The following is a 55778-nucleotide window of genomic DNA, read 5'->3' on the forward strand; positions in this document are numbered from 1 at the left end:
GGACAACCCATGAAACCAAAAAAAACAGGAAAAAGGGGGGAAAGAACAAGGAGGGGAGGAAGGCCCTCGGCCGTTGTGGTTGGCGGGGTTGCCCCCCCCCCCCCCCCCCCCACCCCGGCACTGGCGCACAACGTGCTGATCTCCTCGGATCCGGCGAACGGCTCGTCCGTCGCCGCCGGCCCGCAGAAGGTCAGCCTGACGTTCGACCAGTACGTGCAGGGCGCGGACGTCAACCAGATCGCGGTGACCGGACCCGGCGGCGGCCAGTGGGCCGAGGGACCGATCAGCGTGGTGAACAACGTCATCAGCGCGCCGCTGCGGCCGCTCGGGCCGGCCGGGAAGTACACCATCGGCTACCGGGTGCTCTCCGCCGACGGCCACCCGGTGACCGGCGAGCTGACGTTCACCCTCACCGCGGCGGGCACCGGCACCCCGGCGACCGTGGACGCGGCGAAGTCCCCGGGCTCCGCGTCGCAGGCGACGTCCTCGGCGTCGTCTTCGTCCACCGGCGTGCCGATCTGGGTCTGGATCGCGGGCGCCGTCGTGCTGCTGGCGATCGGGCTGACCGTGGCCCTGCGGTCGGGACGGTCCGTGGAAGAGAAGAAGTAACCGGATGACCCAGGCCGAGGCCACCACCAAGCCCCGCTACGCGACGCTCCTGTGCGTCGTGACGGCGGGGCTGCTCGGCGCCCTCATCGGCGTCGCGCTCCTGTCCACCACCCCGGTCCCCGGTGTCGTGGAACCCAGCGCGGTGGTCTCGGCCGGCATCCCGGTCGTGCGGGTCCTGCTCGACCTCTCCGCCGTCGCCACCATCGGGCTCTCGCTGCTCTCGGTCCTCGCCGGCTACGACCGGCCGAAGCTGACAGAGCCGATCATGCGGCTGGCGCGGCCGGCCGGAGTCGCGGCCGCGCTCGTCTGGGCCACCACCGCCGTCGTCGCGCTGGTCCTGCAGACCGCGGAGTACAAGCCGGGCTCGTCGACGCTCACCGCGTCGGACATCGGCGGGTACATCGCGGTCGTCGGCGCCGGGAAGGCGCTCGTCATCGTCGCCGCGCTCGCGCTCGTCCACGCCGGGATCGGCGCGCTGGCCCTGCGCTTCGGCGAGAAGGTGCCCGCCGAGGTCCGCGTCGGGCTCGGCCTGTTCGCGCTGCTGCCGCTGCCGGTCACCGGGCACGCGTCGAACTGGAACTACCACGACTACACGATGATCTCGATGGAGCTGCACGTCATGAGCGCCGTCGCCTGGACCGGCGGCCTCGGCGCGATGACCGTGCTCCTGATCGCGAACCGGACCCTGCTGGCGCACGCGCTGCCGCGGTTCTCGAAGCTCGCGACGCTCTGCCTGATCCTCTCGGCGGCGACCGGGCTGTTCAACGGCCTGGTCGAGATCTCGCTCAACCCGACCATCGGGTTCTGGGCGGCGATCTTCACGACGCCGTACGGGCAGCTGTTCGTCCTCAAGTTCCTCTGCACCGGGGTCATCGCGCTGCTCGGCGCGTACACCCGATTCCGGCTGATGCCGCAGATCGTCCGGCACAACCGCACGGCCCTCGCGTCGTGGGCGACGCTGGAGCTGACGGTCATGGGGCTGGCGTTCGGTTTTGCCGTTGTGCTCACGCGCGCGCCGGTCGTCGCGTCCTGAAAGCCCTTCCACGCAGGTGAGAGCCGGTGATCTGTCACGGCGAGTAGCTGCAAATTGCGCATTGGGATGACTGGTGATCCATTGGGGGTGACCGGTCGGACCGAACTTTCTACCCTGAGAAGACTGCATTTGAGAAGCGACGAACGGTCATCTGCAGTCGTCGAATGCACGTGCAGACTGTGGCGCCGGTCACACGAAGTGACAGTCCCGGGTCAGCGGTAACGCGCCCAGCGAGTGTCCGTCCGGCCGCTCCGGAGGTCGTCCAACCGGCGGAAGAGCTCGGGCCGCACCCGCGGCCGGCTGCGCAGGATCGGCAGCACGCTGGTCGTCAGCTTCAGCTCGCGGATCGCCCGGAGCACGCCGAACCCGGACCACGACGTCACGTCGAAGCCGTACTCCGCGGCGAACGTCCGGTAGCGCACCGGCGGGTCACCGAACCGCTCGCGGCCGACGGCCAGCGGCGTCAGGTCCCACTCCGGCGGGCCGACGCAGGAGGAGTCGAAGTCGCAGAGCACCGGACCGTCCGGTCCGGGGATGACGTTGCCGGGGTACGCGTCGCCGTGCACCAGGCCCCTGGGCAGCGGAAACTCCAGCCCGGCCAGCGCGGCCTCGAGCTCGGCGCAGCGGTCGAGCAGGAACGCGCGGTCGGCGGCGCCGAGCTCTTCGGCGTCGGAAACCCGGGCCCGGACCGCGGCGAACGGCGCCCACTCGGCCAGGCCGTCGGGCGCGGGCAGCGCGTGCACCTGGCGCAGCAGCCGGGCGAGGTCGGCGGCCGTCGCCGCGCGGCCGATGCTCGGCACCTGGTGCCACACGGTCACCAGGTGCTCGCCGACGGCCATCGGCTGCTCGACCCCGTCGAGCAGCCGGATCGCGGGGACGTCGTGCCGGGCGAAGTGCCGGGCCACGGTGACGACCGTGCCGACCCGGTGCCGGAGCTGCGTCGAGCCGACGATCCGGACCACCACCGGGGCCGTGACCAGCGCGAACACCGCGTTGTTGGTGAACCGCAGCAACCGCGCGCCCGCCGGGTCGAGGCCCAGCTGCGCGCAGGCCCCGGCCAGCACGCCGCGCAGCTTCCCGGGGGTGAACCGGCCGTCCAAGACGGTGCCGGCGCCTTCGGCGTTACGCGGCGTAGAAAGCGTGGAGGCGGTCGGCGAGGTCACGCGCGTCGGCGTTGTTCCGGCGGCGCTCCGCCTCTTCCTGGAGCGGCCGCATGCGGTCCTTGACCCGCTCGGACTTGATGCCCTCGGCGCAGTCGATGGCCTTGCCGCCGACCTTGGCGCCGTGGTCCAGGTCGCCTTCCAGCAGGTGGTTCGTGGCCAGCGCGCTCAGCATGAACGTCTTCGACCGGGCCATCTCGTCGTCGTAGGACTCGACGGCCCTGGTCAGCGCCGGGATCGCGTACTTCGTGTGCTCGGCGTTCTTCTGCGCGAGGACCGTGTGGACGGTGCCGACCATGGCGTAGACGTCGGTCTCGGTGAAGAACTTCACCCAGGACTCGGCCTCGGCCAGGTTGGCGCGCTCGAACTCGTCCTTGCTCCGGCCGAGCAGCTTCACCGCCTGCTCTTCGTTGCCCATCATCGCGTAAGCCCACGCCTCGTTCGCGCAGAGCACGGAGACGGCCAGCTCGGAGCCGGACTCCTGAGCGGCGATCTGGCCCAGCTGGAACAGCTTCAGCGCGTCGTTCGGGGCGTCCTGGTGCAGGTAGACGCGGCCCATGCGGTAGAGCACGTTGGCCACCAGCGGGTGGTTGTCGCCCTGCTTGGCCAGGTCCAGCGCGTTGGCGAAGTGGCCGCGCGCGGAGTCCATCAGGCCGGTGTCGAACGACGTCCAGCCGGCCAGCGAGTGCAGGTCGGCCAGCGCCACGTACAGCCGGTTCTTCACCATGTCGGTGCCGTTGGACTCGAGCATCTGCTGTCCCCAGGACAGCTGCGCCACGACGGCGTCGCGGCAGAACCCGCCGCCGTACTGGTAGTCCAGGGCGCGGAGCGCGCGCGTCGCGGCCTCCACCTGGCGCACGTCGGTCATGCCGATGCGCCCGGGCGCCGGCGTCCGCGCCGGTCCCGCCGACCACGTGCCCGATTCCGGACCGAACACCGCCGCACCCATCGTGACCTGGGCGGCGTGCGCGAGGAACCTCCGTCGCTTCACGGACTCGTCCTCCTCAGCCTGCTGGCCGTCGGCGGAGCCGACGACGCGTATCGCCGTGGCCTCGTCGTAGGCGAGGCCCATGTATCCACGGGGGACACCCAGGCCGTCGGCGATCCGCGTGAGGACGTCGTAGGCCATGACCTGGCGACCCTTGAGGATCTCCGACACCTCGGACTGGGACTGGCCGGTCATCGCGGCGATCTGGCGCTGCGAGACACCGTGCTTGCGCAGGAGCCGATAGACGGCGCTGATCTCGCGACTGGCGAGAGCAGCTCTCATCTCGGGCTGCTCCCACGCGTCGGCGGGAACCGCGTGGTTCTGCCGGACTTCGGCACCACCACCGCTACTGGCGTCCATCGCGCCCCCTCCACTGTCCGGTCGGGCGTCTGTGAAACAGCGTAAGCAAAGCTGGGAAACCGTGTGAACAGCCGAACTGGTGCCCTGATCGGTCCGGGCGAAGTCCGTTGACCGCTTACCGTGGAACCCGGTCCGGTCACCGCTATGACGCCATTTCGACCTTCTATCGCACCCGGTTTCACCTCACTGTAGTTGTCAGATCTCCGTCACCGCCCGGACACCGGCAGCGATCACGGAGAGCTACGAAAACCGCAGCGTTGTGACAAGGCGATGTTGCAGAAGGCATCTTCGAAGACTTCGACAGAGCGGAGAAGGGCGTGGAGTTCGTGGACTCGTTCGCAGGGGGACATGCCGGCACGGCCACCCGCGCCGTGCGGCCGGCGGTCGCGACGGTCTCTCCCGTCTCCGCCGTCCGTCCCGTCACCCCCGCCGCCGCGGTGGACCCCCGCACCGCGGCCGTCCGGCACTACGAAGGCGGGCAGCTGGTGTGGCGCGTGCAGTGCGGCGACCTCATCAGCCGCGAGCGCGCGGTGACGGTGTTCGTCGAAGACAACCAGGTGGTACTGGTCTCGCCCCCCGGCGAGACCGCGCGGTTGACGTCCGGCCAGCTCGGACAGCTGCGCGCCGCGCTCAACGAAGCCGCCAAGATGGCGGAAAGGTAACGGTGAGCTGATCATGGATCAGGTACTCGGGCAGGTCCTCCGCAATGCGGTCTGGGAGCGCCTCGACATGCTGACCGACCTGGCGAACCGCGCCGACGCCCAGTCGCTCGTCTCGGTCGCGCGCTCCGAACTCCCCCGGTTGACCGAGGCGTGGCGCGCAATGCTGAAGATGCACGAGCCCGACGAGCGCGGCGACTGCCCGACGTGTTCGACCCGGTGGCACCGCTGCAAGGCGCCGTGCTCGGTCTGGCAGGTCGCGCACGAACACCTCGTCGCCGGCGGCCTGGCCCCGCAGCAGGCTCCGGCCCGCGGCGGTCTGCAGGGCCGGCGCAAGAGCCCGGTGCCGACGCAGGGCCGTCCGGCTCCCGCGCCCACCCCGGCCGAGACCACCGGCCGCCACGCGCTGGTGAACCCGCGCCGAGCGGTCACCGCCTGACCTCCGGGCCGCCGCCACCTCCCGCGGCCGCGGCTCGGCTGTTTCACCGGCTCACCGACAATCCACCCCAACCCGAGCCACCCCGACCCGGGTTCGCGCCGGTCCCACCGGCGCCGCCCACCCAGACCGGCGAGTGCGGCCGTCCGATCGCCCCATCGGACCCGCGCCGGCTCTCGCCGTCGGCCGGGGACTGTTTCGCCCGCACCCCCGAGCAGTGCGAACCAGTCCTCGGCCCTCCAGCCCGGTCCCCACCGCGATTAATCGAAAAAAATACGCGTTAGCCCTAGCCCGGGCGGTAATCCCCCGCTAGATTGATCATCAAGCGCAGCGTGGACCACTGGTCCAGCCTGCAGCGACCCGCCCCCGAGCGGCCCTCGAATTCCGCGGGCCGGTGCCGTTGCACTCCCCTCCCCCGACCGGCACCGGCCCGCGGTTCCACTCCGTCATTTCAAAGATGGCTCAGCGCACCGCCTTCACGCGGAGCACGAGCACCGCGGCCAACAGCGTCGCGACGGCCGAAGCGGCGAAGAGCCCCGGATAACCACCCAGGTAGGCGAGCACCAGCGGTGTCAGCAGCGGCGCCACCACCTGCGGCAGCGAGTTCGCGATGTTGATGACACCAAGATCCTTCGCCCGGTCCTGCGCCGTCGGCAGCACCTGGGTCAGCATCGCGAGAGCGACAGCCATGTACGCCCCGAAGCCCACCCCCAGCAACGGGGACGCGGCGAGCGCGACCGGCCACGTCTGCCAGAGCACCAGCAGCAAAGCGGCCAACGCCATCACACCGGAGGCCGCAAGGACGTACGGCTTACGCCGTCCGGACTTGTCCGAGAAGTGCCCGGCGACCACGGCGCCCGCGACGAGCGCAACGCCGTACAGCCCCATCATGATGAGCAGGCCCGTGTCCGGGTCGTCGTAGTGCACCGCGTCCTTGAGGAAGAACAACAGGTAGAGCGTCCCGAACGCGTTGCCGAGGTTGATCATGAAGTGGCACGCCCACGCCCAGGCGAAGTCCGGGTGCCGCCGCGGGGACACCCAGAGGTTGCGCAGCACCTCGCCGGCCGCCGACGACGGCCGGAACTCCACCGGCAGACGCGCGTCCGGCGTCCGGAGCACGAAGAACGCGGCGCCGACCAGGACGATCCCCGCGCAGACCGCGTAGGCCAGCGGCAGCCCGGCGATGCCCAGCATGACGACCACCACGAGCGCGCCCAGCACGGTGCCGAGCATCTGCGCGATGCCGACCAGCCCGCCGACCTGCGCGCGCTGCCCCACCGGGACCCGGTCGGCGATCGCGGACATCAGGGTGGCGAGCATGCCGTTGAGCCCGGCCTGTACCAGGCACCAGCCGACGATCAGGAGCGCGACGCTCGGCGCGAACGCCAGCACCAGCAGCCCGACGGCCGCGACGGCGGCGCCGATGACCGTCCACGGGTGGCGACGGCCGAAGCGCGAGCACGTCCGGTCGGACAGCAGCCCGACCGCCGGGTTGACGATCAGCGCCACGATCGCGCCGACGCCCATCACCAGGCCGAGCACGAACTCCTTGTTCACCTGGTCGAGCAGCTCGGCCTGCTGCGGCAGCAGCACCTGGATCGGCGCGTAGATCCCCAGCCAGAGCGCGATGTTCGCGAAGAACAGCAGGCTCATCCAGCCGGGCCGCACCCGCACGACGGGCTCGGCGAGCGCGTCCGGCACCGCTTGGGTCGTTTCACTCATCCCGCACCAGCTTCCGGTACCAGTGGAACGAGTCCTTCGGCGTCCGCCGCAGGGTCTCGTAGTCGACGTGCACCAGGCCGAAGCGTGGCGCGTAGCCCTTGGACCATTCGAAATTGTCCATCAGGGACCAGCAGAAGTACCCCCGGACGTCGACCCCGGCGTCCATCGCCTCGCGCAGGGCCGTGAGGTGGCTGTGCAGGAAGTCGATGCGTTCGGGGTCGTGCACACCGCCGTCCTCGGCGACGACGTCGGCGAAGCTGCAGCCGTTCTCGGTGATCTGGATCGGCGGCAGCTTGTCGCGGTAGCGGCGGTGGAAGTCGAGCAGCAGCTCACGCAGGGCGTGCGGGACGATCGGCGAGTCGTTCGTCGTCATCGGGTAACCCTCGATCGGGCGAAGCTCGAAGGGCAGCGGGTTGCCCGGCCCGGGTTTCGCGACCCCCTGCGGCTCGTAGTAGTTGACGCCGTAGAAGTCCAGCGGCTGCGCGATGGCCGGCAGGTCGTCGGCGAAGCCGGCGGGGAGGTGCTCGTGGAGCTGTTCGGGGTAGGTGCCGAGCAGGACGGGGTCCGCGTAGAGCCGGTTGAGGAGCGCGTCGAGCCACTCCGCGGCGTCGTGCGAGTCGTCGTCCGCGGGCCAGATGGGCGAATGGTTGTTGGCGGTGCCGATGTTCGTGGCGCCGGCCGCCCGCAGCGCCTGCACGGCGAGGCCGTGCGCGAGGTTCTGGTGGTGCGCGGTCGGAATGGCGTCGAGCAGGAGCGTCTGACCGGGCGCGTACTCCCCGATCGCGTACCCGAAGATGGACATCACCATCGGCTCGTTGAGCGGAATCCAGAGTTTCACCCGATCGGCGAAGCGTTCTCCGAGGATGTGGGCGTACTCGGCGAAGCGATCAGCGGTCTCCCGGGCGAGCCAGCCACCGTCGTCCTCGATCGCCTGCGGGGTGTCCCAGTGGTAGAGCGTGACGGCGGGCGCGATGCCGGCTTCGCACACGGCGTCGATCAGCTTGTCGTAGAAGCCGAGGCCTTCGGGGTTGGGCGCGCCCTTGCCCTCGGGCTGGATGCGCGGCCAGGCGATGGACATCCGGTAGGCGCCGACGCCGAGCTCCGCCATCAGGGCGATGTCTTCGGGGTAGCGGTGGTAGTGGTCGGCGGCTACGTTGGCGTTCTCATCGTGGGCGATCTTGCCCTCGGTCGCGGTGAACGTGTCCCAGATGGACGGTCCGCGCCCACCTTCGCTGGTGGCGCCTTCGATCTGGAACGCCGAGGTCGAAACACCCCAGAGGAAGTCGGGCGGGAAGTTCGGGTTCTGCACCGGCTGCTGACCCCTTCGTCAGGCCACCCGTACGGGTGAACATGAAAAGTTCTCATATACTAGGTCTTCACTCGTCCGTGGGGAAGCCCGTCGGCACGATAAAGTCCCAGATCAGACGAGGAGGAGCGCCGTGTCCGACATCCAGGCCGCGAAGGTGCCGGCAGAAGCCACCCCCTTGCGCCGTCAGCCGGTTCAGCAACGAAGCGCGAAGCGGGTCGAGCAGATGCTCGACGCGAGCGCGGCGTTGATCGACGAACTCGGCTACGACGCCCTGACGACAACCCTGATTGCCAAGCGCGCAGGAGTGGCCGTCGGTTCGCTGTACCAGTTCTTCCCCGACAAGCGCGCGGTCGTGCAAGCGCTTACCGCCCGCAATCTGGAGCGCTTCGTCGGCGCGGTGAACGAGCGCCTCAAGCAGCTCGGCCCGGAGCACTGGTGGGACGTCGTGGACTCGATCCTCGACATCTACCTGGAGATGCACCGGTCAGTGCCGGGCTTCTCGAAGGTCCACTTCGGCGACATCATCGACCGCCAGCTGCTCGACGAGACCCGCGACAACAACGCGGTGATCGTGGACTCCCTGACGGACCTGCTCTCCGGCCAGGTCGACCGGCCGGTCGAGGATCTGCGGTTCGCGATCGGCATCGCGAACGAGGTCGCGGACGCGCTGCTCAAGCTGGCGTTCCGGAAGGAGCCGAGCGGCGACGAGAAGATCGTCGCCGAGGCCAAGTACGTGGTGAAGGGGTATTTGGCGGCGCGGTTCGGGGAGCAGTCGTAGCTGTCCACAGAAGTTGTCCACAGGTATGCACAGCTGTGGACAACCTGGGGTTTTCGCGGGGGTCTGTCGGCGGGCGCCGATAGACTGGAAGCGGGGGTTCCCCCAGGGAAGGGCGGGCTGCGCTTGGGGGCGGCTTTGCTGGGCGGCCGGTGTAGTTGGGGGTGGGGTGTGCTCGGCGGGGCGTGCCTGGCCGGAGCTGCTTTGTGTAGAGGCCGGTGTCGGTGGGGTGCGTTCGGGTGGGGCCTGCTTTGCCTGGTAGCCGGTGAGGTGGATGCGCTCGAGAGGGGTTCTGCTCGGCCGGGGCATGCTTTGCCTGGCGGCCGGTGCAAGTCGGGGTGCGCTCGGGTGGGGCGTACTCGGTGGGTGCTGCGCTCGGGGCCGCTCTCGGGGTTTGGTGGCGGTGTAGTTGGGTGGATGCGCTCGGTCGGGGGCTTTGCCTGGCGGTCGGTGCCGGTGGGGTGGATGCGCTCGGTGGGCTCTGAGATTGAGCGGGGCCGAACGTCTCGGCGGCGGCACGTGAGTTCGCGGCTGAGTGCCGGGGTCAACGGATTTCGGAGTAAGTGGCCTGAGGCTGCTGCGCTTGGGGTGGCGACTGCACTACCCGCCCGGACACTTCGGCGGCTCCGCGGGAAGACTGCGCGCGGGGTTGCTGCACCCCTGCCGGGCGGGGTGGCTGCCGCACTTGGAACGGTGACTGCGGTCGGGAGTCGGGGGCACCGCGATCCACAGCGCACCGGTGGGGAGTTCGGGCAAGCTCGGTCCTGTGACCGACAACGACGCGAAGACCTACCTGCACGACGAGCTGCGCTGGATTCGCGAAGCCGTCCTCGCGAAGCTCGATGGGCTCACCGAATACGACGTCCGGCGGCCGATGACGGCTACCGGGACCAACCTGCTCGGCCTCGTCAAACACCTGGCGACCTGGGAGGCCCGGTACTTCGGTGAGGTCTTCGCACGCCCCTTCCCCGAACCGCTCCCGGAGCGGGGCACTGACATGTGGGCCACCGAGGACGAGGCGCGCGAGGAAATCGTCGATCGGTATCGGCGCGTTTGGGCGCACTCCGACACGACCATCCGCGACCTCGATCTCGACTCCGCCGGGAAGGTGCCGTGGTGGCCTCGGCCTGACGTGACCCTCTTCAAGGTCCTCGTCACTTTCCTCACCGAGATCAACCGGCACGCCGGGCACGCCGACATCCTGCGTGAACAGCTGGACGGCAAAGTCGGGCTGGACGCGGAAAGCACCGCCGCCGGGCAAGATCGGTGGGCTGAGGTTGAGCGGGTGGCCGTCAGCCGAAGTTCTGGTGCTCTCCGCGGTAGGTCGGGACCGTTCGTTCCACCCGGTCGCCCAGGACCAGGTGGTAGTGCGTGAAACGCTCTGCCAGCTCGCCCGCTTTTGCGTGACGGAGCCAGACCCGGTCGCCCAGGTTCAGGGTGCGGGCCGCGCGGCCCGTCACCGGGGTCTGGACTTCGCCCGCTCCCTCGAAACCCAGGAACTTCAGGCCCGTCGGGAGGTACGGCGTCGGCTGGCGCGAAGGGCCCGTCGGCCCCGAAGCGATGTAGCCGCCTGAGTACAGCGTTGCGATCTTGCGGGTCGGGCGGCGGACCACTGGGAGCGCGAACAGTGCGGCCGGGCGGGGGCTGAAACGCGTGTAGCCGTCGAAGAGTGTGGGGCCGATCAAGCCCGAGCCGGCCGCTATCTCGGTGACGACCGCGTCCGCTCCTGTCGACTCGATGCTGCCCGTGCCGCCGCCGTTGACGAACTCCAGCGGGGTCACCGCTTCGACCGCGCGGACCACTTCGCCGCGACGCCGGTTCAGCTCCGCCGCCGAGTGGCGCTGCATCCAGCCGATCACCAGCTGGTTCACGCGCGCGCCCGCCTTGTCGCCGAGGCCGGCGATCTGGCCTTCGTACGCCATCACGCCGACCAGGCGGAATCCCGGCCGGGCCAGGATCTGGCGGGCGAACGTCGTGGCCTGCTTCGGCGTGAAGATCGGGGACCGGCGGGTGCCGACGTGGACTCCCGGGAGCGGGCGCCACGACGCGTCGAGCTCCAGGCACACCCGGATATCCGGGTGGCCGTGGCCGAGGGCGGCGTCCACCAGATCCAGGTGCTCCGGCGAGTCGACCATGATCGTGATCGACGCGCGAGCCAGATCGGACGCGGCCAGGCGGCGCAGCGCCTCGTGGTCGGCCGTCGGGTAGGCGACCACGACGTCGTCCGTCGTGCCCTGCTCGACGTGCCAGACGGCTTCGGCGAGCGAGTAGCACATCAAGCCTTCGAAGCCCGGCTTCGCGAGCACGCGCTCCAGCAATGCACGGCAGCGCACCGACTTGCTGACCACGCGGATCGGCTTGCCCGCCGCGCGGCGGGCGAGGTCGTCGGCGTTCGCGTCGAAGGCAGCCAAGTCGACGACGGCCAAGGGTGGATCGAGGTCCTTGGTCGCCAAGTCGTACACCGTCGCACTGGTCACGAGGTCTAAAGTACGACACGAAGGCTTGAAACGCGAATACTGTTCACATACTGTTTCGGGCACTCGACCGATGGAGGGTGCGCGCATGACCCGGTGGACCAACTGGGCGGGCACGGCGTCCGCCTCGCCGCAGCACGTTCACCAGCCACGGAGCACGGCTGAAATCGCGGCGACCGTCGCAGGCATCGCCGCGGCCGGCCGGACCGTGCGCCCCTGGGGCAGCGGCCACTCCTTCACCGCGATCGCCGTCGCCGACTCCGACGCGCTCGACCTGCGGCAGTGGACCGGCATCGAGCGCGTCGACCTCGAAACCGGGCACGTCACCGTCCGCTCCGGCACCACGATCAAGCAGCTCAACGCCGAGCTCGACACGCTCGGGCTGGCCATGACCAACCTCGGCGACATCGACGCACAGACCATCGCCGGCGCGATTTCCACCGGCACCCACGGCACCGGCGCCCGGCTCGGCGGCATCGCCACCCAGATCGTCGCGCTCGAGCTCGTCCAGGCCGACGGCTCGGTCGTCACCTGTTCGGCGGACGAAAAGCCCGACCTCTTCGCCGCTGCCCGCGTCGGCCTCGGCGCGCTCGGCGTCATCACCACCGTGACCCTGCGCTGCGAAAAGTCCTTCTACCTGCGAGCTCAGGAACGCCCGGAGCCGCTGGAGCAGGTCCTCGAGGGCTTCCACGACTTCGCCGACCAGAACGAGCACTTCGAGTTCTACTGGTTCCCGTACGGCAAGAACGCCCTGGTCAAGCGCAACAACCGGTGCGAGACGGCGGAACCGCTGAGCAAGGTCCGCGAGTTCGTCGACTACCAGATCATGGAGAACGTCGCGTTCGGCGGCCTCTGCCGGACGGGCCGGCTGATGCCGCGGCTCGTGCGCCCGCTGAACAGCTTCGCGTCGAACATGCTCTCCGCGCGCGAGTACAGCGATCTCTCGCACCGCGTCTTCGTCACCGCGCGCAACGTCCGGTTCACCGAAACGGAATACGCTGTTCCACGTGAATCAGTGCTCGACGTGCTCGCCGAGCTACGGGCCGTAGTGCCGAAGCTGAAGGACCCCGTGATGTTCCCGGTCGAGGTGCGGGTCGCCGCGGCCGACGACATCTGGCTGTCGACCGCGCAGGGCCGCGACTCCGCCTACATCGCCATCCACCAGTTCACCGGGATGCCGTACCGCGAGTACTTCAGCGCGTTCGAGAAGATCGCCGGCGCCGTCGGCGGCCGCCCGCACTGGGGCAAGATGCACGACCTCGACGCCGGCGTCCTCCGCACGCGCTACCCGCACTTCGACGACTTCCTGCGCGTGCGCAAGGAAACCGACCCGAACGGCGTGTTCACCAACACCTACCTGGACCGGGTGCTCGGGCCGGCCTAGAAGAGCGCGGACACCGATTCGCCGTTGTGGATCCGGCGGATCGCCTCGGCCATGGCCGGCGCGATCGAGAGGATCTTCAGCTTCTCGGTGCGTTCCTCTTCGGGCACCGGGACCGTGTTGGTGCAGACGATCTCCAGCACCTCGGGCCGGCCGCCGATGCGCTCGATGGCCTTGGCCGCGAACAGCCCGTGGGTGCAGGCGACGCGGATCGACCGCGGTTCCAGCTCGGCGAGCTTGTCCAGCAGCTCGATCACCGTGCTGCCCTTGGCGATCTCGTCGTCGAGCACGATGACGTCGCGGCCGGTGATCTCGCCGATCACCGAGCTGATCTGGACGCGGTCGTCGGGGAAGCGCTCCTTCGCGCCGGCCGCGACCTGGACGCCGAGCAGCCGCGCGAAGTGCGACGCCTCCTTCGCGTTGCCCAGGTCGGGCGAGACGACGGTGGTGCGCGAAAGGTCGTACTGGCGGAAGTGCTTGGCCAGCTCCTGCAACGCGTGCAGGTGGTCGACCGGGACGCTGAAGAAGCCGTGGACCTGCGGTGAGTGCAGGGTCATCGCGAGCACGCGGTTCGCGCCGGCCGTGGTCAGCAGGTCGGCGACCAGGCGGCCGCCGATGGAGATGCGCGGCGCGTCCTTCTTGTCCGAGCGCGCGTACGAGTAGTGCGGCATCACGGCGGTGATGCGGGACGCGGACGCGCCGCGCGCCGCGTCGAGCATCAGGAGCAGCTCGACGAGGTGTTCCTGCACCGGCCGCACGAGCGGCTGGATGATGAAGACGTCCCGCTCGCGGCAGTTCGCCTGCAGCTGCACTTCGAGGCAGTCGTTCGCGAACCGCCGGACCTCGGCCGGCCGCAGCGGGACGCCGAGGTGGGCGCAGATCTCTTCGGCCAGCTCGGGGTGTGCGCTGCCGCTGAAAACGGCGATCTCTCTCGAAGCCTCGTTGATCACAGTGCTGAGATCGCTTCGCCGATCGCGACTTCACCGGAGATCAGCGTCAGGGTGCGCCGCGCGGTTTCGGGCGCGTCCAGCAGGCCGACGAGCACCGCGGCGACGTCGTCGCGCGGGATCGGGCCGCGATCGGTGCGCTCGGCGAGCAGCACCAGGCCGGTGCCCGCGTCGTCGGTCAGCGCGCCCGGCCGGAGGATGGTCCAGTCCAGGTCGCGCGCCTTGAGGTCGTCTTCGGCCGCGCGCTTGGCGCGCAGGTAGTGCCGGAATTCCTCGGTGACATCGGGGTTCTCCGGGTTGTCGGCCCCGATCGAGCCGACCTGGATGTGCCGCCGGACCCCGGCTCGCGCGGCCGCGTCGGCGAAGAGCGCGGCGGCGCCACGGTCCACAGTGTCCTTGCGGGCGGTGCCGCTGCCCGGCCCGGCGCCGGCCGCGAAGATCGCGGCGTCGGCACCCTTCAGGGCCTCGGCGACAGCGTCCACATCGGAGTTCTCCAGATCGAGGACGACGGCTTCGGCGCCGGCCGCCTCGAGGTCCGCCGCGTGGGCGGGATTACGGATGATCCCGACCGCCTTGTCACCGCGCGCGGCGAGCAGCCGCTCCAGCCGCAGCGCGATCTGACCGTGTCCACCTGCAATGACGACTCGCATGGAGCCGACCCTAGTGCGAAGCGGGCGCCTCTGCGGTCCGGAGCAGGTGGTCGTAGACCAGTTCGTTCACCAGGCGGGAGACCGGGTCCTCGGCGAGCACGACGCGCTCGGTGCGGCCCTCGAGGTCGAGGTCGACGACCGCGTTCGGGTCGGCGGTCACGATCGCGAGGCCGTACGCGCGGGCCCGCGGCAGGCAGTTGCCGACGTAGTCCTCGGTCAGCACGGCCGGCGACGGGAGCACCATCGCGGCCTCGCCGTAGCGGGCGAACGGAACCGCGGAGGCCATCGCGGTGCGCCAGTGGCGCGCGACGGCCAGGACGCCGACGATCTCGGCGGCCGGGGCGGGGGCGGTTCCGGCCAGCTCCGGCCAGGTCCAGGTGTCGACGGTGGCGCGGTCGGCCACCGGGCCGGCACCCATCGCGATGCGTTCGGCGTGCACGTCGGTGCGAAGCTTGGCGACCACGCAGACCTTGCGGCCGAGGATCGTGGTCTCCGGGAGCACGATGCCGTTCCAGCCCAGCTGGGCGGCGGCGGTGCGGGCGAGCTCGTCGACGCTCGTGGGCAGCTCGATCGGCGGCACCACCCGGCTCGGCATCGACCGGCTGCGCTTCGCGCCACCGGCGACCGTCGAGCGCTCGGTGTTCTGAGGTGTAGCCGCCACGAGTCCGCCTCCTTCTAACCTGCACTGCTTCGTGACCGGTGAAAACCGGCACTCAACCTGTCTAACAGCGCGGCGGCGCGGCGTCGCCGGGTAGTGCGAGTGGCTGCGATCGGCGGCGCCCAGCGGTCGATGACCGGTCGGTAGGCGGTCATCCGACTTCGGTCGAACGGTGCGGCCAACCGAGTGATCGCGGGGTGAGTGGCACTACCGTCCGCCCGCGACCGACTACCGAAGGCACCCTCGTTCGATTGGGCCGTTCGGCGCAACCGGGGGAAAATCCACAGTGGACGCAGGCGGCTGAGCTGCGGTTGTCCGGCGTCACCCACCCGGCGGTGACTTGCACCGCAGCGGTGTCGCGCGCGCCGGACTAAAGTTACCGATCAGTCACTTAGTCGTCGCCGTGGAGGACCGATGCGCTCCCCGAAGGACTTCTTCGCCCCGCTCGCCCTGGGCGCGCCCGCCCCCGTGCGGGAGATCCCGGTGACGCCGTCCCGGATGATCCACTTCTTCGACCCGGGCAACGAGAAGATGGCCGCGAAGGTGCCCGGCATCGCGAAGAAGGTCGACGTCCTGCTCGGGAACCTCGAGGACGCCGTGCGCGCGGACCGCAAGGAGGCCGCGCGCGCCGGGCTCGTCGCGATCGCCAAGGCGAACGACTTCGGCAGGACGCAGCTGTGGACGCGCGTGAACAGCCTGGACTCGCCGTGGGTGCTCGACGACCTGGTGACGCTCGTCACCGAGATCGGCGACAAGCTCGACGTGATCATGGTGCCGAAGGTCGAGGGCGCGCAGGACATCCACTACGTCGACCGCCTGCTGGCGCAGCTCGAAGCGCGCGCCGGGCTCACGAAGCCGTTGCTGGTGCACGCGATCCTCGAGACGGCGAGCGGGGTGGCCAACGTCGAGGAGATCGCCGGCGCGAGCCCGCGGATGCAGGGCATCTCGCTCGGCCCGGCCGACCTGGCCGCGAGCCGCCGGATGAAGACGACCCGCGTCGGCGGCGGCCACCCGGGTTACCTCGTGCGGACCGACCCCGTCGGCGACGACCTGAACGAGGGCCGGACGACCTACCAGCAGGACCTCTGGCACTACACGGTCGCGCGGATGGTCGACGCCTGCGCGATGCACGGGATCCTGCCGTACTACGGGCCGTTCGGGGACATCCGCGACGTCGTCGCGTGCGAGGACCAGTTCCGGAACGCGTTCCTGCTCGGCTGTGTCGGCGCGTGGAGCCTGCACCCCGTGCAGATCGACATCGCGAAGAAGGTCTTCTCGCCTTCGCCGTCCGATGTGGCCTGGGCGCGTCGCGTCATCGCGGAGATGGGCGACGGCACCGGCGCCGTGATGATCGACGGGAAGATGCAGGACGACGCGTCGGTGAAGCAGTGCCGCGTGGTCGCCGAACTGGCCGACGCCCTCGCGGCGGACGACCCCGAGCTCGCGGCCACCTACGACGCCGCCACCAAGGAGATCCTCGGATGACACAGCCCCGACGCTCTGTCCTGTACATGCCCGGCGCGAACGAAAGAGCGCTGGAGAAGGCCAAGACCATCCCGGCCGACGCGCTGATCCTCGACCTCGAGGACGCCGTCGCGCCGGACGCCAAGGAAGCCGCGCGCGAACGCGTCTGCGCCGCCGTGGGCAACTACGGTTCGCGTGAGGTGACCATTCGCGTCAACGGTCTCGACACCGAGTGGCACGACGCCGACCTGCGCGCGGCGGCGTCCGCCGGGCCGGCCGCGGTGGTCGTGCCGAAGGTGAACTCGGCGGCCGAGGTGCACAACATCGAGCGCGCGCTGGAGCTCGGCGGCGCGCCCGAGCACACGAAGATCTGGGCGATGGTCGAGACGCCGGTCGCGATGCTGCACGCGGAGGAGATCGCGGCGGCGTCCGAGCGGCTGACCGTGCTCGTGATGGGCACGAACGACCTGGCCAAGGAGCTGCACGCGGAGTTCGTCCCGGGCCGCGGGCCGCTGCTCGGCGGGCTTTCGCTGTGCCTGCTGGCCGCGCGCGCGACCGGCAAGGTGATCCTCGACGGCGTCTACAACGACGTGAAGGACCTCGAGGGGTTCGAGGAGGAGTGCAAGCAGGGCCGCCAGTACGGCTTCGACGGCAAGACGCTCATCCACCCGGGCCAGGTCGAGCCGTGCAACCGGATCTTCGCGCCGTCCGAGGAGGAGATCGACCGGTCGCGGCGGATCATCGAAGCTTTCGAAAAGGCCGGCAGCGGCGTGGTCACTGTGGACGGCCGGATGATCGAAAACCTGCACGTCGACAACGCTCGACGGGTGCTGGCGCTGGCCGAAGCGGTCAAGAACTGAGCCCCGGTGGCCGGGCGTGCGCAGGCCCGGCCACCGGTCCTTTTCACCCGGGCAGTGAATCGGTCCACTCGGCACTGATCCCGAACGTGGTGCCCTCGGCCGCGGTGGCGATCCCGCCGTCCGAGGTCACGTACGTCGAGGTCTTGTTCACCCGGCTGGTCGCCGGGTCGACGACCAGCAGTCCCTCGCCCGGCGGCGGCAGCCGCAGGCCCTGCCCGCCCGGCACCGCGCCGACCGCGCGCACCCCCGGGTACGCGGCGATCGCCCGGAACGACGCCGCCCGGACCGCCGGCGGCGCGGGCAGCGTGGACACGAGCGAGACCAGGCCTTCGAGCACCGCCTCCTGCCGCTGGTCCGCGGTCAGCGGGCCCGCGCTCGTGCGGATGTCGCTGTGCGCCACCAGGTTCGCGATCCAGTCCCGCAAGGCCGCCGGCTCGGTGGGGAGGGCCTGGATCTGGCCCATGGTCACCTCCGCGCCCCCCAGCCGGAAGGGCAGCGGCAACCCCAGCGGCACGACCCGGCCCCCGGACTTCGCGCCGCGGAACCACACGTGCGCGTCGGCCTTGGTCCAGTACTCGTAGGTTTCGGACGAGCTGATCTTGACGTGCCAGTAGGTGCCGGTGCCCGCCGGCGCCTGCGCGGCCACCGTGGCCGCGGCCAGCAGGACCTCCTGGCCGGTGACGGCGACCGGCGGCGCCACCGCCCGCGGCGGGGTCTCGGCCGGGGCGCCGGGCTGGGTCACGACCACGACGCCGGCCGCGACCGCCGCGGTGGCGACGAGTCCGGCGCCGATCGTGAGCGGGCGCACGCGCCTGCGGCGCCCGCGCAGCATGTGGTTCTGCAGCCGGTGGCGGCTGCGGTCGACGACTTCCGGGGTGGGTTCGGCGGACAGCAGCGTGGCGCGCAGCGTCTCCAGGTCATTCATCGGTGGCCTCCGGGGAGAGAACGGGGGTGAGCTTCTTGCGGGCGCGCGTCAGCCGGGAGCCGACCGTGCCAGGAGAGATGCCGAGTGCCTCGGCCACTTCCGCGTAGCCGAGGTCGGCGAGGGCGACCAGCAGCAGGACGTCACGTTCGCCCGAGGTCAACCGCGACAGCGCTTTCGCCAGTTGCCCGCTCATGACGACGCGGTTTTCGTGGCCCTCGACCGGCCCGGGGACTTCGATCCGGGCCAGGGCGCGGTAGTGACGTGCTTCTTTGCGGCGATGGCGGGAAACGAGGTTCGTCGCGATGCCGAACAGCCAGGCCCGCACGTCGCCGCGGGTGGGATCGAACTTCTTCCGGCGGTCGTAGGCGACGAGGAACGTCTCCGCGGCGACGTCCTCCGCCACCTGGGCGCCGAGCCGGCCGGAGACGTAGCGGTGGATCGCCGCGAAGTGGTGGTCGTGCACCTCGGTGAACCGGTCGACGCCGGTCACCGGGGCTGCCTCTGTCATGGGGTTCCTTCCCGTCGGCGACAGTTTCACCCCCACTTCGCCGCGGGCCCCGATCTTCTTCCCTATCCGATCGGCCAGGGCCGCTGTGGCTCGCGAAGACGCTCGTACGCCGCGGCCGCGCGCAGGACGCCGACGTCGTCGAAACGGCGTCCGGTGAGCTGGAGGCCGATCGGGCGGCCGTCGTCGGTGTACCCGCAGTTCAGCGACACCGACGGCTGGCCCGACATGTTGTACGGGACCGTGAACGCGATGTGCTCGAACGGCCGTGACGGGTCGTTCGTCGGGGACGCCCACTCCGCCGGCGGGGCCGCGACCGGGCAGGTCGGCGAGAGGACGACGTCGTACGCCGAAGTCGCGCGCAACGCGGCCACGCTGATGACGTCGATCTGGGCGAAGCCGCGGTAGACGTCCACTCCGGACACTTCGGCGCCGCCCGCGGCCCAGTCCGCGATGTACGGCAGGACCTTCGCGCGCCGCTCCGCCGGCAACGCGAGCATGTCCGACCAGGCACGCGTGCGCCAGAAGACGTCGAGACCACTGAGCATTTCGCGGGTCAGGAACGGGCCGACGGGCTCGACGACCGCGCCCGCGGCTTCGAACGCGCGGGCCGCCGCCGTGACGGCGTCGCGTGTCGCCGGGTCGACCGGGATGCCCACGCCAGGGTCGAGGTGCAGGCCGACACGCAGGCCTTCGAGGGAACCGTCGAGCGCGGACCAGTCCAGGTCGGCCGGCGGCAGGCTCAGGTGGTCACGCGCGTCGGGCACGGACAGCACGCTCATCAGCAACGCCGTGTCGGCGACCGTGCGGGTCATCGGCCCGGCGACCCGGCCGAGGAACGGCGGGTCGACCGGCACCCGGCCGAAGCTCGGCTTCAGCCCGACCAGGCCGCACCAGCCCGCCGGCAGCCGGATCGAGCCGCCGATGTCGGTGCCGACGTGCAGCGGGCCGTACCCGGCGGCGGCCGCCGCACCGGCGCCCGCGCTCGAGCCGCCCGGCGACGCCGACGGCTGCCACGGGTTCCGCGCGGTGGTGTGGAAGCTCGAGAGGCCGGACGTCAGCATCCCGTAGTCCGGCATGGTCGTCTTGGCCAGCAGGACACCGCCGGACTCGCGAATCCGCGCGGCCGCCGGGGCGTCCTCGGCGGCGGGGACGAGCGCGGTCGCCGCCGTGCCGAGCGGGACCGGCGTGCCGCGGGTCGCGATGTTCTCCTTGAGCGTCAGCGGGACACCGTCGATCGGGCCCAGCGGTTCGTCGGACGCCCAGCGCGCTTCGGACGCCTTCGCCTCGTCGCGAGCCGCCGAAGGGTCGTACGCGTACAACGCGTGCAACTCCGGTTCTCGCTCCTCGATGCGCGCGAGGACGGCTTCGGTGACCTCGACCGGCGAGAGCGTCTTCGCGCGGTACTGCGCCACGAGCTCAACGGCGGTCAGGTCGGGCAACTCAGGCATGGACGCTCCTCAGGAGGCGGGCGGTTCGAAGCGGCCGTCAACAGCGGTCCAGCCGCCGTCGACCGCCAGCACGGAGCCGGTCACGAACGACGAAGCGTCCGAAGCGAGGTACACGACGGCGCCGGCCAGCTCGTCCGGACGCGCCCAGCGGCCCAACGCGCCCTTCTGCGCGTACGCGTCGTACCACTCGGGGTTCGCCTTGATCTGCGCGGTCAGCGGGGTTTCGACGACGCCGGGAGCGATCGTGTTGACCCGCACCCCGGCCGGGCCGAACTCCGCCGCGGCCGTCCGGAACAGCTGGACGAGCCCGGCTTTTGTCGCCGCGTACGGGCCCTGGCCGGGTTCGACGGTCGTGCCGCGGATCGACGAGAAGCCGATGATGCTCCCCCGCCCGCGCGCGACCATGTCGGCGCCGAACACCCGCACGACCTCGAACGACACCCCGAGGTTCAACGCGATGACGCGGTCGAACTCCTCGCGCGTGTAGTCGAGCAAACGTTTGCGGACGTTCGTCGCGGCGGTCAGCACCACGATGTCCTGCGGGCCGAGGTCCGTCGCGGCCCGGTCGATCGCCCCGGGTTCGAGCAGGTTGATCTCGTACGCCTCGCCGACGCCGGCCTCGCGCGCCGCTTCGAGGTCGCGGTCGGCGCAGACGACCGAAGCGCCGTGTGCGGCCAAGGCCCGCGCGGCTTCACGGCCGATGCCGCCGGCGCCGAGCACCACGGCCCGGCGGCCGTCGAGGCGGAACAGATTCTCGTAGCTCACGGGCGCAGCACCGCCATCCTCGTCACGGTCAGCTCTTCGACGGCGAACCGCGGCCCCTCGCGGCCGATGCCGGAGTCCTTCACCCCGCCGTAGGGCATGGTGTCCGAGCGGAACCCGGGCACCTCGTTGACCACCACACCGCCGACTTCCAGCTCGTCGAGCGCGCGGAAGGCCGTCTTCAGGGACCGGCTGTAGACGCTGGCGTGGAGGCCGTAGCGGGACGCGTTGACCGCGGCGAACGCTTCGTCCACATCGGACACCGTGCGGAGGCAGACGACCGGGCCGAAGATCTCCTCGTCCCACGCCTCGACACCGTCGGGGACGTCGAGCAGGACCGTCGGCCGCAGCACGGTGCCGTCGACTCCGCCGCCGATCCGGCGGGCGCCGGACTTCTGGATCCACGCGGCGACACGGTCGGTGGACGCCGGGTCGATCAGCGCCGACACCCGCGTCTTCTCGTCACGCGGATCGCCGACAACAACCTCGTCGAGCCGGGCCAGCAGCCGTTCGGTGAAGTCCGCCGCCACCGACGCGACGACCAGGACGCGCTGCACCGAGATGCACGCCTGGCCGGACGCGTAGAAACCGCCGCGCAGCACGGCGTCCGCGGCCGCGTCGAGATCGGCGTCTTCCGCGACGACGAGGGCCGCGTTCGAGCCCAGCTCCAGCAACGTCTTGGTGGGCGCCGCGTCGCGGGCGATGCGGTGGCCGACGGCGGCCGAGCCGGTGAAGGAGACCGCGCCGATGCGGCGGTCGGTCGTCAGGGCCGCGCCGACCGAGGCGTCCCCGGTGACCAGCTGGACCATCGCCGCGATCGGCGCGAGCGACCGGACCAGGTGCACCAGCCAGAGCGTGGCCAACGGCGTCTGCGGCGCCGGCTTGACGATCACCGGGCAGCCGGCGGCGATCGCCGGGGCGATCTTGTGCGACGCCAGCAGCAGTGGGTAGTTGAAGCCCGCGATGCCGACGACGACGCCGATCGGCTTGCGCTTCCAGAACCCGACCAGCCCGTCGCCGGACGGCAGCAGATCCAGCGGCACGGTCTCGCCGTGCAGCCGGGACACCTCCTCGGCCGCGGCTTCCCAGGTGACGATCGTGCGGGCGACCTCGACCCGGCAGTCGACCAGCGGTTTGCCGGTCTCCAGCACGAGCAGGCTCTCGAACTCCTCGCGTCGATCCCGAAGCGCCGAAGCGACGTCGTTGAGCAGAGACCGGCGAGTCCGCGAAGGCAGCGAAGCCACTTCGCGCGCGACGGCGACAGCCTCGTCGACAGCGCGCGTCGCCAGCTCCGGCGTCCCGATCGGTGCGGTGCCGACCACGCTCCCGTCGTAGGGGAAAACGATTTCCGCACTGTCTACAGTGGACACCCAGCCGGCGCCGACCGGCAGGCCTGCGGGATACTCAGCCATCTTCACCTCCGCTCAACCGGGCCAGTTCCGCACGCAGGTTCGGCGCGGCGGCCAGCAGTTCCCGGGTGTATTCGTGCTGCGGCGCGTCATACACCTGCGCGACGTCGCCCAGCTCGACGATCTCCCCGCGGCGCATCACCGCGACCCGGTCGCAGACGTGCCGGACCACGCCGAGGTCGTGCGACACGAACACCAGCGTCAGCGCGAACTGCTCTACCAGCGACGCGAGCAGGTCAAGGATCTGGCCGCGCACGGAGACGTCGAGGGCGCTGACCGGCTCGTCGGCGATCAGGACGCTCGGGTTCGGCGCCAGCGCGCGGGCGATCGAGATCCGCTGCCGCTGCCCGCCGGAGAACTGGTGCGGGTACCGCCCGGCCGCGTCTTCGGGCAGGCCGACGGCGGCGAGCAGTTCGGCGACGCGGTCGGGTTCGCGGTGGCCCAGCGGCTCGGAAACGATGTCCCGCACGCGCATCCGCGGGTCGAGCGAGCCCATCGGGTCCTGGAAGACGATCTGCAGCTCGGACCGCAGGAAGCCGAGGCGACGCTCGGGCAGGTTGTCGATGCGCCTGCCCTGGAACGAGACCGTGCCGGCGGTCGGCTTGTCGAGCGCGGCGAGGAGCCGGACCAGCGTGGACTTCCCGGAGCCCGACTCACCGACGATGCCGAACCGCTGCCCCGCTTCGACGTCGAAGCTGACGCCGCGCAGCGCGTGGACGTCCCGCCGCGCGTAGCGGCGTTCGAGGTCACGGACTTCGATGATCATCGCCGGGCCTCCAGATCCGAGGCGTCGAGGAGCTTCCGCGTGTACTCGTGCTTCGGTGACGTCAGGACTTCGCGCGTCGAACCCGCTTCGACGATCTCGCCGTCGAGCATCACGAGCACGCGCTCACACACCGACGCGACCACCGCGAGGTCGTGGGTGATGAACAGCAACGCGCTCTCGGCGGGCAGAGAAGTCTTGATCAGCGAGAGGATCTGGGCCTGGACGGTGACGTCGAGGGCGGTGGTCGGCTCGTCGCAGATCAGCAGGGCCGGGTTGTTCGCCAAGGCCATGGCGAGGACAACGCGCTGGCGTTGGCCGCCGGACAGCTGGTGCGGGTACGCGCGGGCCGTGTCTGGCAGGCCCACCGCGTCGAGGAGCTCCTCCGCGCGGTGACGGCGACCATGGATCCGGCCCGGCTCGGTGACCTGACGGCCGACGCGCATGGCCGGGTTCAACGCCGTCATCGGCTCCTGGAACACCATCGCCAGCTCGTCGCCGCGCAGCCGGGAAAGGTCCTTTTCGGACATTCCCAGCAGCTCACGCTCGCCGAGCCGCACCGAGCCGGACGTGTGGAGCTCCTCCGGCAGCAGGCCCATGATCGCCAGCGCCGTCAACGACTTCCCGGACCCCGACTCGCCGATCAGCCCGACGCGCTCGCCCGCGCCGATCTCGAACGAGACGTCCTTGACCAGGGCGTTGACGCTGAGTCCTGTGACCGAGAGAGTCATACGCGGGCCGCCAACCGGGGGTCGAGGCGGTCGCGCAGGCCGTCACCGAGGAGGTTGAAGCCCAGCACGGCAACGGCGATCGCGATGCCCGGCACCAGCGCGAGCCGCGGCTGCACGGTGAGCAGTTCCTGGGATTCCTGCAGCATCCTGCCCCACGACGGCGTCGGCGGCCGCGTCCCGAAGCCGAGGAACGACAACGCCGCTTCGGCCAGCACGGCGATCGCGAACGACACCGACGCCTGCACGATCAGCAGGCCCGAGATGTTCGGCAGCACGTGCCGCAGCGCGATGTTCACGCGCGACCGGCCGCCGGCGCGCGCGGCGAGCACGAACTCCGTGCTCATCACCTGCAGCGTCCCGGACCGGGCGATCCGCGCGAACGACGGGATCGTCGCGATGCCGATCGCGACCATCGCCGTGAGCGTGTCCGCGCTGAACACCGCGCCGAACATGATCGCCAGCAGCAGCGCGGGGAACGCGAGCACGAGGTCGTTGACGCGCATGACGAACTCGCCCAGCCACCGCGGGGACATCCCCGCGAGGATTCCGAGCGGCGTGCCGATCACCGCGGCGATGCCGACCGCGACCACACCGACGTACAGCGTGGTCCGCGCGCCGACCATGATCTGGCTGAGCAGGTCACGCCCGAACTTGTCGGTGCCGAACAGGTTCGAGCCGCCGAAGCCGAGCAGCCGGTGGGCCGCGTCGACCTTCACCGGGTCGAACGGCGTCCAGAAGAACGACAGCACCGCGGCCAGCACGACCAGGCCGACGAGCACCCCGCCGATGACGAGACTGCGCATCACGAACCTCGCAATCGCGGGTCGAGCACGGTGTAGAGCACGTCGACGACGAAGTTGACCAGCAGCACGCCGACCACCAGCACGAGCACGATCCCCTGCACGGTCAGCAGGTCCCGCGACGCGACCGCGTCCAGCAGCATCGACCCGAGCCCGGGCAGCACGAACACCCGCTCGACGACGACCGCGCCGATCAGCAACGTCGCCAACTGGAGGCCCAGCACCGTGACCACCGGGACCGACGCGTTGCGCAAGCCGTGCCGCACCAGCGCTTGTCCCGGTCGGAGCCCCTTGGACCGCGCGGTGCGCAGATAGTCCTGGCCCAGCGTGTCCAGCACGGCCGAGCGGACATACCGCGTGAGCACCGCGCCCTGCACCAGGCCGAGCGACAACGCGGGGAGGACCAGACCGCGGAAGAACTCGCCGAAGTCCTGGTCCGGCGGGGTCCAGCCGCCCGACGGCAGCCAGCGCAGCTGCACCGCGAAGATCTGCACCAGGATGATCCCGGCGAGGAACGCGGGGATCGCGACGCCGATCTGCGACAGCCCGGAAACCCCGGCGCCGGACGCCTTCCGGTGCTTCACCGCGGCGAACGTGCCCGCGGGGATCGCGATCACCAGCGCCACCAGCATTCCCGCGCCGACCAGCCAGAGCGTCACGCCGAGGCGGTCGAGCAGCTGCGGGCCGATGGTGTCGCGTGTGACGTACGAACGGCCGAAGTCGCCGTGCAGCACCCCGCCGATCCAGTCGAAGTACTGCGTGACGAGCGGCCGGTCGATGCCGAACTCCGCGCGGGTCTTGGCCAGCAGCTCCGGCGTCGCGTTGACGCCGAGCGCGACCTGCGCCGGATCACCCGGCAGCACGGCCATGAACAGGAACACCACGATCGACGCGACCAGCACGCTGACCACGAAGATCGCCACCCGGCGCAGCACTTTGGCGGTCATCGCGGCGCCAGCCCGGTGAGGTCGAACGACTCGCTGACCTGGTTCTGGACGAACCCGCCGACCTTCGCCTTCGCGACGATGACGTTGGGGAACAGGAACAGCCAGTCCGCGGCGGCGTCGGTGTTCAGCTGCCGCGCCACCTGCTTCATGTCCGCGACCTGCTGGTCCGGCGTCCCGCTGTCGGCGTCGGCGAGCAGCTGCTGGACGCGCTTGCTGTCGTAACCCCAGTAGTACTTGGGCTTCCCGAACGTCGTGATGTCGCGGGCCTCGACGTGCTGGATGATCGACAGGTCGTAGTCGTGGTCGGTGAACACCTGCTTCAGCCAGACGGCCGGGAAGTCGAGCGGCTCGATCGTCGTCCGCACACCGACGTCGGCCAGCTGCGACTGGACGACCTGCGCGGCCGACACCGCGTACGGCAGGTTCGGGATCCGCAGCCGCAGGTTCAGGTTCGTCGCCCCCGCCTCCGTCAGCAGCGCCTTCCCCTTCGCCGGATCGAACGGGTAGACGTTCGCCAGGTCCTCGTACCAGGGATCGGTGGGCGGGACCATGCTGCCGATCAGCGTGCCGCGGCCGGCCCACGCCGTGTCGAGCAACGCCTTCCGGTCGATCGCGTACGTCAGCGCCTGGCGCACGCGCGGGTCGTTCAGCGGCGGCCGCGCGTTGTTCATCGCGAGCGTGACCTCGCTGTTCGAGGTGCCTTGGATGACCTGGAACCGGTCGTCCGCCTGGAACTGCGGGATCGAGTCGGGCGCGGTGATCGCCGAGATGACGTCGATGCCGTTGCTGTACAGGGCGTTGTTGAGCGCGGTCGGGTCCTTGATGTACTTGAGGACGACCGTCTTGTACGCCGGTTCGCGGCCCCAGTAGCCGGGATTCGCCTTGAGCACCACCGAGTCTCCGCGCTTGCGGGCCGCGACGACGTACGGCCCGGTGCCGACCGGCTTGTTCGCCAGATCGGCGACGCCGGTCGGGCTGAACATCGCGCCGAGCCGGCTGGTGAGGCTGAACAGCCAGCCGTTCGACGGCTTCGAGAGCACCACCCGCGCGTGGTCCGGCGCGACGACGTCGACGTGGTCGACCACGTCCATCGTGGACTTGATCGAAATCGTCCAGTCGGTCTTCACGCGCAGCAGCGAGAACTTGACGTCCTCAGCGGTGAACGGCGCGCCGTTGCTGAACTTCACGCCCGGCTGCAGCTGGAAGTCGTAGGTGCGGCGGTCGGGGCTGATCGTCCACGACTTCGCGAGCAGCGGGACCACACGTCCCTGCGAGTCGAGCTTCACCAGGCCTTCGTAGACGTTGTAGAGCAACGCCTGCGGGATGGCGGCGCCGTCGGTCTTGGTGAAGTCGAAGTTCGCCGGCTCCGCCGTGAAGCCGACGGAAAGCGTGTCCGGACCAGCGGAAACGCTCGCGGACGAGCCGGCCGAGCACCCGGACACCACGAGCAGCAGCGCCGCTGCCACCGCGGGAATCCGGACTTTCATTCCGCCTCCAGGTCAGTACACTGGTCAGACCAGTAGCCTGCACCGAGCGGACGACGAGGTCAAGGGATGCGGTTCGAACCGGTGGCTCCGGTCCGCGCGTACGAGCGGGTCGTCGAGCAGATCGAGAAGGCCGTGATCAGCGGTGAGCTCAAGCCGGGCGAACGCCTGCCGAGCGAACGCGAGCTGATGACCCAGTTCGGCGTCGGCCGCTCGACGATCCGGGAAGCCCTGCGCGTGTTGCAGGCGGCCGAAATGATCCGCTCGCGCCCCGGCGACCCGCGCGGGCCCGAGGTGCTGGCCGCGTCCCCCGTCGCGTTGCACCGCTCGATGCACCGGCTCGCACGTGCCGACCACGTCGGGCTCGCCGAGCTGCTGCAGTTCCGGATGATCCTCGACGGCTCGGCCCACCTCCTCGCCGCGGAGCTTCGCACGGAAGACGACCTGACCGGCCTCGACGCGGCGCTGGAGTCGATGCGCGAAGGCGTTTCGCGTGGTTACGCCGAATTCAGCCGCGCGGACGTCGCCTTCCACGAAGTCATCGCGCGCATCTCACGCAACCCACTGCTGGTGGTCAGCGAAGAAGTCGTCCGCGGCGTGGTGCTGGAACTGATCGAGGACAAGCTGGAACACGCCAGCAACCGCGCGTCCCTCATGCGCGCCTGGCTCGCCCACCACGCCGAGGTGCTCGACGCGGTCCGCGCGGCCGACGGCGCCGGCGCGGCCCACCTGGCCAAACAAGCGTTGTACGACAACTACGCCGAGTACGTCCCGGCCGGGCAACGGCCACTTCTCACGCCGTTGTTGCGCTGACCGGCCTACACTCCGTCGGGTGGATTCCTCGGAGCGCGATGGCGTCGGACTGGCGCTTTCCGGTGGCGGTTACCGCGCGATGCTCTTCCACGCGGGCGCGCTCTGGCGGCTCAACGAGCTCGGCTGGCTGCCCAAGCTGACCACCGTCTCCAGTGTGTCCGGCGGTTCGATCGCCGCGGGGGTGCTGGCGCACGCGTGGCACAAGCTGTGGTTCGGCGAAGACGGCGTCGCGGAGAACTTCGGCAAGGAGGTCGTGGCGCCGCTGCGGAAGCTGGCCCGCACGAACCTCGACATCCCGGTGACGCTCAAGGCGTTGGTCACGCCCTGGCGCAGTGCGGGTGAAGAGCTCGCGCGCCGCTACGCCGAACACCTCTTCGGCGACTGCAAGCTCGCGGACCTCGACCCGGCCGGGCCGCAGTTCGTGTTCACCGCGACCAGCCTGCAGGACGGCTCGCTGTGGTGGTTCTTCCGGCAGCCCGGCCCGCACGGGCAGGTGCCGCTGGCCACCGCCGTCGCCGCGTCGTCCGCCTTCCCGCCGCTGCTCTCGCCGGTGGTCATCCCGGACCCGCACCAGGCCGGCCGCAAGATCGTGCTCAGCGACGCCGGGGTGTACGACAACCTCGGCCTCGACCCGATCGAGAACCAGCGCGCGACCGTCCTGGTCAGCGACGCGGGCAAGAAGATGAAGCACGAGGAGAAGCCGAAGCGGAACTGGCCGTTCCAGATGTTCCGGGTGCTGACCGTGATGGACAACCAGGTCCGCGAGCTGCGCACCGGCTCGCTGCTGAAGTCCTACCAGGACAAGCAGTTCGCCGGGACGTACTGGGCGACCTACAGCAACATCGAGAACTTCGAGCTGCCGGACGCGCTGCCGGCGCCGATCGAGAAGACCCGCGCGCTCGCCGAGACGAAGACGCGGCTCACGAAGACCCCGGAACACCAGCAGGACCAGCTGATCAACTGGGGTTACGCGGTCTGCGACGCCGGCATGCGGCGCTGGGTGTGCCCCGGCGCCACGGCGAAGCCGGAGTTCCCGTACCCCGGCTCAGGCGTTGGCTAGCTTCGCGTAGACGACGATGTTGTCCTTGTAGCTGTGCTCGGCGTGGTCGAAAACGCCACCACAGGTGATCAGGCGCAGCTCGGGCTGGTCGCTGTTCCCGTAGACGGCGTCGCGCGGGAAGGTGTCCTTCGGGACCTGGGTGACGCGGTCGACGACGAACTTCACCTTCTTGCCGTCGCTGCGGTCGACGTCCACCTCGTCGCCGGGCGTGAGGTCCTTCAGCTTGTAGAAGATGCCCGGCTTCTTGTCGCCGTCGACGTGCCCGAGCACGATCGCCGGGCCGACGTCGCCGGGCACCGGCGAGAGCTTGTACCAGGCCGCCTGCATCGGCGTGTGCACCGACGGGACGGAGATCGAGCCGTCCGTCTTGACCGCCACCGCGAGCAGGCTGGACTCGGCGCCGATCTTGGGGATCTTCACCGACGTCGGCCGGAGGCCCTTGAACGGCACGCTCACCGGGGCCGACGGCGGCGGCGGTGACTTCGGCGCGGCCGCCTGCGGTTCGGCGGTGCTGCACCCGGCCACCAGGACGGCGAGCGCGGCGACCACCGCGCCCGCTCGCCGGGCGGTCATCAGGCGGTACCGCCGAAGCCGGTCTCGATGCCACCCTCGGGCGCCACCTTGACCTGGGCCTTCGGCGTGGTGTTGCCGGGCGCCGCGGACGTCGCGGTGGTGACCGGCGCGGTGCTCGACGGCGAGCTGCTGGAGGTGCTGGTCGGCGCGCTGCTCGACGTCGTCGGCGGCTGCTCCTGCTCGAAGTCGACGATCCCGATGCCCTCGACGCCGTCGCAGGTGAAGGCGAACCGGGCGGTCGGTCCGGACGGCGGCGTCACGACGGTCACCTGGTAGTTCCAGAGCCGGCCGTCGGACTCGTCCTGGTCCGGGCCCGCGGTGACGCTGAGGTTCTGGCTGAGGATGCCGCCGACCTTGCCGGACGCGCAGTTGACGACCAGGATCCCCTCGCCGCTGAGGCCGATGAAGCCGTGGCCGACGCCGTCCTGGTAGTCGGGGTCGTCGACCGGCGGCTCGCTGGTGGCCGAAGTGGACGTCGGCTTGTCCGGCTTCGTGGTCGTGGTGACGTCGCCGGTCGGGTCCGCCGAGGTGGTGGTGGTCGTGACCGGAGTGGACGGAGTCGTCGTCTCCGAGGTCGACGGCGCCGTGGTGGTCGTCGTGGTCTCGGACGTGCTGGTCTCGGTCGACGACGGCACGGTGGTCGTGTCCGTCTGCGCCAGTGCGGCCGGCGCGGCGACCACGGTGGCGAGCGCACCCGCGAAAACGACCCCGGCGACCCGGCTCAGCGTTCTACCCACGACGACTCCCAAAAGCCAGCGAACTGCGATGCCGCGACTATCGAGGATTCAACCGTTGGTGTTACTCCGCGAGGGCGATGGACAAATCCCGCCAGAGGTCTTCCGGATCTTCGAGACCCACGCTGAACCGCACCAGACCGGCCGGGACGCGCTCCTCGCCCGGCAGCCACGCCCGCCGTTCGACCAGGCTTTCGACCCCGCCGAGGCTCGTCGCCGGGACGATCAGCCGGGTCGACGCGCAGAAGCGGTCGGCGGCCTCGGCGTCGGCCAGGTCGAAGGAGACCATCATCCCGAAGCCCGGGTACCGCACCCGCGTCACAGCGGGGTGCTCGCCGAGGCGCCCGGCCAGCAACGCGGCGGTGCGGGACTGCTCGGCCAGCCGGACCGGCATGGTCCGCAGCCCCCGCAGCGCGAGCCAGGCTTCGAGGGCGCCGGGCGTCGAGCCGACGCGGGTCCGCGCGCCCCTCAGCTCGGCCGCCACCTCGGGGTCCGCGGCGACGGTGATGCCCAGCAGCAGGTCGCTGTGCCCGCCGATGAGCTTGGTCGCGCTGTGCACGACGACGTCGGCGCCCAGCTCCAGCGGCCGCTGCTGCAACGGCGTCGCGAAGGTGTTGTCGACGACGACCCGGCCGCGCGCGGCGGCGGCGATCGTCTTGATGTCCATCACGTCGAGCGTCGGGTTGGTCGGCGACTCGAGCCAGACCAGGTCGGACGTCGCCGCCTCGGCCACCCAGGCTTCGGTGTCGGTCGGCTCGAGCTCGGTGACGGCGAGCTTGCCGAGCTTCTGCGCGTGGGCCAGCACCCCGCGCGTCACGGCGTAGCTGAACGTCGGCACGACCACCCGCGACCCGACCGGCAGCAGGTCCAGCACCGCGGACAACGTCGCGACGCCGGACGCGAACGCCGTCGCGTCACCGCCTTCGAGCGCCCCGACGGCTTCTTCGAGTGCGTGCCAGGTCGGCGTCCCGTCGCTGCGGGCGTACACCGAGTCGCCACCGGCCTGGTACGTGCTGGTGGCGACGAGCGGGGTGTTCAGCGGCTCGCCGGGGCCGTGCGGCCGGCCGGCGGTGATGGCCTTGGTGCGGGGCGTCCAGTCGTCCATGCGATCACGGTAACCGCAGGTCATGCCCCGGTCACTGTGACGAAGACGGCCGGCCCGCCCCCGCGTCCGGGAGCGGGCCGGCCTGGCTCCTTCTAGTGGGCGTAGACCTCGAACTCGTAGAGCGAGTACCCGTACTTCGTGCCGCGCTGGACACCCTGCAGCTTCACGAACCTGGCCTGCGTGGGCGTGAACGACAGGTTGTCCTGCCCGCCGTCCCCGTCCGTGACGACCGCCGCGTCCGTCCAGCTCACCGCATCCGGCGAGGTCTGGATCTTGTAGCTCTTGCCGTACGCGGACTCCCAGCTCAGCAGCACCCGCGAAACCTGCTGGACCGCACCGAGGTCGACGGTGATCGCCTGGTCGTCGCTCCAGTCACTGGCCCAGCGGGTCGAGGCGTTGCCGTCGATCGCGTTCGACGCCGGCGAGTTGTAGAAGCCGGTCTCGGCGCTCGTGGCGCTGACCGTCTTCCCCGGCGCGAGGTTCGTGATGTTGTCGCCGCGGTGCGCGGTGTACTCGACGACCTGCTGGAACGTCGGCCGGTTCTGCCAGCTGATCTTGTCCTGCGTGATCCCGCCCAGCGGGTTGTGCACGATCGTGTCGGCACACCACTGGTCACCCGCGGAACAGGACGCGTCACCGGGGTAGACGGTGTTCGCGGCCTGGCCCGCGGCCGTGGTCAGCGAGTCGACGAGCGCCTGGCGGCACGTCGTGACGTTGCCGCCGCCGCAGAACGTCTGGCCCAGCGGGCCCGCGACCGGCTGACCGAGGACCTGCCGGATGTCCTTGCTGACGTAGCCCCACCAGCCGAACTGGAACGACGAACCCTTGTGGGGCTGGCCGGTGTGCTGGCCGTTGCCGTTCTGGAAGCCGGACGGGCTTTCGTTGATGCCCAGCACGCCGGTCATCGCGTTGTAGGCGTTGTCCCCCATGCCCGGCTTGAACTCGGCCTGCACGAGCAGCGGCCACCAGGCGTCGAAGATGCGGATCGCGTCGGCGTCGGTGTACGCCTTGCTGCCCGGCGAAGTCTCCTTGCGCTGCTGGCCGTGGGTGAGCCACGCCTTGAGCTTCGCCTCGGCGTCCGCGGCCGGGCCGGTGGTCGGCGCCTTGTCGAGCACCTGCAGCAGCAGCGGCAGGACGCGCTCGGCGCGCAGGTCGGCGAGCGCGGCGTCCTCCATCGCCTGGGTCAGGTTGACCCGGGTGACCTTGGTGCCGCTGGAGATCAGCTTCTTGACCCGCGAGTCGAGCAGGTCGACGCGGTGCACGGCGGACTTGTCGGCGCCGGCCGCCGCGTACCCGTTGGCCTGCGCGTTGTTCCAGCTGACGTAGTAGTCCTGGTTGACCGACTGCGGGTGCTGCGACGCCGGGGTGTAGTTCGCGACGTTGCCGTTCGGGTTCCAGCCGGTCCAGTCGTGGCCCTGGTCACCCCACACCGGCATGTTCGGGTCCACATTGGACTGACGGGCCGGGTTGGCGCCGGAGTTGAAGTACGCGATGTCCTTCGAGTCGGCGTAGAACCAGTTGAACGTGTAGTTGATGTCGGCCGCGGCCTTCTGGAAGTCTGCCGCGGACTTGACGAAGCCCGGGTCGTTCAGCTCCTGGAAGCCGATCAGCGAGTCGACCTCGTGGAAGTAGGACGACCGCAGCGCCGCGTACGCCACCGGCTTGCCGCCGACGGTCGCCCGGCTCTGCACCGGCCCGTACTTCGTCCGGTAGCTGCGCAGGGTGTACGAGCCCGCCGCGGTGCCGTCGGCGACCGTCGGGTTCCAGGCGTTCTTCACCTCGACGGTGTCCATCGGGATGCACTGGCCCTGCCAGGTGTAGTAGTTCGAGTCCTTCGTCGGCGCCTTGCCGCTCGGGTCGCACAGGGTGAGCGCGTAGGTGTCGATGATGTCCTGCGCCGACGTCGTCGCGCTCCACGAGTAGTCCTGGCCGCGCCCGAGGAGCGTGTACATGCTCAGGCCGGCGAAGGCCGCGCCGCGCGAGCTGATGCCCGGGCCCTGCAGCTCCTGCAACAGCAGCAGCTGCGGGGCGAAGTACCCGGTCTGCGGGCCGAAGACGGCGACCGGGTGGCCGCTGGCGGTCTTCGAGCCGGAGACGAGCAGCGCGTTGGACATGCCGTGCTTCTCGCTCAGCAGGTTGCCCGGCAGCACGCCGTTCTCGAACATCCCGCGGGCGGGCTCCTGGTCGGCGGGCGCGGCGACATCCACAGTGGACGGCGTCGCGGTCGCGGCCGAGCCGGTCTTGTCGAACACCAGCTGCTGCCCGGTCACCGAGCCCTTGTCCGGCAGGGCCTGCCCGACCGCGTTGGCCGGCGTCTTGCCGTACGGGAAGGTCTGGCCGTCGTGCAGGGTCTTGACGGCTTCGGGGTCGTCCTCGGAACGGAGGCTCTGCCACACCTTCTCGCCCTGCACGACGCCGTACTGCTCCTGCAGCGCGAGCTTCGCGATCGCGTTCTGCACCTCACCGCCGCCGCCCGCGCCGAACTCGGCGCCGACCAGCGAGGCGAGCACGACGAGGTCGGTCAGCTTGAACGGGTCGATCGTGCCCGCGTTGGTGATCGCGTCGACGTGCCCGGTCAGCACGTACTCACCCGGGAAGTACCGGCCGTTGTGGGAGTCGGTGATGTACTTGTTGATGCCGTCGACGTAGGCCTGCGCGTCGGCCAGGCCCTGCGCGCCGCGCGGGCCGCTGGCGGCGACGTGGTCGATCTGCTGCTGCAGCTCGGCTTCGGTGTACGGCGCGTTGGAGAAGAACTGCTGTTCCAGCTCCCGGTTGGCTTCGGCGCCCCCGGCGAACGGGGTGACCTGGCCGCGGGCGGCGTGCCGCAGGACGTCCATCAGCCACAGCCGGTCCTGCGCGGCGGCGTACCCGGCGCCGAACTCGGTGCCGGCGCGGGTGGTGCCGGTGATGTGCGGGACGCCGAGGGCCTTGTCCCGCACGATCGTCACGTCGGAGCGCGGCTTCGTCGTGCTCGCGACCTGGTCGGCGGCGACGCCGAACGACGAGTCGTTGAAGTACTGGTTGATCGTGCCGGTGGTCAGGGTCTGGTACCCGTTCGCCAGCGACGAGTACTTGCCGAGCTGGTCGGCGGAGTGCGCGGGCCGGGTGCCGAGCACCTTGTGCGCGAGGATTTCGGCGAGCGTCGCACTGCCCTGCTCGCCGGGCGGGAGGATGTCGCTGCACTGCCCCCCGCAGTAGTCGTCGGGCGACACGGCCGCCTGGGCGGCCGGCGCGGTGACGGCGACTTGGGCGAGCCCGGCCACGAGGGCCCCCAGTGCCGTGTAGGTCAGGGCGCGGATGCCTCGTCGCATGCCGGGCTCCCCTCCGTCCAGAAGAGTGACGAAGCGCACGCTACCCATCAGTAGGACAAGTGTGAAGACTTTTCGCGTTTTTCAGCCCTTGGGTGTAGTCCGAACGGCGCAGCCTCGCGCGCGTGGGTACGGTGAGTGCCATGACCTTGGAAAAGCCCCAGATCGACCGCCCCGAGGGCAACCCTCCGGCCGACCTCGAGATCACCGACATCACGGTTGGTGACGGCGCGGAGGCCACGCCCGGCAAGGCCGTCACCGTGCACTACGTCGGCGTCTCCCACTCGACCGGCGAGCAGTTCGACGCCTCCTGGGACCGCGGCGAACCGCTGCGCTTCGGCCTCGGCGCCGGCCAGGTCATCTCCGGCTGGGACCAGGGTGTCGCGGGCATGAAGATCGGCGGCCGCCGCCAGCTCGTCATCCCGCCGCACCTGGCCTACGGCGACCGCGGCGCGGGCGGCGTCATCAAGCCCGGCGAGACCCTGATCTTCGTCGTCGACCTGGTCGGCGTGAACTAGGTTGTCCGGCGGTGGCGGGCAGTCCGCCACCGCCGACGCGAACCTGGGGGATTCGTGCGCACTCGCGCCCTGCTTTCCGCTCGAAGTACAACAGCGCGTGCTCGGGCTCGCTGATCGCCAAGAAATGGATCATCACCGCCGGGCGTGACGCGCAACGTCGTCACCGTGTACCAGTCGCCGAGCAACGACATCGCCATCGCGGAGCTCGACAAGCCGGTTGTCCGCACGACCAGGCCGAAACCACCGCTCGTGTCGACGTCATCGCGGACCGGATCGCCGCACACTTGGGCTGAACGGCGCATTTTTCCCTGCCACGGCGTCGCTACGCTCGAAGGTGATCACCGGCCTTCGACGGCCGGTGCGTGACAAGGGGGATCCACCGATGCGCGTTCGCGCTGTGTTTTCCGCTGCCCTTTTGACCTTGGCCGCCGGGCTCGCCACCGCGAGCCCGGCGGCCGCCGTGGCCAACGGCGCCGACGTCCCGGCGGGGACGTTCAAGTTCGCCGCGAAGCTCACGATGACCAACATCCCGAAGCCCGACGGGACGAAGTACAACAGCGCCTGCTCGGGCGCGCTGATCGCGGCGAAGTGGATCATCACCGCCGGCCACTGCTTCCACGACGCGAACCGCAACCGCGTCTCCGGCCCGGTGCCGTACCCGACCTCGGTGCTGCTCGGCACGGTCAACCAGAGCACACCGGGGGTGACGCGCAACGTCGTGACGGTCTACCAGGCCGCCGCCAACGACATCGCGATCGCCACGCTCGACACCGCCGTCAGCGGCATCACGCCGCTCACGGTCAACCGGCTCACGCCGTCGCTCGGGCAGCAGCTGACGCTGGCCGGCTGGGGCAGCCTCACCGCCACCAACCCGGCACCGTCGACGAAGCTGCAGCAGGGCACGGTGAAGATCGGCCAGGTCGCCACCTCGACGCTGGGCGTGCAGGGTGTCGCGCCGACGTCGACGACGAGCGCGTGCGTGTACGACTCGGGCGCGCCGTACTTCGTCGCGGCGGGCACCGGCGGCCAGCTCGTCTCGGTGGAGTCGTCCGGGCCGGACTGCCCGCACAACCAGCTCGAGACGACCTCGCGCGTCGACGTCGTCGCGGATTGGATCGCTTCGCACACGGGCTGACCTCCGTCCGGGCGTCACCCGGTGGTCCCCCGGGTGACGCCCGGCCAGGGAATTCCCCCGGCACGGCGGCGGCCCTAGCCTCGAACGTCGATCATCGTTTCGACGAAGGGGAAGAATGCGCCTGCGCGCCGTGCTCGCCGCTGTTGTCCTGACCATCACCACCGCCCCTGCCGCCTTGGCCGCGCCAGGGATCGCCCACGGGTCCGACGTGCCGCCCGGCCGGTTCGGGTTCGTCGCGAAGCTCGCGATGACGAAGATCCCGCGTCCGGACGGCTCGACCTACAGCAGCTTCTGCACGGGCGCGCTGGTCGCCCCCGCCTGGCTCCTGACCACCGGCCACTGCTTCCACGACGCCGCCCGCAACCGCGTCTCCGGCAAGACGCCGTACCCCACGACGGTCACCCTCGGCCTGGTGGACGAGGCGACGGAGTCCGGCGTGGCCCGCAAAGTGACCGAGGTGGTCCAGGCCAAGGAGAACGACGTCGCCCTGGCCCACCTGGACACCCCAGTGACCACGGTGCAGCCGCTCAAGATCACGACGAGGACCGCCAAGGTAGGCGACCAGCTGACCCTCGCCGGCTGGGGCAGCCTCACGAGCACGGACCCGAAACCGGCGACGCGCCTGCAGCAGGGCACAGTCGCGGTCGCCAAGGTCGAGCCGACCACGCTGGGTGTCCGCGGCGCGGCCCCGGAGATCACAACGAGCGCGTGCACGTACGACTCCGGAGCCCCGTACTTCACCGGCGACGAGCTGGTCGCGCTGGAGGCCACCGGCCCGGGCTGCCCCCACGCGGGCATCGAGACGACGAGCCGCACCGACGTCCTCAAGGCCTGGATCACCAAAACGGCGTCTTGATACACCCGAAAGTCCGCCGTGAGCGAACACCACGCAGAGCCAAACGGGTGATATTCCCCACCTGAGCCGCAGATGTCCGCTCGGCCGCCAGAACACGAAAAAGGGCCCCGGCAACCAGCCGGGGCCCTTTTCGAGTGGGCGAGGAGGGAGTTGAACCCTCACGTCCTTTCGGACACACGGACCTGAACCGTGCGCGTCTGCCATTCCGCCACTCGCCCGAGTGCTTCTCTCTGACAGCGAGGAGAAGACTAGCAGGTCGTTCGGACCGGTTTCACCGGGGGCCGTGTCGAGGCTCGCTCACCCGGATAGGATCGGTGCGGAAGCACACGTGCAGAGGAGGTTTTCCCCGGTGGGCCGCGCCGAGAGATTCGACAGGCGACTCGAGAACCTGGTGGGGAACACTTTCGCGCGCATGTTCGGTGGCAACGTCGTCACGCAGGAAGTGGCGATCGCCCTCGAGCGGGAGAGTGAGGAGAACGTTCGTGAGCTGGCAGGCGGTCGGCAGCTCGCCCCGAATCACTACATCGTGTCCTTGGGGTCGGCTGACCACGAACGCATGGCCGGTGACGAGCAACGGGTCACCCAGGTCCTCGCCAAGGCGGTCGCGGAACACCTCGCCGCCGAAGGCCTGGACACCTATGGTGACGTCGTCGTATCACTCGAGCGCAACGAGGCGCTGCATACTGGACAGTTCAAGACCCGTTCGTCCGTCGATCCCGACGCCCGCCCCTCAGGCGCCGGTTCACCACGGTCGGCACGACCCAGCAACGCAGGAGACCCAGCAATGAGCCAGCCCCCCGGCTACGGCCAATACGACCAGGGTGACCCGTACGGCCAGCAGGGCCAATACGGCTACGGACAGCAGGGTGGCCAGCAGCCCGGGTACGACCAGGGTTACGGCCAGCAGCAGGGCGGCTACGACCAGTACGGCGGCCAGCAGCAGCCCGGTTACGACCAGTACGGCGGCCAGCAGCAGGGCGGTTACGACCAGGGTTACGGCCAGCCCCAGCAGGGTGGCTACGACCAAGGTGGCTACGCCCAGCCCCAGGGCGGTGGCTACGACCAGGGCGGGTACGCCCAGCCCCAGCAGGGTGGCTACGAGCAGGGCGGCTACCAGCAGGGTGGTTACGACCAGTACGGCGGCCAGCAGCAGGCGCCCGGGTACGACCAGTACGGCGGCCAGCAGCAGGGCGGGTACGACCAGTACGGCCAGCAGCAGCCGTACGGCCAGCCGGCCGGCGACCCGTACGGCCAGCAGCAGGGCGGTTACGGCCAGCCCGCGGCCGGGCGCCAGCTCGCGGCGAGCCTGCAGCTGGACGACGGCTCGAACCGGACGTACTCCCTCAAGCAGGGTGGCAACGTCGTGGGCCGCGGCCAGGACGCCGACTTCCGCCTCCCGGACACCGGCGTCTCGCGCCGGCACCTGGAGATCACCTGGGACGGCCAGAGCGCGACGCTCGCCGACATCGGGTCGACCAACGGCACGACCGTGAACGGCACTCCGGTCCAGACCTGGCAGCTCGCCGACGGCGACGTCATCCGGGTGGGTCATTCGTCCCTGGTGTTCCGTACACAGGGCTGACTCCGGGCACGGAATACTGTTCCCGCAGAATTGACGTGCGGGGGGACCGCGGCGTACCCGCGTCGCGGCTGCACGGAAGAGTCGGGAGCGGACACACCAAGTGCCAGAGCTGGTCGTACAACTCACCAGGGTGGGCTTCCTCGTGCTGCTCTGGCTCTTCGTGTTCGCCGCGCTCAGAGTCGTCCGCTCGGACCTCTACGCGGCGTCGGGCATGCGCGTCCAGGTGCCGACCTTCGGGCGCAAGAAGGAGAAGAAGCCGCGCAACAGCAAGTCACCGCAGCAGCTGCTGGTGACCCACGGCGCGCTCGCCGGGACCCGCATCGCGCTGGACGGGCGGCCGATCCTCATCGGCCGCGCCGACGACTCCACGTTGGTGCTCGACGACGACTACGCGTCGACCCGGCACGCCCGGATCGCCCAGCGCGGTGAGGACTGGTACGTGGAAGATCTGGGCTCGACGAACGGGACCTACCTGGACCGGGCTAAGGTCACTGCACCCCTCCGGGTCCCGCTCGGAGTCCCCATCCGGATCGGCAAGACGGTGATCGAGCTTCGCCCATGACTCTCGTCCTCCGCTATGCAGCCCGCAGCGACCGGGGCCTGGTGCGTTCGAGCAACCAGGACTCCGTGTACGCCGGCCCTCGCCTGCTCGCGCTCGCCGACGGCATGGGTGGTCACGCGGCGGGTGAGGTGGCCAGCAAGGTCGTCATCGCCTCGCTCGCGCCACTCGACGACGACGAACCGCGCGACGACCTGCTCGCCCAGCTGCGGGAAGCGGTGGCGAACGGCAACGCCGCCATCGCCGAGCTCGTCTCGCAGGACCCCGATCTCGACGGCATGGGCACCACGCTCACCGCGGTGCTGTTCGCCGGCACCCGGCTGGGGCTGGTGCACGTCGGCGACTCCCGCGCCTACCTGCTGCGCGGCGGTCAGTTCGCGCAGATCACGCGCGACGACAGCTTTGTCAACGAACTGCTCGAACAGGGCCGGATCACGCCCGAGGAAGCGGCGGTGCACCCCCAGCGGTCACTGCTGCTCAAGGCGCTGACCGGGCACGAGGTCGAGCCGAGCCTGACCGTGCGCGAGGCCCGCGCCGGCGACCGGTACCTGATCTGCTCGGACGGCCTGTCCGGCATGGTCAGCGACGAGACGCTGACCGAGGCCGTGCAGATCCCGGACCCGCAGCAGTGCGCGGACCGGATGATCGAGCTGGCGCTCAAGGGCGGCGGCACGGACAACGTCACGGTGATCATCGCCGACGTCGTCGACGTCGACTTCGGCGAGGACGCGCCCATCGTGGGCGGCGCCGCCGGGGACGGCAGCGACGAGCTGCACCAGGGCGACTCGCCCGCGGCGCGCGCCCGGGCGTTGACGCAGCCCGCGCCGCAGCCGCGGCCCGAGCTGCCCCAGCCGAGCGTGGATCCGAAGGCCAAGCGCCGGAAGCGGTTCCGCTGGCTGGCCGGGGCGCTGGTCGTGCTCGTGGTGCTCGCCGCGGCCGCCATCGCCACCCGGTACTTCGTGCTGAGTCAGTACTATGTCGGCGAAGGTGCGGACCAGGAGGTCGTGATCTACCGCGGCGTCCCCGGCAGCATCCTCGGCATCGACCTGCACACCTACGAGCAGGGCTCGTGCCCGCCCAACCAGGTGTGCACGGACAAGCTGCGCGTCGACTCGCTCCAGGAAGACGCGCGGCTGGCGGTGCAGAACGGCGTCAAGAAGGACAGCCTCGACGACGCCCGGAAGTACATCGACGACTTCCTGCAGCTGCACAAGCGCCTGAACAACTGCGCGCCGGCGGGCGGCCAGACGTCCCCGCCGCCGACACCTTCGGCCACGCCGACGACCACGCCGTCGGCTCCGGCCGGTTCCACCGCTCCGTCGTCGGCGAACCAGCCAGCGGGGAGGGACTGCTCGACGCCGAGTTCGACGGCACCGACGACGGGAGGCGGTAACTGATGAGCCAGCCCGCCGCGCGCGCCGCCGAGCCGCTCGCCGCGCAGTTCCAGACGAACCCGCCGCGCGAGGTCCCGACCCGCCGCAACACCGAGCTGGTGCTGCTCGGGTTCGCGGCGTTCATCGTCACCATCGCGCTGGTGCTGGTCGAGGCGAACCAGGAGCAGGAGCTCACCGCGTCGATCCTCTGGCTCGGGCTGGCCTACCTCGGCATCTTCGCCGCCGCGCACCTCGCCGTCCGCAAGTGGGCGCCGTACGCGGACCCGGTGCTGCTCCCCTGCGTCGCGCTGCTGAACGGCATCGGCCTGGTGATGATCCACCGGATCGACCTGGCGCTGGCCGAGCGGGCCGTGCAGAACGGCAAGGACTACACGCCGGCCGTCACCGCGCAGGTGCTGTTCACGGTGATCTCGCTGGTGTTCTTCGTCGTCGTGCTGGTCGTGGTGAACGACCACCGCACGCTGACCCGCTACGGCTACACGGCCGGCCTGGTCGGGATCGCCGCGCTGGCGCTGCCCGCGCTGCTGCCGTCGAGCCTGTCCGAGGTCAACGGCGCCAAGGTGTGGCTGAAGCTGCCGTTCTTCTCGATCCAGCCGGGCGAGTTCGCGAAGATCCTGCTGATGATCTTCTTCGCCTCGTTCCTGGTGTCGAAGCGCGACCTGTTCATGGTGGCGGGCAAGAAGCTCGTCGGCGTCGAGCTGCCGCGCGCCCGCGACCTCGGCCCGATCCTGATCGCCGCGTTCGTCTGCATCGGGATCCTGGTGTTCGAGAAGGACCTCGGCACGTCGCTGCTGTTCTTCAGCGTCATCCTGGTGATGCTGTACGTCGCGACCGAGCGGGCCATCTGGGTCGTCCTCGGGCTCAGCTTCTTCGCCGCCGGCTGCGTGATCGCGTACAACCTCTTCACACACGTCCAGCAGCGCGTCGCGAACTGGCTGGACCCGCTGGCCACCTACGACGACGCCGGCGGCGGTTACCAGCTCGCGCAGGGCCTGTTCGGGCTCGGCACCGGCGGGGTCGGCGGCACCGGGCTCGGCGCCGGGCGGCCGGACATGGTGCCCGAGGCCGCCACCGACTTCATCACCGCGGCGATCGGCGAAGAGCTCGGCTTCATCGGGCTGGCCGCGGTCCTGATGCTGTACTTGCTGGTCGCGATGCGCGGCATGCGCAGCGCGCTCGCCGTCCGCGACACGTTCGGCAAGCTGCTCGGCGGCGGGCTGGCGTTCACCATGGTCATGCAGATCTTCGTCGTTGTCGGCGGGGTCACGAAACTCATCCCGGAGACCGGTATCACCGCCCCGTTCCTCTCGAAGGGTGGTTCGTCGCTGCTGGCGAACTACATCCTGGTCGCGCTGCTGCTCCGGATCTCCGACGCCGCCCGCAAGCCCGCCACCCGGTCGAAGCCGCAGCCGCAGCAGCAGGCGCCGATCGCGGAAGCGCACACCGTGCTCGTGCAGCGGCCCTCGGCGGACGGGGGCGCGCAGGCATGAACACCCCGCTCCGCAAGGTCGGCATGGCGATGCTCGTGATGGTCGTCCTGCTGCTCGCGAACGCCACCTACATCCAGGTGGTGAAGGCCGACGACTACCGCACCGACTCGCGCAACGCCCGCGTGCTCTACGACGAGTTCGCCCGCCAGCGCGGCAAGATCGTGTCGCAGGCCAACGGCGAGGTGCTGGCCAGCGTCAACCCGTCGAACGACAAGTACAAGTACATCCGGACCTACGCCGACGGCGCGATGTACGCGCCGGTGACCGGGTACTACTCGATCAACTACGGCGCCGGCGGCCTGGAGCGCGCCGAGGACGACGTCCTCAACGGCTCCGACCCGCGGCTGTTCGTGCGGCGGCTCTCGGACATGGTCACCGGCCGCGACCCGAGCGGCGGCAACGTCCGGCTGACGATCGACCCGGCGGTGCAGAAGGCCGCGTACGACCTCATGACGCAGCGCGGCTACACCGGCGCCGTCGTCGCGATGGAGCCCAAGACCGGCCGGATCCTCGCGATGGTCTCGACCCCGTCGTACGACCCGAACGCGCTGGCCTCGCACACTTCCAAGGCGCAGACCGACGCCTGGAACGCGAACAACAAGGACCCGAAGAAGCCCATGCTGAACCGGGCGATCTCGGAGACCTACCCGCCGGGCTCGACGTTCAAGCTGGTCACCGCGGCGGCCGCGCTCGAGGACGGCAAGGGCCCGGACACGCCGGTCAACCCGGCGCCGAACACCAAGCTCCCCGGCACGAACGTCACGCTGGAGAACTACGCCGGCGCCGGCTGCCCCGGGACGACGTTCAAGGACGCGCTCGCGCACTCCTGCAACGTGCCGTTCGCGGAGTTTGCCGGCCAGCTCGGCGCGGACAAGATGAAGAAGACGGCCGCGAACTATGGCATCGGGCAGACCGACCTGACCGTGCCGATGAAGGTCGCGCCGTCGACGGTCGGCCCGCTCGACTCGCAGGGCGCGCTCTACCAGAGCGGCATCGGCCAGCGCGACGTCCGGCTGACGCCGCTGCAGGACTGCCTGCTCGCGGCCACCGTGGCCAACAACGGCATGGCGATGAAACCGCAGCTGGTGCAGTCGGTGCTGGCGCCGGACCTGTCGACCATCGAGGACTACAGTCCCACCGAGCTCACCGGCACGCCGGCGCTGTCCTCGGCCAACGCCGCGATCCTCAAGGACATGATGATCGCTTCCGAAGGCTTCACCAAGGGCGGCGGCAAGCGCCCGGACATCCAGATCGCGTCGAAGACCGGCACCGCCGAGCACGGCACGGACTCCAAGAACACCGCACCGCACGCCTGGTACACCGCCTTCGCCCCGGCCAACGACCCGCAGATCGCGGTCGCCGTGATCGTCGAGGACGGCGGCAACCGCGGCCTCGCGGCCACCGGCGGCACCGTCGCGGCGGACATCGGCCGCGCGGCGATCAACGCCAAACTCGGGGGTGGATAGCGCATGCTGTCCTCCGGTCAGCTGCTGGCCGAGCGCTACAAGCTGACGAGCCGGATCGCCGTCGGCGGGATGGGTGAGGTCTGGCAGGCCAGCGACACCCGGCTGGACCGGACCGTCGCCGTCAAGATCCTCAAGGCCGAGCTCTCCGGTGACGCCGAGTTCCTCCACCGCTTCCGCACGGAAGCGCGGATGACGGCGTCGCTGAACCACCCCGGCATCGCCGCGGTGCACGACTACGGTGAGACGGTGTTCGACGGCGACCTGTCGATCGCGTACCTCGTCATGGAGCTGGTCGACGGCGACCCGCTGGCCGGGCTGCTCGCCAAGCACGGGCGGCTGTCGGCGGAGTTCACGCTCGACATGCTGGAGCAGGCGGGCAACGCGCTGCAGGCCGCGCACTCCCACGGCCTGGTCCACCGCGACGTCAAGCCGGGCAACATCCTCGTGACGTCGGCGGGCCAGGTGAAGATCACCGACTTCGGCGTGGCGAAGGCGGCCGACGCGGCGCCGGTCACGCGCTCCGGCATGGTCATGGGCACCGCCCACTACATCGCGCCGGAGCAGGCGCTCGGGCACCCGGCCGAACCGGCGTCCGATGTCTACTCGCTGGCCGTGTGCGGGTACGAATGCCTCGCCGGGCACCGGCCGTTCCTGTCGGAAAACGCCGTGACGGTCGCGATGATGCACATCCGCGACATCGCGCCGCCGCTGCCGCCCGACGTGCCGCCCGCGGCCCGCGCGGTGATCGAGGCGACGCTGGTGAAGGACCCGCGGCAGCGCTACAACAACGGCGGCGAGTTCGCGAACGCCGTCGCCGCGGTGCGCGCCGGCCTGCCGCTGCCGACGCCGTCCGGGCTGGTCAACGCGGCGTACGCGACCGGCCAGCAGCCGGTGCAGCAACAGCCGCCGCAGCACCAGGTCCCGCCCCCGCAGCAGCAGATGCCCGGCGGCCCGCCGTCGCCGGCGGTGAACCCGATGGTCGCCATCGGCCCGCCGTCGCGGCCGGTCATGCGCCCGGCCATGGCGCCGGTGCCCCGCAAGAAGTCCCAATGGGGCTGGTGGGCGCTCCTCGCCGCGATCCTGCTCGTTGTCCTGGTGGCGGGCATCGTGCTGGTGGCGAAGATGATCGGCAGCTCCGGCTCGCCACCACGCACCGGCCAGACGACGAGCCAGGTGGTCCCGGGCAGACAGCCGCCCGCGGAGGAGCCGCCCGCTTCGAGTGCTTACCCGGCGGACACTCCCGGCACGACCGACGGTGGCCAGCAAGGCATCATGACCACACCTTGGACGGAATGGAACGGCACCCAGAGATGAGCACACCCAGACTGCTCTCCAACCGGTACGAGCTGGGCGAAACGCTCGGCTACGGAGGCATGTCCGAGGTCCATCACGGCCACGACGTGCGCCTCGGCCGGGAAGTCGCGATCAAGATCCTCCGTGCCGACCTCGCCAGGGACCCGCAGTTCCAAGAGCGCTTCCGCCGTGAAGCGCAGAACGCCGCCGCGCTGAACCACCCGGCGATCGTCGCGGTCTACGACACCGGTGAGGCGAACACCGACTTCGGGCCGCTGCCGTACATCGTCATGGAGTACGTCGAAGGCCGGACGCTGCGCGACATCGTCAAGACCGAAGGCCCGATGTCGCAGAAGCGGGCGATGGAGGTCATGGCGGACGTCTGCGCGGCGCTGGACTTCTCGCACCGCCACGGCATCGTGCACCGCGACGTCAAGCCGGCCAACGTGATGATCACGAAGAACGGCGCGGTCAAGGTGATGGACTTCGGCATCGCGCGCGCGATGCACGACGGCCAGTCCGCGATGACCCAGACCGCCGCGGTGATCGGCACGGCGCAGTACCTGTCGCCGGAGCAGGCCCGCGGTGAGTCGGTCGACGCCCGTTCGGACGTCTACGCCGCCGGCTGCGTGCTGTACGAGCTGATCACCGGCGAGCCGCCGTTCACCGGGGACTCCCCGGTCGCGGTCGCCTACCAGCACGTGCGGGAGGACCCGAACCCGCCGTCGTCGGTCAACCCGGCGGTGGCGCCGGAGCTGGACGCCGTCGTGCTGAAGGCGCTGGCGAAGGGCCCGGCGAACCGCTACCAGTCGGCCGCGGAGATGCGCTCGGACCTCGTCCGCACGCTTTCGGGCCAGCGCCCGGCGGCGCCGATGGTGATGTCCGAAGACGAGCGCACGCAGGTGATGAACGCCGACCGGCGGCAGCCGCAGCGCTACGAGGAGTACAACGAGCCGGACGACGAGGACCCGAAGGCCAAGCGCCGCCGCCGGACGATCCTCGCCGTGCTGGCCGCGGTGTTCGTGCTGGGCGCGGTGCTGCTGATCATGTGGCTGTCCAACGCGTTCAAGAGCACGACGGACACGGCCGCCATCCCGGACGTGCTGCACCAGTCGGTGCCGCAGGCCCAGGAACAGCTGCGCGCCAAGGGGTTCCAGAGCTTCGAGAACAAGAGCGTCCCCTGCGGCGTCGCGCCGACCGACGGCAGCCCGCAGTGCAGCCAGGACGACATCAACAAGGTCATCCAGGTCAACCCGGCGGTCGGCACCGAGGTGGCGACCAGCACGAAGATCGTGCTCACGGTCGGGGTCTCGCCGGGCAAGGCCAGCGTGCCGGACCTCAAGGGCAAGACCCGTGACCAGGCCGAAAAGGCGCTGACCGACGCGAAGCTGACCCTCGACCCGAACGTGGACGAGGTCGAGGTCGACGACCCGAACCAGGCGGGCCTGGTGCAGACGCAGACCCCGACGGCGGCGTCCGAGGTCGCCGAGGGCACCAGCGTCCGGATCACCGTGGCCAAGTCCAAGGAGCTCAAGCAGGTCCAGGACTTCACGGGCAAGCCGTACTCGACGGCCGACTCGTCGCTGCGCTCGGCGGGCTTCAAGACCAAGCGCGTCGACCAGGCGTCGGACACGGTCCCGAAGGACACGGTCATCACGCAGAACCCGAACGGCGGTTCGGTGACCGCGGGCAGCTTGATCACGCTGACGGTGTCCACCGGCCCGGACCAGACCAAGATCGAGATGCCGAACCTCTCCGGCATGACGGTCGACGAGGCTCAGCAGAAGCTGGCGAGCATGGGCTGGACCGGCACGCTCCGGCAGCAGTCCGACAAGACCAGCAACAAGCCCGAGGGCACGATCACCAAGCAGGACGTCAAGGCGGGCAACGAGATCGACAAGGACCAGGCGATCACGGTGTCGGTCTCGGAGGGCAACGGCGGTTTCCCGTTCCCGACGACCACGCCCACCACACCCTGACGCACTGACGAAGAAGGGCCCGCACGGTTCGCCGTGCGGGCCCTTTCTCGTTGTTCAGGCTTTGTCGAGGAATCCCTGGACCGCGCCGAGGACCTGGTCGGCGTCACTCGCGGCGCCGCAGTCGAGCTCGAGCTCCTCGGCGGCGCCCGAGCGTTTGACCTTGAGGAAGACGCGGGATTCGCGGTAGCGCCGCAACCACGCGAAGAGCGAGCGGCAGAAAACCCCGGCGGAGTTGCTCGTCACGCCGACGAGCACGGCGTCGAACAGCTGGACGCGGCCGCGGAGTTCGTCTTCGTTTCGCAGCCACGCGGCGAGCCCGGGAAGCTCACCTTCGGAGTTTGGCACGGTGATCGCAACGATCCCAGCCGTCACCCGGTCTCCCTTCGCCCAGAATCGGAGAGGACCCGAACCTTAGTCGGGTTCGTGGCCTCTCAGGAAGCCTGTCGAGGAAATTGAATTCTGCAATGTGCAGTCAGGATCGGCGCTGTACGAGCCGCGAGACGACGGCGAAGCTCGCGGCCAGCACCACCACCGACGTCGCGACCGCCAGAACCAGCGGCCCGCCGACCGGTTCTTCGTCGGTGAGGGCGTGCAGCAGGGGGTGGACCAGCGGAATCTTCGCCAGCAGCACGACGACCAGCGTGACCACGGCGGCGAGCACCGTCCAGCCGATCCGCTGCACCAGCAGCCGCGAGCACGGCAGCGCGATCGCGATGCCCAGCAGCGCGCACGCCAGGTGGGCGAGCAGCCCGACGCCGAGCGCCGACGGCTGGACCTTGAACGACTTGAGCGCCGACCACGCCTCGGTGATCACGGTGAGGACCAGCGAACAGGCCAGCACGGTGAGAATCGCGCCGGTGATCATCCGCCGCCACTGCCGCGCGTGGCTCAGGGTGACCAGCCGCTGCACCGGGTCCTCGATGTCGAGCAGCGCGATCGTCAGCCAGCACGACACGACCAGCAGCCCCCCGGCGCTCACCCCGAACAGCGGCAGCGGCGGCGAGTGCGGGTCGGCGTAGAGGATCACGCACAGCGCGAGGTACGCGAGCAGCGCCGGCAGGTACCGCTGTGAGTGGCCGAGCAGCGCGAGGTAGTACCGCGTCAGGGCGAGCACGGCGCCACCTCCCGCACCGACCAGCCGTCCTTGAGCGCGCGCAGCAGCACGGCGTCGACGTCGGCGACCTCGACGGTGAGCACCACCTGGGCGCCCTCGGTGACGGCGTGCCGCACCCCGGGCTCGTCCGCCCAGTCGGTGCCGTGCCCGCGCAGGACGATCCGCGTTGTCGGCTCGGCGCTCTCCGCGGTGAGGCGGCCGTCGTTCATGAGGTGCACGACGTCGGCGTGGTCGTGCACCACCTGCGGCCGGTGGTCGGTGAACACGACGCTCGCCCCGCGCGCCCGCGTCTCGGCGACGAGCTCACCGAGGATCGTGTGCGTGCCGACGTCGAGCCCGGACCACGGCTCGTCGAGGATCAGCAGGTCCGGCCGGACCAGGACGGCCTGCGCGAGCCCGACCTTCTGCGCGTTGCCCTTGGACAGCGTCCGCAGCGGCGCCGTCGGGCCGCCGACCAGCGCGAGCCGTTCGAGCAGCGGGTCGATCGTCGACAAGTCGGTGAGGCCGCGGATGCGCGCCATGTGCCGCAGGTACGCCCGCGCGCCCATGCGCTGGCCGGCCGGGAAACGGTCCGGCAGGTAGCCGATCCGCGGAGTGCCGGTGACGGTGCCGGTGGTGGCGTGCGAGACGCCGGCCATGATCCGCAGCAGCGTCGACTTGCCGGAGCCGTTGCTCCCGAGGACGCCGACGACGTGGCCGGGCTCGACGCTCAGGTCGACGTCGTGGAGGACGAAGTCACCACGCCCGTACCGCTTGCCGACTCCCTCGAGCCGGATCACGCAACAGCGGCCTTCTGAAGCGCCTTCGTCGCCCGCTCGAGCTCGTCCACCCGGGCCGGGTCGACCGGGTGCCCGGCGGCGGCCAGCCAGTTCGCGAGCATCCGGTGCCCGCCCTCAGTGAGCACCGACTCGGGGTGGAACTGGACACCCTCGAGCGGCAGCTCGCGGTGGCGCATGCCCATGACGATGCCGGAATCGGTGCGGCCGGTGACCTCGAAGACGTCGGCCGGAATGGTCTCCGGCAGCACGGTCAGCGAGTGGTACCGCGTGGCCGTGAACTCCGCCGGCAGGTCCTTCAGGACACCGGCGCCTTCGTGGTGCACCTGGCTCGTCTTGCCGTGGAGCAGCTCGGGCGCGCGGTCGACGGTCGCGCCGTAAACCACCCCGAGCGCCTGGTGGCCAAGGCAGACTCCGAGCATCGGCGTGCGCGTCTCGGCGCACTTGCGCACGACGTCCATGCTCTGCCCGGCGCGTTCGGGAGTCCCGGGACCGGGCGAAACGAGCACGGCGTCGAACTCGGGCACGCGGTCGAGGTCCACGACGTCGTTGCGCCAGACCGTGCAGTCGGCGCCGAGCTGGGCCAGGTACTGGACCAGGTTGTAAACGAAGCTGTCGTAGTTGTCGACGACGAGAACGCGCATGGCGCCGAGCTTACCGGCGTCAGAGGCCGCCTTCGGAGAACGCTTGCATGCCGAGGGCGGGATTTTCGGTGCCGGGGTTGAGCAGCACGTTCAGCCCGGTGCAGTTGTCGTTGGACCAGAACCGGACCGGGAAGCCACTGGCGTTCGACGCCGACTCGGCGAACTGCAGGTCGAGGTCGCTGAACTTCAGGCACTCACCCGAGGCGACCGGGTTCGACGAGTGGATGTTCCCGCCGAAGTTGCTCGCGGTGTACCAGCAGACGATGTTGGACCCGCAGTGCGGATTGGTCTGCGGCGAGGCCTCGGCGACACCCGGCACGAGCAGGCCGCCGGTGGCCGCGAGCAGCACGAACGCACGACTGACACGCTTCTTCATGGCTTCTCTCACTTTCGACGAACGAAAGGAGGCGACTCCCCCTGTTGCTTTTGCAAGCTAACAGGATTCAGAAACGCACTCAAGCGGCTTCTGGTGAATCAGCCACGATCGGGTCTCAGCCCGTGGACCGTACTGCAGATCACATTTTAGGTTAGGGCAACCTAACTTACGGTGGAGGGTGTGAGCCGATCCCTTCGCGTAGCCGTCGTGGGCGCTGGTCCCGCGGGCATCTACGCCGCCGACATCCTGGACAAGTCCGACGCCGACGTGACGATCGACCTCTTCGAACGCATGCCCGCGCCGTTCGGGCTGATCCGCTACGGCGTCGCGCCCGACCACCCGCGCATCAAGGGCATCGTGACCGCGCTGCACAAGGTGCTCGACAAGCCGAACATCCGGCTGCTCGGCAACATCGACTACGGCACCGACATCAAGCTCGACGAGCTGCGCGAGTTCTACGACGCGGTGATCTTCTCGACCGGCGCGTCCGCCGACCGCGCGCTCGACATCCCGGGCGTCGACCTCGAGGGCAGCCACGGCGCCGCGGACTTCGTGTCCTGGTACGACGGCCACCCGGACGTCCCGCGCACGTGGCCGCTGGAGGCGACGTCGGTCGCGGTGCTGGGGGTCGGGAACGTGGCGCTGGACGTCGCCCGCGTCCTCGCGAAGACGGCGGACGAGCTGCTGACCACGGACATCCCGGACAACGTTTACCAGGGGCTGCGCACGAGCCCGATCACCGACGTCCACGTGTTCGGCCGCCGCGGCCCGGCGCAGGCGAAGTTCACGCCGCTGGAGCTGCGCGAGCTCGACCACTCCCCGAACGTCGAGGTCATCGTGTCCCCGGAGGACATCGAGTTCGACGACGGCAGCATCGCGGCCCTGCGCGCGTCGAAGCAGATCGACATGGTCGTGAAGACGCTGCAGGAGTGGGCGATCCGCGAGCCGGGCTCCCGCCCGCGCCGGCTGCACCTGCACTTCTTCCACTCGCCGTCGGAGATCGTGGGCGAGAACGGCCGCGTGACGGGCCTGCGCACAGAACGCACGGAGCTCACCGGCGACGGCAACGTCCGCGGCACGGGCGAGTTCCACGACTGGGACGTCCAGGCGGTGTACCGAGCGGTGGGATATCTGTCGTCGCACCTGCCGGAGATCCCGTTCGACCACGTCAACGGCGTGGTCCCGAACGAAGCCGGGCGGGTGCTGGACCTGGACGAGAACCAGCTGCCGGGCGTTTACGTGACGGGCTGGATCAAGCGCGGCCCGATCGGCCTGATCGGCCACACGAAGGGCGACGCGGCGGAGACGATCGCGAGCCTGCTGGCGGACGCGGACACGCTGGCGGCCCCGAAATACTCGTCACCGGACGCGATCCTGGATTTCCTCGACGCGCGAGGGATTCCGTTCACGACGTGGGACGGCTGGGGGAAGCTGGACTCGCACGAGAAGGCGCTCGGTTTGGCGGCCGGCCGGGAGCGGATCAAGGTTGTGGAGCGCGAGGAGATGACGCGGGTGTCGCGCGGATAGGTTTTCTCAACGCCGTGGCGGCCATTCCCGGGTAGGCCGGGGTGGCCGTCACGGACCATCACACGCGTTGCGGCAAGCCGAGTCAGCTCGCGCCGAGGTAAGCGAGGACCGCCAGCACGCGGCGGTTCGTGTCGTCCGAGGCGGTGATCGTCAGCTTGGCGAAGATGTTCGCCGTGTGCTTGCCGACCGCTCCCTCGCTGAAGTGGAGGCGGGCCGCGATGGCCGCGTTCGAACAGCCCTCTGCCATCAAGCCCAGGACCTCGCGCTCGCGGGCCGTCAACGCCGCCAGGGGGTCGGAGGTGTTGCCCGCCACCAGTTTGGCGATCACCTCGGGGTCCATCACCGTGCCGCCGGCCGCGACTCGGCGGACCGCGTCGATGAACTGGTCCGCGTTGAACACGCGGTCCTTCAGCAGGTAGCCGATCGCGCCGGTGCCGTCGGCCAGCAGTTCTCGTGCGTACAGCTGCTCGACGTGCTGGGACAGCACCAGGATCGGCAGCCCGGGCATCTCGCGGCGGGCCGCCAGTGACACCTGCAGGCCCTCGTCCGTGTGGGTGGGCGGCATCCGGACGTCCACAATGGACACCTCCGGCCGGTGGGACCGCAGCGCCGCCGCCAGTTCCGGGCCGCTGCCGACTGCCGCCACGACGTCGAAGCCGTGGGCGGCCAGCAGGTGCGTCAGGCCGTCTCGGAGGAGGTACTGGTCTTCCGCGACGACGGCTCTGAGTCGATCTGGCACGGAATCTCCACGGTCGCCCTTGTCGGCCCGCCGATCGGGCTGGTCAGGGCCAACCTACCGTCGAACGCGCCGAGCCGGCGCTCGATTCCGCGCAGTCCCGAGCCCAGCGCCGGGTTCGCGCCGCCCGGGCCGTCGTCGGTCATCGCCAGGGTCAGCAGGTCGTCCGCGAAACCGATTTCGATCGACACGCGCCGTGCGCCGTGCTTTGCCGCGTTTCCCAGCAGCTCCGACACCGTGAAGTACGCGCACGCCTCCACCGGCTCCTCGACGCGGCCCGGCAGTGCACCTTCGACCTGCGCCTTCAGCGGGCTGTCCAACGCGAGCGCGCGCACGGCGTCGAGCAGGCCGCGCTCGGACAGCACCGGCGGGTGGATGCCGCGGATCAGCACCCGCAGTTCGGTGAGCGCCTCGGACGACGACGCGCGCAGCTCGGCCGCGAGCCGCTTCGCCGCCGCCGGGTCGGTGTCCACCAGGGCCTCGACCGCGCCGAGCTTCATCCCCATCGCGACCAGGCGCGACTGGATGCCGTCGTGCAGGTCGCGTTCGATCCGCCGCAGCTCCGCGGCCTGCGTGACCGTGACGTCGGTGCGGGTCTGCTTCAGCCGTTCGACGCGCGCGGCGAGCCGGGTCGCGTCCGTCGGCCCCAGCCAAACCCGCGCGAAGCGGGCCTGTTGCCGGGCCAGCCAGGTCGCGGGCGCCACCCCGGCGAGGATCATCGCGAGCGCCACCGGCGTCTGCACGGCGGCGCCGAGGTGCGTCGAGACCTCGGGGAACGGCCACCACGTCACCGGTGACGACACGAACGGCCGCCACACCCACAGCGTGAAGAGGCCGACGGCGCCACGGCCGACCAGCGCGACCGAGGGCAGCACGAGAAGCAGCGACACCAGCGAGATCAGCGCGCCGCCCGCCATGTCGCGCCAGGTGGCCCGGTCGCGCAGGACCCACCGCGAGCGCGCGTGCTGGACCGGCCAGAACGGCTCCTCGTACAGCTGCTTGCCAACCTGGTAAAGCCCGTCCGGGCGGGGCACCGGCAACGCGGGCGGCGGCAGGTACGGCCGGGCGATGCGGACGCCGGTCCAGTTGCCGGACTCACGGCGCAGCGTGTCGGTGATCGTGCGGCTCCACAGGATGATCGGCGTCGCCACCGGGTACGCGCCCACGATCACGACCAGCTGCCACACCGAGAACACGAACAGCACCACGCCCAGCGCCAGGATCCCCATCTGGTGCCCGAGCGATTCGAGCCGGCGGTGCAGCCAGCGGCCGCGGCGGACGGGCGCCGGCCGCGGGCCGAGCCACCAGCGTGTCCACCGGCCGTAGCCGCGCAGCACGGCCGGGCCGCCGAGCAGCACCGCGACCGGCAGGAAGAGCGTCACCAGCGGGTTCACCAGCTGCCAGCCGAACTCGCGGCCGGACGCCGGGTCCTCCATCGCCCAGGTGAACCGGCGGTTCCAGCGGATCCAGAACGCGCGCTTGTAGAGCGTGTTGCCGTCGCGGTACCAGCCGTCGCGCTCGCGCTGCGGTTCCGGCGGCTCGGGCTGGTACGGCGATCCGATCTCGACGTCGCACCAGCGCGCGGCCAGCAGGCGGGCGGTCGCCGAGCGGCGCCGGGCCCATTCGATCACCGGCCCCAGGAAGAAGACCAGCCCGACGCACAGCGCCGCGAACGCGATCATCTCGAGCAGGACGTCCAGCCAGCTGAGGAACGCGTACACGGCCAGCGCGCACGCCCGGCCCAGCGCTCGCAGGTACGGCATCCGGCACCTCCTTCCCCCGAGATCCTCGCCCGGACACCGCGGCCGGCGCACTCCCCGCGGCCCCACGACCGGGGTGGGCCCAGCCCTACCCCCGTGTCAGCAAAACCCTACTTGAGCTGGGGATTCAGCGTCATTCTGCGCGCGGCCCGCAGTTCGTAGCTTCGTAACCATGCCACTCATCGAAGTCACCGACCTCCACAAGCGCTACGGCACCCGGGTCGCGGTCGACGGCGTTTCGTTCACCGTCGAGCGCGGCGAAATCTTCGGCATCCTCGGCACCAACGGTGCCGGGAAGACCACCACCGTCGAATGCCTGCAGGGACTCCGCCGCGCCGACCGCGGCACGATCTCCGTGCTGGGCCTCGACCCGGTGACCGACCGGGCGGCGCTGACCCGCCGCGTCGGCGTCCAGCTGCAGGAGAGCACGCTGCCCGCGAAGCTGCGGGTCCGCGAGGCGCTGGAGCTCTTCGCGTCCTTCTACCCGGACCCGGCCGACATCGACGTCCTGCTCGACCAGCTCGACCTGCGCGACCACCAGCGCGCCTACTTCGGGAAGCTCTCGGGCGGCCAGAAGCAGCGCGTCTCGATCGCGTTGGCGCTGGTGGGGAACCCCGAGCTGGCCGTCCTCGACGAGCTGACCACCGGACTCGACCCGCACGCCCGCCGCGAGACCTGGCGGCTGGTCGAAGGCGTGCGCGCCACCGGCGTCACGGTCCTGCTGGTCACCCACTTCATGGACGAGGCCGAGCGGCTCTGCGACCGCGTCGCGATCTTCGACCGCGGCCGCGTGGTCGCCACCGGCACCCCCACCGAGCTCCGCGCGACGGCCGGAGCCTCCACTTTGGACGACGCGTTCGTCTCGCTGACCAGGAGCTCGCTGTGAACACCTTCGCCAAGATCACCGCCACCGAATCGAAGCTCTTCCTCCGCTCGCCGGTCATGGCGGTCGCGGGCCTGCTCCTGCCGTCCGCCGTCCTGCTGGCGGTCGGCGCCATTCCCGGGATGACCGAGCCCAGCGCGGTCGCCGGCGGGTCCCGGTTCATCGACGCCTGGGTGCCGTCGCTGATCGTCATCAGCCTCGCGATGCTGGCGCTGCAGTCGATCCCGAACGCCATCGCCACCTACCGCGAGCAGGGTGTGCTGCGCCGCCTGGCCACGACGCCGGTGCACCCGGCGAACCTGCTGGGCGCGCAGCTGCTGATCCACGTCGTCGTCGCGCTGACGGGAATCGGCCTGACACTGGTGCTGGCCGACGCGGTCTACGACGTCCCGATGCCGAAGCACCCGCTGCAGTTCCTGGCGACGCTGTTGCTCGGCACGGTTTCGATGTTCTCCTTCGGCCTGCTGGCGGCGGCGGTCGCCCGCACGGCGAAGGCCGCGGGCGCGTTCGCCCTGATCGCGTTCGTGCCGACCATGTTCCTCGGCGGCGTCTACCTGCCGCGGGTGTTCCTGCCCGAGGTCCTCCGCCGGATCGGCGACTACGTCCCGCCGGGCACGCAGCCGTTGCAGGACAGCTGGGTCGGCTCGGGGGTGCAGCCGCTGCAGCTGGTCGTGCTCGGGGCCTTCGCGGTGGCCGGGACGGCGCTGGCGGCGCGCCTCTTCCGCTGGGAGTGACCGGGCCTTCCGCCATATTGGTGATGATCATCGTTTTCTCTTGTGGCTTGGCCACCCGCCCGGTAGCCAAGAGGGTGGCCCTGCTCAAACTGGAGGTTCGA

55 protein-coding genes and 1 tRNA gene (1 of these 56 only partly in view) are annotated in these 55778 nt (G+C 70.3%); 26 read left to right on the plus strand and 30 right to left on the minus strand.

The genetic code is table 11. From position 1 onward, the window contains the following. Window positions 1–9: 9 nt before the first annotated feature. Together ACZ63J_RS15380 and ACZ63J_RS15385 are read left to right on the plus strand one after the other, a co-directional pair. The gene (locus ACZ63J_RS15380; RefSeq protein ID WP_465439487.1) at window positions 10–609 is read left to right on the plus strand and encodes a copper resistance CopC family protein; all 600 of its coding nucleotides are present in this window, start codon (window positions 10–12) and stop codon (window positions 607–609) included. Window positions 610–613: 4 nt separating this feature from the next. Continuing rightward, window positions 614–1642 (plus strand): copper resistance D family protein, encoded by a 1029-nt coding sequence (locus ACZ63J_RS15385; protein WP_465400146.1) that lies wholly within the window; start codon window positions 614–616, stop codon window positions 1640–1642. 212 nt (window positions 1643–1854) lie between these two features. Here ACZ63J_RS15385 and ACZ63J_RS15390 read toward each other — a convergent pair whose 3' ends face one another. Further along, entirely contained in the window at window positions 1855–2742 is an 888-nt protein-coding gene (locus ACZ63J_RS15390) for a phosphotransferase family protein (RefSeq protein WP_465400343.1), read from the minus strand. 22 nt (window positions 2743–2764) lie between these two features. Beyond that, on the minus strand, window positions 2765–4150 hold the full coding sequence (locus tag ACZ63J_RS15395) for a tetratricopeptide repeat protein (RefSeq protein WP_465400145.1): 1386 nt from the start codon (window positions 4148–4150) through the stop codon (window positions 2765–2767). A gap of 317 nt (window positions 4151–4467) precedes the next feature. Here ACZ63J_RS15395 and ACZ63J_RS15400 point away from each other — a divergent pair, with 317 nt between their 5' ends. Together ACZ63J_RS15400 and ACZ63J_RS15405 are read left to right on the plus strand one after the other, a co-directional pair. Beyond that, window positions 4468–4812 (plus strand): hypothetical protein, encoded by a 345-nt coding sequence (locus ACZ63J_RS15400; RefSeq protein WP_465400144.1) that lies wholly within the window; start codon window positions 4468–4470, stop codon window positions 4810–4812. 13 nt (window positions 4813–4825) lie between these two features. Next, the gene (locus ACZ63J_RS15405) at window positions 4826–5248 is read left to right on the plus strand and encodes a hypothetical protein (RefSeq protein ID WP_465306321.1); all 423 of its coding nucleotides are present in this window, start codon (window positions 4826–4828) and stop codon (window positions 5246–5248) included. 459 nt (window positions 5249–5707) lie between these two features. Here ACZ63J_RS15405 and ACZ63J_RS15410 read toward each other — a convergent pair whose 3' ends face one another. After that, entirely contained in the window at window positions 5708–6967 is a 1260-nt protein-coding gene (locus ACZ63J_RS15410) for an MFS transporter (RefSeq protein ID WP_465400143.1), read from the minus strand. Continuing rightward, a complete protein-coding gene (locus ACZ63J_RS15415) occupies window positions 6960–8276 on the minus strand; it encodes a GH1 family beta-glucosidase (protein ID WP_465333154.1) in 1317 nt (438 codons plus the stop codon). Before ACZ63J_RS15415 ends, ACZ63J_RS15410 begins: the two co-directional genes overlap by 8 nt. 130 nt (window positions 8277–8406) lie before the next feature. Between ACZ63J_RS15415 and ACZ63J_RS15420 the strand changes: the two genes are divergently transcribed. After that, on the plus strand, window positions 8407–9054 hold the full coding sequence (locus ACZ63J_RS15420; RefSeq protein ID WP_395920062.1) for a TetR/AcrR family transcriptional regulator: 648 nt from the start codon (window positions 8407–8409) through the stop codon (window positions 9052–9054). A 763-nt stretch (window positions 9055–9817) separates the two neighbouring features. Beyond that, a complete protein-coding gene (locus tag ACZ63J_RS15425; protein ID WP_465400142.1) occupies window positions 9818–10426 on the plus strand; it encodes a DinB family protein in 609 nt (202 codons plus the stop codon). Here the strand turns inward: ACZ63J_RS15425 and ACZ63J_RS15430 are convergent. Beyond that, entirely contained in the window at window positions 10344–11528 is a 1185-nt protein-coding gene (locus ACZ63J_RS15430; RefSeq protein WP_465400141.1) for an amino acid deaminase/aldolase, read from the minus strand. The genes ACZ63J_RS15425 and ACZ63J_RS15430 overlap by 83 nt on opposite strands. 85 nt (window positions 11529–11613) lie before the next feature. Here ACZ63J_RS15430 and ACZ63J_RS15435 point away from each other — a divergent pair, with 85 nt between their 5' ends. Further along, window positions 11614–12909, plus strand: coding sequence for a D-arabinono-1,4-lactone oxidase (locus tag ACZ63J_RS15435; protein WP_465400140.1), 1296 nt, complete (start codon window positions 11614–11616; stop codon window positions 12907–12909). On the opposite strand, the gene ACZ63J_RS15440 is transcribed toward ACZ63J_RS15435, so the two are convergent. From ACZ63J_RS15440 to ACZ63J_RS15450, 3 genes are read right to left on the minus strand one after another with little or no spacing between them, the layout of a single operon-like run. Next, on the minus strand, window positions 12906–13856 hold the full coding sequence (locus tag ACZ63J_RS15440) for a ribose-phosphate diphosphokinase (protein ID WP_465306334.1): 951 nt from the start codon (window positions 13854–13856) through the stop codon (window positions 12906–12908). The two genes, ACZ63J_RS15435 and ACZ63J_RS15440, sit on opposite strands and share 4 nt — an antisense overlap. Beyond that, window positions 13853–14503, minus strand: a complete 651-nt coding sequence (locus tag ACZ63J_RS15445) for an NAD(P)H-binding protein (RefSeq protein ID WP_465400139.1) — start codon at window positions 14501–14503, stop codon at window positions 13853–13855. Before ACZ63J_RS15445 ends, ACZ63J_RS15440 begins: the two co-directional genes overlap by 4 nt. A 10-nt stretch (window positions 14504–14513) precedes the next feature. Further along, window positions 14514–15164 carry a hypothetical protein gene (locus ACZ63J_RS15450; RefSeq protein ID WP_465306338.1) on the minus strand — a complete coding sequence of 217 codons (651 nt, stop codon included), beginning with the start codon at window positions 15162–15164 and terminating at the stop codon, window positions 14514–14516. Window positions 15165–15575: 411 nt separating this feature from the next. Here ACZ63J_RS15450 and ACZ63J_RS15455 point away from each other — a divergent pair, with 411 nt between their 5' ends. After that, window positions 15576–16646, plus strand: coding sequence for an HpcH/HpaI aldolase/citrate lyase family protein (locus ACZ63J_RS15455; RefSeq protein WP_465400138.1), 1071 nt, complete (start codon window positions 15576–15578; stop codon window positions 16644–16646). Then, complete coding sequence (locus ACZ63J_RS15460; protein WP_465333165.1) at window positions 16643–17485, plus strand: HpcH/HpaI aldolase/citrate lyase family protein; 843 nt, start codon at window positions 16643–16645, stop codon at window positions 17483–17485. The genes ACZ63J_RS15455 and ACZ63J_RS15460 overlap by 4 nt, the downstream gene beginning before the upstream one ends. A 43-nt stretch (window positions 17486–17528) precedes the next feature. On the opposite strand, the gene ACZ63J_RS15465 is transcribed toward ACZ63J_RS15460, so the two are convergent. The 10 genes from ACZ63J_RS15465 to ACZ63J_RS15510 all read right to left on the minus strand — a co-directional run bounded on the left by ACZ63J_RS15465 (window position 17529) and on the right by ACZ63J_RS15510 (window position 27265). After that, a complete protein-coding gene (locus tag ACZ63J_RS15465) occupies window positions 17529–18410 on the minus strand; it encodes a CU044_5270 family protein (RefSeq protein WP_465400137.1) in 882 nt (293 codons plus the stop codon). Continuing rightward, window positions 18403–18918 (minus strand): RNA polymerase sigma factor, encoded by a 516-nt coding sequence (locus tag ACZ63J_RS15470; RefSeq protein ID WP_465400136.1) that lies wholly within the window; start codon window positions 18916–18918, stop codon window positions 18403–18405. Before ACZ63J_RS15470 ends, ACZ63J_RS15465 begins: the two co-directional genes overlap by 8 nt. 62 nt (window positions 18919–18980) lie before the next feature. After that, window positions 18981–20366 (minus strand): amidase, encoded by a 1386-nt coding sequence (locus tag ACZ63J_RS15475; protein ID WP_465400135.1) that lies wholly within the window; start codon window positions 20364–20366, stop codon window positions 18981–18983. Between the two features lie 9 nt (window positions 20367–20375). Next, the gene (locus ACZ63J_RS15480; protein WP_465400134.1) at window positions 20376–21131 is read right to left on the minus strand and encodes an SDR family NAD(P)-dependent oxidoreductase; all 756 of its coding nucleotides are present in this window, start codon (window positions 21129–21131) and stop codon (window positions 20376–20378) included. Continuing rightward, window positions 21128–22540, minus strand: a complete 1413-nt coding sequence (locus ACZ63J_RS15485; RefSeq protein WP_465400133.1) for an aldehyde dehydrogenase family protein — start codon at window positions 22538–22540, stop codon at window positions 21128–21130. Before ACZ63J_RS15485 ends, ACZ63J_RS15480 begins: the two co-directional genes overlap by 4 nt. After that, window positions 22533–23303, minus strand: a complete 771-nt coding sequence (locus tag ACZ63J_RS15490) for an ABC transporter ATP-binding protein (protein ID WP_465333174.1) — start codon at window positions 23301–23303, stop codon at window positions 22533–22535. The genes ACZ63J_RS15485 and ACZ63J_RS15490 overlap by 8 nt, the downstream gene beginning before the upstream one ends. Further along, window positions 23300–24031, minus strand: coding sequence for an ATP-binding cassette domain-containing protein (locus ACZ63J_RS15495; RefSeq protein ID WP_465400132.1), 732 nt, complete (start codon window positions 24029–24031; stop codon window positions 23300–23302). The genes ACZ63J_RS15490 and ACZ63J_RS15495 overlap by 4 nt, the downstream gene beginning before the upstream one ends. Continuing rightward, window positions 24028–24834 carry an ABC transporter permease gene (locus tag ACZ63J_RS15500; protein ID WP_465400131.1) on the minus strand — a complete coding sequence of 269 codons (807 nt, stop codon included), beginning with the start codon at window positions 24832–24834 and terminating at the stop codon, window positions 24028–24030. Before ACZ63J_RS15500 ends, ACZ63J_RS15495 begins: the two co-directional genes overlap by 4 nt. Further along, window positions 24834–25778 carry an ABC transporter permease gene (locus tag ACZ63J_RS15505; RefSeq protein ID WP_465306360.1) on the minus strand — a complete coding sequence of 315 codons (945 nt, stop codon included), beginning with the start codon at window positions 25776–25778 and terminating at the stop codon, window positions 24834–24836. Before ACZ63J_RS15505 ends, ACZ63J_RS15500 begins: the two co-directional genes overlap by 1 nt. Next, on the minus strand, window positions 25775–27265 hold the full coding sequence (locus ACZ63J_RS15510; RefSeq protein ID WP_465439490.1) for an ABC transporter substrate-binding protein: 1491 nt from the start codon (window positions 27263–27265) through the stop codon (window positions 25775–25777). Before ACZ63J_RS15510 ends, ACZ63J_RS15505 begins: the two co-directional genes overlap by 4 nt. Before the next feature lie 66 nt (window positions 27266–27331). On the opposite strand from ACZ63J_RS15510, the gene ACZ63J_RS15515 reads away from it, so the two are divergent. Together ACZ63J_RS15515 and ACZ63J_RS15520 are read left to right on the plus strand one after the other, a co-directional pair. Then, window positions 27332–28075, plus strand: a complete 744-nt coding sequence (locus ACZ63J_RS15515; protein ID WP_465439492.1) for a FadR/GntR family transcriptional regulator — start codon at window positions 27332–27334, stop codon at window positions 28073–28075. A 19-nt stretch (window positions 28076–28094) separates the two neighbouring features. Beyond that, window positions 28095–29135: a patatin-like phospholipase family protein gene (locus ACZ63J_RS15520; RefSeq protein ID WP_465333183.1), complete on the plus strand. Its 1041-nt coding sequence runs from the start codon at window positions 28095–28097 to the stop codon at window positions 29133–29135. On the opposite strand, the gene ACZ63J_RS15525 is transcribed toward ACZ63J_RS15520, so the two are convergent. The 4 genes from ACZ63J_RS15525 to ACZ63J_RS15540 form a co-directional block, all read right to left on the minus strand. Then, on the minus strand, window positions 29121–29708 hold the full coding sequence (locus tag ACZ63J_RS15525) for a class F sortase (protein ID WP_465439494.1): 588 nt from the start codon (window positions 29706–29708) through the stop codon (window positions 29121–29123). The two genes, ACZ63J_RS15520 and ACZ63J_RS15525, sit on opposite strands and share 15 nt — an antisense overlap. Continuing rightward, window positions 29708–30445: a hypothetical protein gene (locus ACZ63J_RS15530; RefSeq protein WP_465439496.1), complete on the minus strand. Its 738-nt coding sequence runs from the start codon at window positions 30443–30445 to the stop codon at window positions 29708–29710. Before ACZ63J_RS15530 ends, ACZ63J_RS15525 begins: the two co-directional genes overlap by 1 nt. A 61-nt stretch (window positions 30446–30506) precedes the next feature. Next, window positions 30507–31547 carry a trans-sulfuration enzyme family protein gene (locus ACZ63J_RS15535; RefSeq protein ID WP_465439498.1) on the minus strand — a complete coding sequence of 347 codons (1041 nt, stop codon included), beginning with the start codon at window positions 31545–31547 and terminating at the stop codon, window positions 30507–30509. 92 nt (window positions 31548–31639) lie between these two features. After that, the gene (locus tag ACZ63J_RS15540; protein ID WP_465439500.1) at window positions 31640–34858 is read right to left on the minus strand and encodes a penicillin acylase family protein; all 3219 of its coding nucleotides are present in this window, start codon (window positions 34856–34858) and stop codon (window positions 31640–31642) included. 140 nt (window positions 34859–34998) lie between these two features. On the opposite strand from ACZ63J_RS15540, the gene ACZ63J_RS15545 reads away from it, so the two are divergent. The 4 genes from ACZ63J_RS15545 to ACZ63J_RS15560 all read left to right on the plus strand — a co-directional run bounded on the left by ACZ63J_RS15545 (window position 34999) and on the right by ACZ63J_RS15560 (window position 37364). Further along, entirely contained in the window at window positions 34999–35373 is a 375-nt protein-coding gene (locus tag ACZ63J_RS15545) for an FKBP-type peptidyl-prolyl cis-trans isomerase (protein ID WP_465306376.1), read from the plus strand. A gap of 144 nt (window positions 35374–35517) precedes the next feature. Beyond that, the gene (locus ACZ63J_RS15550; protein WP_465400124.1) at window positions 35518–35739 is read left to right on the plus strand and encodes a hypothetical protein; all 222 of its coding nucleotides are present in this window, start codon (window positions 35518–35520) and stop codon (window positions 35737–35739) included. Window positions 35740–35755: 16 nt separating this feature from the next. Further along, window positions 35756–36508, plus strand: coding sequence for a S1 family peptidase (locus ACZ63J_RS15555; RefSeq protein WP_465400123.1), 753 nt, complete (start codon window positions 35756–35758; stop codon window positions 36506–36508). Window positions 36509–36623: 115 nt separating this feature from the next. Further along, a complete protein-coding gene (locus ACZ63J_RS15560; protein ID WP_465439502.1) occupies window positions 36624–37364 on the plus strand; it encodes a S1 family peptidase in 741 nt (246 codons plus the stop codon). Window positions 37365–37499: 135 nt separating this feature from the next. Here the strand turns inward: ACZ63J_RS15560 and ACZ63J_RS15565 are convergent. Then, window positions 37500–37582, minus strand: a tRNA-Leu gene (locus ACZ63J_RS15565). A gap of 131 nt (window positions 37583–37713) precedes the next feature. On the opposite strand from ACZ63J_RS15565, the gene ACZ63J_RS15570 reads away from it, so the two are divergent. The 7 genes from ACZ63J_RS15570 (at window position 37714) to pknB (ending at window position 47127) form a co-directional block, all read left to right on the plus strand. Further along, window positions 37714–38946: a DUF3662 and FHA domain-containing protein gene (locus ACZ63J_RS15570; RefSeq protein ID WP_465439504.1), complete on the plus strand. Its 1233-nt coding sequence runs from the start codon at window positions 37714–37716 to the stop codon at window positions 38944–38946. A 100-nt stretch (window positions 38947–39046) separates the two neighbouring features. Continuing rightward, the gene (locus ACZ63J_RS15575; protein ID WP_003079002.1) at window positions 39047–39508 is read left to right on the plus strand and encodes an FHA domain-containing protein FhaB/FipA; all 462 of its coding nucleotides are present in this window, start codon (window positions 39047–39049) and stop codon (window positions 39506–39508) included. Then, window positions 39505–40902 carry a PP2C family protein-serine/threonine phosphatase gene (locus ACZ63J_RS15580; RefSeq protein WP_465333197.1) on the plus strand — a complete coding sequence of 466 codons (1398 nt, stop codon included), beginning with the start codon at window positions 39505–39507 and terminating at the stop codon, window positions 40900–40902. The genes ACZ63J_RS15575 and ACZ63J_RS15580 overlap by 4 nt, the downstream gene beginning before the upstream one ends. After that, window positions 40902–42389, plus strand: a complete 1488-nt coding sequence (locus ACZ63J_RS15585) for an FtsW/RodA/SpoVE family cell cycle protein (RefSeq protein WP_465333199.1) — start codon at window positions 40902–40904, stop codon at window positions 42387–42389. The genes ACZ63J_RS15580 and ACZ63J_RS15585 overlap by 1 nt, the downstream gene beginning before the upstream one ends. Further along, window positions 42386–43855, plus strand: coding sequence for a peptidoglycan D,D-transpeptidase FtsI family protein (locus tag ACZ63J_RS15590; protein WP_465306394.1), 1470 nt, complete (start codon window positions 42386–42388; stop codon window positions 43853–43855). Before ACZ63J_RS15585 ends, ACZ63J_RS15590 begins: the two co-directional genes overlap by 4 nt. Before the next feature lie 3 nt (window positions 43856–43858). Continuing rightward, a complete protein-coding gene (locus ACZ63J_RS15595; RefSeq protein WP_465439506.1) occupies window positions 43859–45169 on the plus strand; it encodes a serine/threonine-protein kinase in 1311 nt (436 codons plus the stop codon). Beyond that, window positions 45166–47127: a Stk1 family PASTA domain-containing Ser/Thr kinase gene (pknB, locus tag ACZ63J_RS15600; RefSeq protein ID WP_465333203.1), complete on the plus strand. Its 1962-nt coding sequence runs from the start codon at window positions 45166–45168 to the stop codon at window positions 47125–47127. The genes ACZ63J_RS15595 and pknB overlap by 4 nt, the downstream gene beginning before the upstream one ends. Window positions 47128–47181: 54 nt before the next feature. On the opposite strand, the gene ACZ63J_RS15605 is transcribed toward pknB, so the two are convergent. From ACZ63J_RS15605 to ACZ63J_RS15625, 5 genes are all read right to left on the minus strand, one after another. Continuing rightward, window positions 47182–47499, minus strand: coding sequence for an effector-associated constant component EACC1 (locus ACZ63J_RS15605; RefSeq protein WP_465306401.1), 318 nt, complete (start codon window positions 47497–47499; stop codon window positions 47182–47184). A 100-nt stretch (window positions 47500–47599) separates the two neighbouring features. Continuing rightward, the gene (locus tag ACZ63J_RS15610; protein WP_465439508.1) at window positions 47600–48241 is read right to left on the minus strand and encodes a hypothetical protein; all 642 of its coding nucleotides are present in this window, start codon (window positions 48239–48241) and stop codon (window positions 47600–47602) included. Then, window positions 48229–49020 carry an ABC transporter ATP-binding protein gene (locus tag ACZ63J_RS15615; RefSeq protein ID WP_465439510.1) on the minus strand — a complete coding sequence of 264 codons (792 nt, stop codon included), beginning with the start codon at window positions 49018–49020 and terminating at the stop codon, window positions 48229–48231. Before ACZ63J_RS15615 ends, ACZ63J_RS15610 begins: the two co-directional genes overlap by 13 nt. Continuing rightward, a complete protein-coding gene (locus ACZ63J_RS15620; protein ID WP_465306407.1) occupies window positions 49017–49661 on the minus strand; it encodes an aminodeoxychorismate/anthranilate synthase component II in 645 nt (214 codons plus the stop codon). Before ACZ63J_RS15620 ends, ACZ63J_RS15615 begins: the two co-directional genes overlap by 4 nt. A 19-nt stretch (window positions 49662–49680) precedes the next feature. After that, window positions 49681–50037, minus strand: a complete 357-nt coding sequence (locus ACZ63J_RS15625; RefSeq protein WP_465333209.1) for a peptidase inhibitor family I36 protein — start codon at window positions 50035–50037, stop codon at window positions 49681–49683. Between the two features lie 207 nt (window positions 50038–50244). Here ACZ63J_RS15625 and ACZ63J_RS15630 point away from each other — a divergent pair, with 207 nt between their 5' ends. Further along, window positions 50245–51564 carry an FAD-dependent oxidoreductase gene (locus tag ACZ63J_RS15630; RefSeq protein ID WP_465439512.1) on the plus strand — a complete coding sequence of 440 codons (1320 nt, stop codon included), beginning with the start codon at window positions 50245–50247 and terminating at the stop codon, window positions 51562–51564. Window positions 51565–51646: 82 nt separating this feature from the next. Here ACZ63J_RS15630 and ACZ63J_RS15635 read toward each other — a convergent pair whose 3' ends face one another. Both ACZ63J_RS15635 and ACZ63J_RS15640 read right to left on the minus strand, forming a co-directional pair. Beyond that, window positions 51647–52303 carry a response regulator gene (locus ACZ63J_RS15635; RefSeq protein ID WP_465400112.1) on the minus strand — a complete coding sequence of 219 codons (657 nt, stop codon included), beginning with the start codon at window positions 52301–52303 and terminating at the stop codon, window positions 51647–51649. Beyond that, window positions 52243–54063: a sensor histidine kinase gene (locus ACZ63J_RS15640; protein ID WP_465400111.1), complete on the minus strand. Its 1821-nt coding sequence runs from the start codon at window positions 54061–54063 to the stop codon at window positions 52243–52245. The genes ACZ63J_RS15635 and ACZ63J_RS15640 overlap by 61 nt, the downstream gene beginning before the upstream one ends. 169 nt (window positions 54064–54232) lie before the next feature. Here ACZ63J_RS15640 and ACZ63J_RS15645 point away from each other — a divergent pair, with 169 nt between their 5' ends. The 3 genes from ACZ63J_RS15645 to ACZ63J_RS15655 all read left to right on the plus strand — a co-directional run. Further along, a complete protein-coding gene (locus tag ACZ63J_RS15645; protein ID WP_465400110.1) occupies window positions 54233–54946 on the plus strand; it encodes an ABC transporter ATP-binding protein in 714 nt (237 codons plus the stop codon). Continuing rightward, on the plus strand, window positions 54943–55677 hold the full coding sequence (locus ACZ63J_RS15650; RefSeq protein WP_465400109.1) for an ABC transporter permease: 735 nt from the start codon (window positions 54943–54945) through the stop codon (window positions 55675–55677). The genes ACZ63J_RS15645 and ACZ63J_RS15650 overlap by 4 nt, the downstream gene beginning before the upstream one ends. A 100-nt stretch (window positions 55678–55777) precedes the next feature. Continuing rightward, window position 55778, plus strand: partial view of an SCO5389 family protein gene (locus ACZ63J_RS15655; RefSeq protein WP_465400108.1) — a 1-nt sliver only. 392 nt of this gene lie beyond the right edge of the window; only 1 of the gene's 393 nt is visible here; only part of the start codon is in view: it crosses the right edge, with 1 base visible at window position 55778; the stop codon falls past the right edge of the window.

This window comes from Amycolatopsis sp. NPDC104863, from assembly GCF_055582965.1.

Bases quoted from the DNA above. Each gene is read 5' to 3' on its own strand.
- ACZ63J_RS15595 (WP_465439506.1), top strand. From the start codon at position 43,859: ATGCTGTCCTCCGGTCAGCTGCTGGCCGAGCGCTACAAGCTGACGAGC.
- ACZ63J_RS15560 (WP_465439502.1), top strand. From the start codon at position 36,624: ATGCGCCTGCGCGCCGTGCTCGCCGCTGTTGTCCTGACCATCACCACC.
- ACZ63J_RS15455 (WP_465400138.1), top strand. From the start codon at position 15,576: ATGCGCTCCCCGAAGGACTTCTTCGCCCCGCTCGCCCTGGGCGCGCCC.
- ACZ63J_RS15465 (WP_465400137.1), bottom strand. From the start codon at position 18,410: ATGAATGACCTGGAGACGCTGCGCGCCACGCTGCTGTCCGCCGAACCC.
- ACZ63J_RS15580 (WP_465333197.1), top strand. From the start codon at position 39,505: ATGACTCTCGTCCTCCGCTATGCAGCCCGCAGCGACCGGGGCCTGGTG.
- ACZ63J_RS15540 (WP_465439500.1), bottom strand. From the start codon at position 34,858: ATGCGACGAGGCATCCGCGCCCTGACCTACACGGCACTGGGGGCCCTC.
- ACZ63J_RS15395 (WP_465400145.1), bottom strand. From the start codon at position 4,150: ATGGACGCCAGTAGCGGTGGTGGTGCCGAAGTCCGGCAGAACCACGCG.
- ACZ63J_RS15495 (WP_465400132.1), bottom strand. From the start codon at position 24,031: ATGACTCTCTCGGTCACAGGACTCAGCGTCAACGCCCTGGTCAAGGAC.
- ACZ63J_RS15515 (WP_465439492.1), top strand. From the start codon at position 27,332: ATGCGGTTCGAACCGGTGGCTCCGGTCCGCGCGTACGAGCGGGTCGTC.
- ACZ63J_RS15380 (WP_465439487.1), top strand. From the start codon at position 10: ATGAAACCAAAAAAAACAGGAAAAAGGGGGGAAAGAACAAGGAGGGGA.
- ACZ63J_RS15590 (WP_465306394.1), top strand. From the start codon at position 42,386: ATGAACACCCCGCTCCGCAAGGTCGGCATGGCGATGCTCGTGATGGTC.
- ACZ63J_RS15625 (WP_465333209.1), bottom strand. From the start codon at position 50,037: ATGAAGAAGCGTGTCAGTCGTGCGTTCGTGCTGCTCGCGGCCACCGGC.
- ACZ63J_RS15410 (WP_465400143.1), bottom strand. From the start codon at position 6,967: ATGAGTGAAACGACCCAAGCGGTGCCGGACGCGCTCGCCGAGCCCGTC.
- ACZ63J_RS15500 (WP_465400131.1), bottom strand. From the start codon at position 24,834: ATGCGCAGTCTCGTCATCGGCGGGGTGCTCGTCGGCCTGGTCGTGCTG.
- ACZ63J_RS15620 (WP_465306407.1), bottom strand. From the start codon at position 49,661: ATGCGCGTTCTCGTCGTCGACAACTACGACAGCTTCGTTTACAACCTG.
- ACZ63J_RS15510 (WP_465439490.1), bottom strand. From the start codon at position 27,265: ATGAAAGTCCGGATTCCCGCGGTGGCAGCGGCGCTGCTGCTCGTGGTG.
- ACZ63J_RS15485 (WP_465400133.1), bottom strand. From the start codon at position 22,540: ATGGCTGAGTATCCCGCAGGCCTGCCGGTCGGCGCCGGCTGGGTGTCC.
- ACZ63J_RS15545 (WP_465306376.1), top strand. From the start codon at position 34,999: ATGACCTTGGAAAAGCCCCAGATCGACCGCCCCGAGGGCAACCCTCCG.
- ACZ63J_RS15460 (WP_465333165.1), top strand. From the start codon at position 16,643: ATGACACAGCCCCGACGCTCTGTCCTGTACATGCCCGGCGCGAACGAA.
- ACZ63J_RS15490 (WP_465333174.1), bottom strand. From the start codon at position 23,303: ATGATCATCGAAGTCCGTGACCTCGAACGCCGCTACGCGCGGCGGGAC.
- ACZ63J_RS15405 (WP_465306321.1), top strand. From the start codon at position 4,826: ATGGATCAGGTACTCGGGCAGGTCCTCCGCAATGCGGTCTGGGAGCGC.
- ACZ63J_RS15525 (WP_465439494.1), bottom strand. From the start codon at position 29,708: ATGACCGCCCGGCGAGCGGGCGCGGTGGTCGCCGCGCTCGCCGTCCTG.
- ACZ63J_RS15555 (WP_465400123.1), top strand. From the start codon at position 35,756: ATGCGCGTTCGCGCTGTGTTTTCCGCTGCCCTTTTGACCTTGGCCGCC.
- ACZ63J_RS15470 (WP_465400136.1), bottom strand. From the start codon at position 18,918: ATGACAGAGGCAGCCCCGGTGACCGGCGTCGACCGGTTCACCGAGGTG.
- ACZ63J_RS15645 (WP_465400110.1), top strand. From the start codon at position 54,233: ATGCCACTCATCGAAGTCACCGACCTCCACAAGCGCTACGGCACCCGG.
- ACZ63J_RS15505 (WP_465306360.1), bottom strand. From the start codon at position 25,778: ATGACCGCCAAAGTGCTGCGCCGGGTGGCGATCTTCGTGGTCAGCGTG.
- ACZ63J_RS15640 (WP_465400111.1), bottom strand. From the start codon at position 54,063: ATGCCGTACCTGCGAGCGCTGGGCCGGGCGTGCGCGCTGGCCGTGTAC.
- ACZ63J_RS15475 (WP_465400135.1), bottom strand. From the start codon at position 20,366: ATGCCTGAGTTGCCCGACCTGACCGCCGTTGAGCTCGTGGCGCAGTAC.
- ACZ63J_RS15445 (WP_465400139.1), bottom strand. From the start codon at position 14,503: ATGCGAGTCGTCATTGCAGGTGGACACGGTCAGATCGCGCTGCGGCTG.
- pknB (WP_465333203.1), top strand. From the start codon at position 45,166: ATGAGCACACCCAGACTGCTCTCCAACCGGTACGAGCTGGGCGAAACG.
- ACZ63J_RS15385 (WP_465400146.1), top strand. From the start codon at position 614: ATGACCCAGGCCGAGGCCACCACCAAGCCCCGCTACGCGACGCTCCTG.
- ACZ63J_RS15585 (WP_465333199.1), top strand. From the start codon at position 40,902: ATGAGCCAGCCCGCCGCGCGCGCCGCCGAGCCGCTCGCCGCGCAGTTC.
- ACZ63J_RS15535 (WP_465439498.1), bottom strand. From the start codon at position 31,547: ATGGACGACTGGACGCCCCGCACCAAGGCCATCACCGCCGGCCGGCCG.
- ACZ63J_RS15435 (WP_465400140.1), top strand. From the start codon at position 11,614: ATGACCCGGTGGACCAACTGGGCGGGCACGGCGTCCGCCTCGCCGCAG.